Annotated in this window: 54 protein-coding genes, 1 tRNA gene and 1 riboswitch (1 of these 56 only partly in view); of the genes, 22 read left to right on the top strand and 33 right to left on the bottom strand. The window is 60.5% G+C overall.

What is annotated here, in order from left to right; genetic code table 11:
• Positions 1-381: the 3' portion of a sulfotransferase family 2 domain-containing protein gene (locus AC1RQ9_RS09550; protein ID WP_485986659.1), read on the top strand. It extends 372 nt beyond the left edge of the window; 381 of the gene's 753 nt are visible here — the last part of the coding sequence; its start codon lies beyond the left edge, outside the window; the stop codon is at positions 379-381.
• A gap of 523 nt (positions 382-904) precedes the next feature.
• Positions 905-1540 (top strand): hypothetical protein, encoded by a 636-nt coding sequence (locus tag AC1RQ9_RS09545; RefSeq protein WP_485986657.1) that lies wholly within the window; start codon positions 905-907, stop codon positions 1538-1540.
• Positions 1541-1601: 61 nt separating this feature from the next.
• Here the strand turns inward: AC1RQ9_RS09545 and AC1RQ9_RS09540 are convergent, their stop codons facing one another.
• The 6 genes from AC1RQ9_RS09540 to AC1RQ9_RS09515 form a co-directional block, all read right to left on the bottom strand.
• Positions 1602-1853 carry a hypothetical protein gene (locus AC1RQ9_RS09540; protein ID WP_193732996.1) on the bottom strand — a complete coding sequence of 84 codons (252 nt, stop codon included), beginning with the start codon at positions 1851-1853 and terminating at the stop codon, positions 1602-1604.
• A gap of 118 nt (positions 1854-1971) precedes the next feature.
• Positions 1972-3417, bottom strand: a complete 1446-nt coding sequence (gene cls / locus AC1RQ9_RS09535) for a cardiolipin synthase (RefSeq protein ID WP_485986656.1) — start codon at positions 3415-3417, stop codon at positions 1972-1974.
• A gap of 836 nt (positions 3418-4253) precedes the next feature.
• The gene (locus AC1RQ9_RS09530) at positions 4254-5546 is read right to left on the bottom strand and encodes a glycoside hydrolase family 68 protein (RefSeq protein ID WP_193732994.1); all 1293 of its coding nucleotides are present in this window, start codon (positions 5544-5546) and stop codon (positions 4254-4256) included.
• A 208-nt stretch (positions 5547-5754) separates the two neighbouring features.
• A complete protein-coding gene (locus AC1RQ9_RS09525) occupies positions 5755-7476 on the bottom strand; it encodes a SulP family inorganic anion transporter (protein WP_485986655.1) in 1722 nt (573 codons plus the stop codon).
• Between the two features lie 79 nt (positions 7477-7555).
• Positions 7556-7753: a hypothetical protein gene (locus tag AC1RQ9_RS09520; RefSeq protein WP_485986654.1), complete on the bottom strand. Its 198-nt coding sequence runs from the start codon at positions 7751-7753 to the stop codon at positions 7556-7558.
• 6 nt (positions 7754-7759) lie between these two features.
• On the bottom strand, positions 7760-8311 hold the full coding sequence (locus AC1RQ9_RS09515; protein ID WP_193732991.1) for a hypothetical protein: 552 nt from the start codon (positions 8309-8311) through the stop codon (positions 7760-7762).
• A 218-nt stretch (positions 8312-8529) separates the two neighbouring features.
• On the opposite strand from AC1RQ9_RS09515, the gene AC1RQ9_RS09510 reads away from it, so the two are divergent.
• On the top strand, positions 8530-8673 hold the full coding sequence (locus AC1RQ9_RS09510) for a hypothetical protein (RefSeq protein WP_485986652.1): 144 nt from the start codon (positions 8530-8532) through the stop codon (positions 8671-8673).
• A 240-nt stretch (positions 8674-8913) separates the two neighbouring features.
• Here the strand turns inward: AC1RQ9_RS09510 and AC1RQ9_RS09505 are convergent, their stop codons facing one another.
• From AC1RQ9_RS09505 to AC1RQ9_RS09485, 5 genes are all read right to left on the bottom strand, one after another.
• A complete protein-coding gene (locus AC1RQ9_RS09505) occupies positions 8914-9912 on the bottom strand; it encodes an aldo/keto reductase (protein WP_193732989.1) in 999 nt (332 codons plus the stop codon).
• Positions 9913-10121: 209 nt separating this feature from the next.
• Entirely contained in the window at positions 10122-10619 is a 498-nt protein-coding gene (locus AC1RQ9_RS09500; protein WP_485986650.1) for a hypothetical protein, read from the bottom strand.
• Positions 10616-11077, bottom strand: coding sequence for a hypothetical protein (locus AC1RQ9_RS09495; protein ID WP_485986649.1), 462 nt, complete (start codon positions 11075-11077; stop codon positions 10616-10618). Before AC1RQ9_RS09495 ends, AC1RQ9_RS09500 begins: the two co-directional genes overlap by 4 nt.
• 582 nt (positions 11078-11659) lie before the next feature.
• A tRNA-Arg gene (locus AC1RQ9_RS09490) sits at positions 11660-11736 on the bottom strand.
• A gap of 57 nt (positions 11737-11793) precedes the next feature.
• Positions 11794-12912: an alpha/beta fold hydrolase gene (locus AC1RQ9_RS09485; protein WP_485986648.1), complete on the bottom strand. Its 1119-nt coding sequence runs from the start codon at positions 12910-12912 to the stop codon at positions 11794-11796.
• A gap of 38 nt (positions 12913-12950) precedes the next feature.
• Between AC1RQ9_RS09485 and AC1RQ9_RS09480 the strand changes: the two genes are divergently transcribed.
• From AC1RQ9_RS09480 to AC1RQ9_RS09465, 4 genes are read left to right on the top strand one after another with little or no spacing between them, the layout of a single operon-like run.
• Positions 12951-13166: a zinc-finger domain-containing protein gene (locus tag AC1RQ9_RS09480; protein WP_485986646.1), complete on the top strand. Its 216-nt coding sequence runs from the start codon at positions 12951-12953 to the stop codon at positions 13164-13166.
• Between the two features lie 14 nt (positions 13167-13180).
• Positions 13181-15955, top strand: a complete 2775-nt coding sequence (gene polA / locus AC1RQ9_RS09475) for a DNA polymerase I (protein ID WP_485986645.1) — start codon at positions 13181-13183, stop codon at positions 15953-15955.
• Complete coding sequence (locus AC1RQ9_RS09470; protein ID WP_193732983.1) at positions 15955-16584, top strand: SCO family protein; 630 nt, start codon at positions 15955-15957, stop codon at positions 16582-16584. The genes polA and AC1RQ9_RS09470 overlap by 1 nt, the downstream gene beginning before the upstream one ends.
• Before the next feature lie 16 nt (positions 16585-16600).
• Positions 16601-18289, top strand: coding sequence for an ABC transporter substrate-binding protein (locus AC1RQ9_RS09465; protein WP_485986644.1), 1689 nt, complete (start codon positions 16601-16603; stop codon positions 18287-18289).
• A gap of 198 nt (positions 18290-18487) precedes the next feature.
• Here AC1RQ9_RS09465 and AC1RQ9_RS09460 read toward each other — a convergent pair whose 3' ends face one another.
• Positions 18488-18937, bottom strand: coding sequence for a DUF2501 domain-containing protein (locus AC1RQ9_RS09460; protein ID WP_010511043.1), 450 nt, complete (start codon positions 18935-18937; stop codon positions 18488-18490).
• Positions 18938-19325: 388 nt separating this feature from the next.
• Here AC1RQ9_RS09460 and AC1RQ9_RS09455 point away from each other — a divergent pair, with 388 nt between their 5' ends.
• Positions 19326-21104 (top strand): ABC transporter ATP-binding protein/permease, encoded by a 1779-nt coding sequence (locus AC1RQ9_RS09455; protein WP_485986681.1) that lies wholly within the window; start codon positions 19326-19328, stop codon positions 21102-21104.
• On the opposite strand, the gene AC1RQ9_RS09450 is transcribed toward AC1RQ9_RS09455, so the two are convergent.
• The 3 genes from AC1RQ9_RS09450 to AC1RQ9_RS09440 form a co-directional block, all read right to left on the bottom strand.
• Positions 21079-21978, bottom strand: coding sequence for a metal ABC transporter solute-binding protein, Zn/Mn family (locus AC1RQ9_RS09450; protein ID WP_193732980.1), 900 nt, complete (start codon positions 21976-21978; stop codon positions 21079-21081). The two genes, AC1RQ9_RS09455 and AC1RQ9_RS09450, sit on opposite strands and share 26 nt — an antisense overlap.
• Positions 21979-22083: 105 nt before the next feature.
• Positions 22084-22941 carry a metal ABC transporter permease gene (locus tag AC1RQ9_RS09445; RefSeq protein WP_485986642.1) on the bottom strand — a complete coding sequence of 286 codons (858 nt, stop codon included), beginning with the start codon at positions 22939-22941 and terminating at the stop codon, positions 22084-22086.
• Positions 22938-23756 (bottom strand): metal ABC transporter ATP-binding protein, encoded by an 819-nt coding sequence (locus tag AC1RQ9_RS09440; protein WP_193732986.1) that lies wholly within the window; start codon positions 23754-23756, stop codon positions 22938-22940. Before AC1RQ9_RS09440 ends, AC1RQ9_RS09445 begins: the two co-directional genes overlap by 4 nt.
• Before the next feature lie 226 nt (positions 23757-23982).
• Between AC1RQ9_RS09440 and AC1RQ9_RS09435 the strand changes: the two genes are divergently transcribed.
• From AC1RQ9_RS09435 to fumC, 3 genes are all read left to right on the top strand, one after another.
• Positions 23983-24612: a LysE family translocator gene (locus AC1RQ9_RS09435; protein ID WP_485986641.1), complete on the top strand. Its 630-nt coding sequence runs from the start codon at positions 23983-23985 to the stop codon at positions 24610-24612.
• A 716-nt stretch (positions 24613-25328) separates the two neighbouring features.
• The gene (locus tag AC1RQ9_RS09430; RefSeq protein WP_227672661.1) at positions 25329-27635 is read left to right on the top strand and encodes a TonB-dependent receptor; all 2307 of its coding nucleotides are present in this window, start codon (positions 25329-25331) and stop codon (positions 27633-27635) included.
• Positions 27636-27729: 94 nt separating this feature from the next.
• Positions 27730-29184, top strand: a complete 1455-nt coding sequence (gene fumC / locus AC1RQ9_RS09425; protein ID WP_485986640.1) for a class II fumarate hydratase — start codon at positions 27730-27732, stop codon at positions 29182-29184.
• A gap of 110 nt (positions 29185-29294) precedes the next feature.
• Here the strand turns inward: fumC and AC1RQ9_RS09420 are convergent, their stop codons facing one another.
• The 4 genes from AC1RQ9_RS09420 to AC1RQ9_RS09405 all read right to left on the bottom strand — a co-directional run bounded on the left by AC1RQ9_RS09420 (position 29295) and on the right by AC1RQ9_RS09405 (position 32251).
• Complete coding sequence (locus AC1RQ9_RS09420) at positions 29295-30506, bottom strand: SMP-30/gluconolactonase/LRE family protein (protein ID WP_485986639.1); 1212 nt, start codon at positions 30504-30506, stop codon at positions 29295-29297.
• A gap of 176 nt (positions 30507-30682) precedes the next feature.
• Positions 30683-30997, bottom strand: coding sequence for a heme-degrading protein HmuQ (gene hmuQ, locus AC1RQ9_RS09415; protein ID WP_010515802.1), 315 nt, complete (start codon positions 30995-30997; stop codon positions 30683-30685).
• A 35-nt stretch (positions 30998-31032) separates the two neighbouring features.
• Complete coding sequence (locus AC1RQ9_RS09410; RefSeq protein WP_485986636.1) at positions 31033-31794, bottom strand: SDR family NAD(P)-dependent oxidoreductase; 762 nt, start codon at positions 31792-31794, stop codon at positions 31033-31035.
• 100 nt (positions 31795-31894) lie between these two features.
• Positions 31895-32251: a YidB family protein gene (locus AC1RQ9_RS09405; RefSeq protein WP_227672660.1), complete on the bottom strand. Its 357-nt coding sequence runs from the start codon at positions 32249-32251 to the stop codon at positions 31895-31897.
• Positions 32252-32497: 246 nt separating this feature from the next.
• On the opposite strand from AC1RQ9_RS09405, the gene AC1RQ9_RS09400 reads away from it, so the two are divergent.
• The 3 genes from AC1RQ9_RS09400 (at position 32498) to AC1RQ9_RS09390 (ending at position 35238) form a co-directional block, all read left to right on the top strand.
• Entirely contained in the window at positions 32498-32818 is a 321-nt protein-coding gene (locus AC1RQ9_RS09400; protein WP_485986634.1) for a hypothetical protein, read from the top strand.
• 101 nt (positions 32819-32919) lie between these two features.
• Positions 32920-34320, top strand: coding sequence for a cryptochrome/photolyase family protein (locus AC1RQ9_RS09395; protein WP_485986632.1), 1401 nt, complete (start codon positions 32920-32922; stop codon positions 34318-34320).
• Between the two features lie 282 nt (positions 34321-34602).
• Positions 34603-35238: a hypothetical protein gene (locus tag AC1RQ9_RS09390; RefSeq protein WP_485986631.1), complete on the top strand. Its 636-nt coding sequence runs from the start codon at positions 34603-34605 to the stop codon at positions 35236-35238.
• A 279-nt stretch (positions 35239-35517) separates the two neighbouring features.
• Here AC1RQ9_RS09390 and AC1RQ9_RS09385 read toward each other — a convergent pair whose 3' ends face one another.
• From AC1RQ9_RS09385 to AC1RQ9_RS09375, 3 genes are all read right to left on the bottom strand, one after another.
• A complete protein-coding gene (locus AC1RQ9_RS09385) occupies positions 35518-35709 on the bottom strand; it encodes a hypothetical protein (protein WP_485986629.1) in 192 nt (63 codons plus the stop codon).
• 105 nt (positions 35710-35814) lie between these two features.
• Positions 35815-36459, bottom strand: a complete 645-nt coding sequence (gene grxB, locus AC1RQ9_RS09380) for a glutaredoxin 2 (RefSeq protein WP_485986627.1) — start codon at positions 36457-36459, stop codon at positions 35815-35817.
• 7 nt (positions 36460-36466) lie between these two features.
• On the bottom strand, positions 36467-36655 hold the full coding sequence (locus AC1RQ9_RS09375) for a YqaE/Pmp3 family membrane protein (RefSeq protein ID WP_193732967.1): 189 nt from the start codon (positions 36653-36655) through the stop codon (positions 36467-36469).
• Between the two features lie 283 nt (positions 36656-36938).
• Here AC1RQ9_RS09375 and petA point away from each other — a divergent pair, with 283 nt between their 5' ends.
• Positions 36939-37574, top strand: coding sequence for a ubiquinol-cytochrome c reductase iron-sulfur subunit (gene petA, locus AC1RQ9_RS09370; protein WP_193732966.1), 636 nt, complete (start codon positions 36939-36941; stop codon positions 37572-37574).
• 9 nt (positions 37575-37583) lie between these two features.
• On the opposite strand, the gene AC1RQ9_RS09365 is transcribed toward petA, so the two are convergent.
• Both AC1RQ9_RS09365 and AC1RQ9_RS09360 read right to left on the bottom strand, forming a co-directional pair.
• Positions 37584-38702, bottom strand: a complete 1119-nt coding sequence (locus AC1RQ9_RS09365) for an L-dopachrome tautomerase-related protein (protein ID WP_485986625.1) — start codon at positions 38700-38702, stop codon at positions 37584-37586.
• A 92-nt stretch (positions 38703-38794) separates the two neighbouring features.
• Positions 38795-39331, bottom strand: a complete 537-nt coding sequence (locus AC1RQ9_RS09360) for a DUF1269 domain-containing protein (RefSeq protein ID WP_193732964.1) — start codon at positions 39329-39331, stop codon at positions 38795-38797.
• A 271-nt stretch (positions 39332-39602) separates the two neighbouring features.
• Between AC1RQ9_RS09360 and AC1RQ9_RS09355 the strand changes: the two genes are divergently transcribed.
• Positions 39603-39941: a hypothetical protein gene (locus AC1RQ9_RS09355; protein WP_010510624.1), complete on the top strand. Its 339-nt coding sequence runs from the start codon at positions 39603-39605 to the stop codon at positions 39939-39941.
• 169 nt (positions 39942-40110) lie between these two features.
• Here AC1RQ9_RS09355 and AC1RQ9_RS09350 read toward each other — a convergent pair whose 3' ends face one another.
• Entirely contained in the window at positions 40111-40962 is an 852-nt protein-coding gene (locus AC1RQ9_RS09350) for an acid phosphatase (protein ID WP_485986623.1), read from the bottom strand.
• A 157-nt stretch (positions 40963-41119) separates the two neighbouring features.
• On the opposite strand from AC1RQ9_RS09350, the gene AC1RQ9_RS09345 reads away from it, so the two are divergent.
• Positions 41120-41329 carry a hypothetical protein gene (locus AC1RQ9_RS09345; RefSeq protein WP_010510628.1) on the top strand — a complete coding sequence of 70 codons (210 nt, stop codon included), beginning with the start codon at positions 41120-41122 and terminating at the stop codon, positions 41327-41329.
• 72 nt (positions 41330-41401) lie between these two features.
• Here AC1RQ9_RS09345 and AC1RQ9_RS09340 read toward each other — a convergent pair whose 3' ends face one another.
• The 3 genes from AC1RQ9_RS09340 to AC1RQ9_RS09330 all read right to left on the bottom strand — a co-directional run bounded on the left by AC1RQ9_RS09340 (position 41402) and on the right by AC1RQ9_RS09330 (position 45796).
• The gene (locus tag AC1RQ9_RS09340; protein ID WP_485986680.1) at positions 41402-43426 is read right to left on the bottom strand and encodes an AAA family ATPase; all 2025 of its coding nucleotides are present in this window, start codon (positions 43424-43426) and stop codon (positions 41402-41404) included.
• Positions 43427-43586: 160 nt separating this feature from the next.
• Positions 43587-44582: a hypothetical protein gene (locus tag AC1RQ9_RS09335; protein ID WP_485986622.1), complete on the bottom strand. Its 996-nt coding sequence runs from the start codon at positions 44580-44582 to the stop codon at positions 43587-43589.
• A gap of 287 nt (positions 44583-44869) precedes the next feature.
• Positions 44870-45796, bottom strand: coding sequence for a glucosamine inositolphosphorylceramide transferase family protein (locus AC1RQ9_RS09330; protein WP_485986620.1), 927 nt, complete (start codon positions 45794-45796; stop codon positions 44870-44872).
• 57 nt (positions 45797-45853) lie between these two features.
• Between AC1RQ9_RS09330 and AC1RQ9_RS09325 the strand changes: the two genes are divergently transcribed.
• Together AC1RQ9_RS09325 and AC1RQ9_RS09320 are read left to right on the top strand one after the other, a co-directional pair.
• Positions 45854-46492, top strand: a complete 639-nt coding sequence (locus tag AC1RQ9_RS09325; RefSeq protein WP_485986618.1) for a 3-methyl-2-oxobutanoate hydroxymethyltransferase — start codon at positions 45854-45856, stop codon at positions 46490-46492.
• Positions 46456-47856, top strand: coding sequence for an MFS transporter (locus AC1RQ9_RS09320; RefSeq protein WP_485986616.1), 1401 nt, complete (start codon positions 46456-46458; stop codon positions 47854-47856). Before AC1RQ9_RS09325 ends, AC1RQ9_RS09320 begins: the two co-directional genes overlap by 37 nt.
• Here AC1RQ9_RS09320 and AC1RQ9_RS09315 read toward each other — a convergent pair.
• The gene (locus tag AC1RQ9_RS09315) at positions 47805-50141 is read right to left on the bottom strand and encodes a TonB-dependent receptor (RefSeq protein ID WP_485986614.1); all 2337 of its coding nucleotides are present in this window, start codon (positions 50139-50141) and stop codon (positions 47805-47807) included. The two genes, AC1RQ9_RS09320 and AC1RQ9_RS09315, sit on opposite strands and share 52 nt — an antisense overlap.
• A gap of 173 nt (positions 50142-50314) precedes the next feature.
• Between AC1RQ9_RS09315 and phoU the strand changes: the two genes are divergently transcribed.
• Positions 50315-51019, top strand: a complete 705-nt coding sequence (gene phoU / locus AC1RQ9_RS09310; protein WP_193732954.1) for a phosphate signaling complex protein PhoU — start codon at positions 50315-50317, stop codon at positions 51017-51019.
• Positions 51020-51024: 5 nt separating this feature from the next.
• Entirely contained in the window at positions 51025-51753 is a 729-nt protein-coding gene (locus AC1RQ9_RS09305) for a response regulator (RefSeq protein WP_193732953.1), read from the top strand.
• A gap of 148 nt (positions 51754-51901) precedes the next feature.
• On the opposite strand, the gene AC1RQ9_RS09300 is transcribed toward AC1RQ9_RS09305, so the two are convergent.
• The 4 genes from AC1RQ9_RS09300 to AC1RQ9_RS09285 all read right to left on the bottom strand — a co-directional run bounded on the left by AC1RQ9_RS09300 (position 51902) and on the right by AC1RQ9_RS09285 (position 56296).
• Positions 51902-52405, bottom strand: a complete 504-nt coding sequence (locus AC1RQ9_RS09300; protein ID WP_485986613.1) for a peptide deformylase — start codon at positions 52403-52405, stop codon at positions 51902-51904.
• A gap of 23 nt (positions 52406-52428) precedes the next feature.
• Positions 52429-53061 (bottom strand): hypothetical protein, encoded by a 633-nt coding sequence (locus AC1RQ9_RS09295; RefSeq protein ID WP_485986612.1) that lies wholly within the window; start codon positions 53059-53061, stop codon positions 52429-52431.
• 260 nt (positions 53062-53321) lie between these two features.
• Positions 53322-54959 carry a carbohydrate porin gene (locus AC1RQ9_RS09290; protein ID WP_485986610.1) on the bottom strand — a complete coding sequence of 546 codons (1638 nt, stop codon included), beginning with the start codon at positions 54957-54959 and terminating at the stop codon, positions 53322-53324.
• Between the two features lie 144 nt (positions 54960-55103).
• Positions 55104-55329: riboswitch (cobalamin riboswitch) on the bottom strand.
• Between the two features lie 19 nt (positions 55330-55348).
• Positions 55349-56296: a ribokinase gene (locus AC1RQ9_RS09285; protein ID WP_485986609.1), complete on the bottom strand. Its 948-nt coding sequence runs from the start codon at positions 56294-56296 to the stop codon at positions 55349-55351.
• A gap of 17 nt (positions 56297-56313) precedes the next feature.
• Between AC1RQ9_RS09285 and AC1RQ9_RS09280 the strand changes: the two genes are divergently transcribed.
• Positions 56314-56508 (top strand): hypothetical protein (locus AC1RQ9_RS09280; protein WP_485986607.1); only part of this gene is annotated, 195 nt, incomplete at its 3' end.

Genomic DNA, 56508 nt, shown 5'->3' with positions numbered 1-56508 from the left:
ATGGCCTTCAACGGGATTGATGACGCCTTGGACCATATTGGCCATGTCCGTTCACAGTATGACATGGACCATATCTTCCGCCCCCAGTCCTGGTACCTGACCGATGAGCATGGGCAAGTTGCGGTGGACCGCCTGTTCCTGCTTGATGACATGTGCCGCATACAGGATTTTGTCCGGAATTATACACCTGCCCCCATCGGTCATGCCAATGCGGGTGGCGGTGGGGGTGAAATGCCCAGTGCGGGCCAGATGGCACGCATACGCCAGATCTATCGTCAGGATTATGACCTGATTGCCAGTGTCATGCACAATCATTTGCCCCGCCTGACGGATATGACATCATCATCCCTGCCGCGTCGGTCCGCTTTCGATCTGGTATGAAAAATTGTTTGAAAACAATTCATTGATAAAAAAGTTTTCAGGCACCGCCTTTTTTCAAAAATGCGGCGGTCTTCGAAGCTTTTTGAAAAAAGCTTCATCAAAAACTTTCTTATGATTGTAAGATATGTTCAGGCTTGGCTTTTCAAGAAGCGGATTAAAATAACCAGTTAATAATAAACAAATTTTCTGGTAGCGCCTTTTTTAAAAAAGAAAGCGTTTTCTGGAGATGTCTAGGAAAAAACTTCACCCGGAAATTCTATCAGGGTTGTATGACAAGATCCGGCATCGCACACTGAATTCATCGACCGGACAGGGAAAACGGATCCCGGACGGTTTACACAAAACCCCATACCAGCATACGTCGTAATGCTATACACCCGGTGTGACTGAATGGACAGGGTGCATGAAAACGGGATTTCCTTCATGAATTCTTGTTTCGTATATGCGAAAGAGGATTGATGAAGGCCGAACCAGAAACCGCCTTGTCAGAACTGCCGTCCCCATCCCGGAGTAACTGAACCGCATGACAGTTGAGACCTACCGCAGCAACCGCCTGTTCCATGCTTTCCTGTCGCGTATCGGTGGCGTGTGTATTGTCCTGTTGCCTGTCGGTGGCCTTGCCGGGTGTGGTTATACGGATTCCCGTACTGCGCACCGTGCGCAGCTTGCCATGATCGGCATGAACATTACGGATGTGCAGTCATGCGTGGGCATTCCCGACAAGATCAAGAAAATAGACGATCACGTGCAGATATTTGAATATTCGCGCACGCTGAATATCCCGTCCACGAACGATTCAACGTTCGTCCCCCTCCAGACACTGGTCAACCTGACGGAAACAACCGTAGGCGGCGCAGGCAAGACCTGTGTCGCGGATATCCGGATCGAGGATGACAAGGTGGTGGACCTGCATTACAGCGGCGATGATGACGAAATCATCGGCTCTGACGGGGTCTGTTCAATTGTGACACGTGGATGCGTACGCAAACCGGTTGCGTCAATGCGGCATGTAAAGCGTGGCCCGCTGGGGCCGATTTCCGCGTTCCATCCCCCCAGAACGCCGCCAGTACCTACAGAAGAAACCACACCAGCGCCCACATCCATTACGACAGCGACACCGGTGCCGACTTCCATTACGACAGCCAAGACTGATAAATAACCTGTTTCCCGTTCCTGACCCGCTACATGGATATGCGGCAGGTCAGATGGGATAGGGCGGGTTATTCCGCGGACTTGCGACCAAAGGCATAGCTGACCACGGACGCTGCCGCCAGAATCAGGAAACCGAACACCTTGCAGTAGGTCGGGATCTTGTTTTCATGCAGGCGGACTTCCCCCTTCAGGCCAGCCAGATGATCCGTAATCTGCTTGTGCAGTTCGGATTTGTGCTGGTGCAGGGATTTTTCAAAATGCTTCGTGATTTCCTGAATATCTTCAGGGCTGAGCTTGCGAAGGTTTTCAGCGGCACTCATGATCCGGTTTCTCCTGTTACCATTCGATGCAGGTTACCCGTGCAATCGGTCGGGCTCTTGCTCTAGATGTCGGTTCCGGCAGGAGAATTTTCAAGGGCTGATATTATATCATGCCTATTCACAAAACGGGGCCGACCATCGCCAGCACATTGTTCCACAGGATGCGGTATTTCGGCCAGTTCATGACCATATCCAGCGTGATGGGCGTGGCGGCACTGGTATAGGTCTGCTGGCGTGCATGGATGTCAGCCGTGAACGCAGGGTCAACGAACAGAATATTGTTTTCGAAATTGAGGTCAAAGCTGCGCCGGTCCAGGTTGGCGGACCCGATCATGGTCATTTTCCCATCCACTGTCAGCGCTTTGGTATGCAGCAGGCCGTGCGGGTATTCATACAGCTTGACCCCCGCTTCCAGCAATTCACGGTAATAGCTACGGCTGGCGCCAGCGACGATCCATGAATCATTGCGGGTGGGAACAGTAAGTGTTGTGTTCACGCCACGTCGTGCGGCCGCGCACAGGGCGGCCTGTATGGGTTCGTCAGGGACGTAATAGGGTGTTGTCACCGTCAGGTCCCGTGCCGCCGCATTCATCAGGGATACAAAAATTTCCGGCATCGCGGCATAGCGCACGGCGGCACTTGTCCCGATGACCTGGGCCACGAAGCCATCCCCTGCCGGCATGTCTGCCGTGGCCAGCAGTTCGGTCAGGTCTTCATCGGTATGGCCGAACCAGTCGGTTGCGAACAGGTGCTGGTTCTGCAGCACGACAGGGCCTTCAAACCGTGTGACCAGGTCAACCCATGGGGCGAAGCGCGGCTTGACCCGGAACGCCGCATCGGCGCAGTTCTGGCTGCCGCAATAGGTTACACGGTTGTCAATGACGACAATCTTGCGGTGGTTGCGCATGTCAAACCGCCCGCGAAAGGGACGTTGCAGCAGGTTGCCGATGGGTAGCGCACGCACCAGCCGCACACCCGCCGCCTGCATGTCCCGCCAGTGATGGCTGTGGATCAGGCGCCGTGATCCCAGGTCATCCGCCATGACGCGACACGTCACGCCACGCCCTGCCGCGCGTTTCAGGGCCTCGACCACCTTCATGCCGTTATTGTCGGACAGCCAGATATAGAAACTGATATGCACATGCTTCCGCGCCGCATTGATATCATCCACCATGGCGGTGATGGCGGCGTCGGAATCCGCCATGAGGGCTGCGCTGTTGCCCCCCATGGGGGGATAACCACTGATGGACTGTCCAACGCGGAACAGCGGGGCAAGACGCGGATGCAGCCCGAAATCATGTTCGGCATCGATCAGTGCGTTGCTGGTCTTGCCGGGAATGGGCAGCTGCCTTATCGCCGTACGGATACGCTGGAGGATCCGCACGTTCAGATGGGTCTCGCCCAGCATCAGGTAGGCAAGCATGCCAAGGATGGGCAGGGAGCCGATAATGGCCACCCATGCCACGCGTGATGCAGGCTGCCGGTGGGGCCGGAGCAGGACGCGGATGATGAACAGGATCTGGAAACTGATGGTGGTTGCCGCACTGACCCAACCCCATTGCATGACCTGTTCCCATCCTGTCCGGAAATGATGTGTGACAGCGGGTATCGTATCGCCTTGGTACGGTATGGACAACCGATGGCGGCCATGACCGGTGGTGGCACCTGTCATGGGTGGGCTGCGGAAACTGTTTGGAAAAGACTGAATAAACAAAAAAAGTTTTTGAATGCCGCGTTTTCAAAAAGGCAGCCAACATAACGTTCACCCTTCAGGCGCGATTCCCTATGGTCATGCCCACGCGACTACAGATCTTGGGTGTTGACGCCATATTGGCCTGCCAGAACTGCGGCCGCGCCGATCGGCTCCGGGCCGGCACGAAATCATTACAGATCCATATCCCGGGACAGGGGAATGGCCGGGCATGATCAATATGTTTCATCTACTTTTTTTGAATGTTTTAAATAATTCTGAAGTAAAAACTGGATCTGCTCGCCAGTTATCATTTCTGCTGGTGTCGTGGGGTGATCGGTACGGATGGTGGTTTGGGAAGGCATGGCTTGACCTGATGGCTTCCATCTGAAGAAGGGGGTGTGTTCTGTTCAGGCGGGGCTACTGTCGTACGGTCAGAAAGCGGGTTTGCGCCGCGCGTCTGTGCCAGGGCCGTTACAAGCGTCCATGCCACAGCCCATTTCGACCCCGGTGCAGGCCCACGACAGAAACGCGCCAGTAATGCACAGGTCGAAATGATGAAAGAGAGGATGACAACAGCATCTCCCGCATATTGCGTAGGTAACAGGGAAAGGATGTTCTGAAGTGAGATCGGGTAATCCATGGCACAGATTTCCGTCAGGAAAGGCCGCCACGCATGGCGACCTTCCCCAAAGTTTGGAACATGATGTTCAGGTGGCGGGACGGATATCCGGCTGGCGGCTATCGGCCCATTCGTCAAAGGCAAAGATCTGCCCGTAATCATGCACTTCCGTCAGGAAGGTCCGGTCATCCACCAGTGCAATGCGCACTGTGGGGGCAAGCGTGCCACCAATACGGTAAGTTGCCGGGTTCTGCGGGTCTGTGCCCGGTGCAGGCAGCGTATCGATAAAGGACTGCACATACCCCATCGGATCTACGAAGTGGCTGTACGTTTCATACGGCGCGGATGACGGATTACCCAGTACCAGCCCCGAACTGTTCAGGGGTGTATAGGAACCGAAAATACCATGGCGCGAAACAAAGCCATATACGCCGTCCGGCCCTTCCAGCCCGCCGGTATAGGTGGAATGGTGGCTGATGGTGAAGATGTAGGTCAGCCCGTTATGAAACACCACATGTGGCCGCTCGGTCTGGTCATTCACCCCAAGGGCGGTAACCAGCGCAGGCAGCATTTCCCACCGTGAGAAATCGCCTTTCTCGTAAGAGGAAACCAGGCGGGCAATGCCGATGGCAGCCGCCCCGTACTGGGCACCTTCACCAATATTGTAGCCCGGCGGCAGCTTGCCCGCCTCACGGTCGGTAATGACAAACTCACCGCGCATGCCCGGTACGTTGCCTTCAAACAGGCAGTAGACCTGCCCGTCTGCCGGGTTGATGAACGGATGGGGATCACGGAAGTCGAAATACGGGTCCTGCGACGCATTGGCGTAATGCAGCCCATCGGCCGAGAACATCTCGGTCGTGGTTTCGAACCCGTCAAACCAGACACCGGTATCATCGGCATAGATGCGACCGGAGGAAACCGAAGGTACGCTCTGGTTCGTATCGGTGTTGACGGAGGTGTAGAACATGTCGAGCACGTTCTCGCTCCCCTTGCGCATGATCAGGCTGCCCGACCATTCATCGGGCCGCAGGTCAGCGCTTTTGTTGAGCAGACGGCCGCCAAATGTCCAGTCAATGCCATTACGGCTGTAGTAATAGCCGATAAAGGCAAAGGCGTTGCGGTTGTGCCAGCCTGCGGCATCATTGCCGGTCTGGGCGCGCTCGGCTACGAGCGACCACATGACGTACCAGCCCTTGAAGGTAACCGTCTCGCCCGTGATGCGGCGCAGGGCGCCGGTGTCCCACTGCCACAGCGCATCATCAATGACCGGAAAATCCTGGGCAATGACGGGCATGGTGGTGGTCGGGTCATCGGCATGCACTTTCAGTGCATCCGCAATGGTCCAGGCGGAAGGAATGCGTGCATTGGAAGAAACCATGGTTTTCATCCTGTCGGCAGGGCGCAATAGTCCAGCACCCGGCTTGTTGCATTTTGAGTATTATTTCAAATAACGCACAATTATATTTTGCGTTATTTTATGTTTTGTCAGGCGGGTATTTTATTTTTCGCTTCTGACAATATGAAATATATTCAGAATGCATGCAGGTATCAAACAAAAGAATCCTGCGCCCTATCCCTGACATGTCCTAATGTATCGTGGGAGAGGGGGTGTCGCTGCCTGCCATCACCTGTCGCGCCGCTGCGATGGCGGTATGGAGCTGCGCACGGATATTGTCAGGCCCGATGACCGGGGTGATGCGATGGCGGTCCATGTCGGCCCGCAGGTAAGGGGTGACGCGGCCAAATATTACGGTCACATGCCGGGCGCGCAGGGCCGTGAACAGGTCGCGCAGGTCGCTTGCGGCGGAAAAGTCGATATCCGTAATCGCGCTGGCGTCGATCACAAGGCACCGGACGGGGATGGGGGCATTGTCAACCAGCACCCGTACGTCATGCGCAAAGCGCGTGGCGTTGGCATAGAACAGGTCGGCACAGAAGCGATAGACAATCAGCCCCGGCGCGGTCTGCTGTCCGGGTCTTACGTCATAGGGTTCCAGCAGGCCGGACTGCCCGTCGCGGCGCAGGATCATCGTATGGGGTTCGTAGCTGTGCCGCACATGGCGGAACAGCGACAGCGCGATGGCAAGGAAGATGCCCTGTTCCACCCCGATGCCCACAACGGCGGCGGCGGTCACCAGCGCCAGCCCGAACTCGCCGGGGCTTTCACGCCGGATGGCGGCCATCGCCCGCAGGTCGATCATGCCCAGCGCCACGGTAAAGACGATGGATGCCAGTACGCAGCGTGGCAGGTACTGCAGCGGCGCGGTCAGGAACACCAGCACCAGCATCGTGACAATGGCAAATGTCAGCTGCGCAAGCTGGCTGCGCGCGCCTGCCCGCACGGCCATCGCGGTCTGGGTCGGACTGCCGTTTACGGTGAATGTCCCGCTCAGCCCTGCCGCCGCATTGGCGGCGCACAGACCCAGTATGTCCGCGTTGTCATCCACCGGGTCATGAAAGCGCAGGGCAAAGGCGCGTGATGTCGCGGCACTTTGCGCAATGATGACAAAAACGCATGATGTCGTGGCCGGCAGTAGCGCCAGTACGTCATTCCATGACACAGCGGGGATGGACAGGCGGGGCAGGCCCCCCGCAATCGGACCGATGGTCTCGATCCCGAACCGCGACAGGCCCCAGGTCATGCTGGCCACGATCGTGGCCACCACGGTCACCAGCGCCAGCGGTACACGCGGCGTCAGCCGGTCCCCTGTCATGATAATGGCCACGATGCAGGCAGACAGCAGCAGGGTCGGGACATTGACATGCGAAAGCTGTGCCAGTGTCTGGAACAGCTGCAGTAGCGGGTTATGCGCCGTGGTGGTAATGCCCAGCATGTCGCGCGTCATGGCAAGTGCCACCTGGCCCCCCACCCCGGCAAGGAACCCCACGAGCACGGTGCGGGAAAGGAAATCCGCCAGAAAGCCCAGGCGGAACAGGCGCGCCACCAGCAGAAAGCCCGCGCTGAGCAGGGCAACCATGCTGACCAGCGCCATGTAATGCGTGCTGCCCGGTGTCGCCATGCGGCCTACCGCGCTGGAAAAAATGGCGGCGGTGGCAGAATCGGCTGCGACGACCAGATGTTTCGAGGCCCCGAAACACGCGAACGCCACCAGCGGCAGCAGCACCGTGTACAGCCCCGTTACCGCTGGCATGGCGGCAATGCGTGTGTAGCCCAGAACCTGCGGAATGTTCATGGAGGCAAGCGACAGGCCAGCCAGGATATCATGCAGCCGTGCACGCAGCCCATTGCGGGTGGGTACGCCGCCCGTCGTTGTCCCAGAGTCCGATCTGCCTGTTCCGGTCTGCATGACCAACACCGTCCATCATCCACACGACCGGACCGGCAACGCGCCAGCCTTTACAACGGTATGTGTTCAGTAATGCCGGTCATATCCGGAAAGATTGCACGACTGGCAATAGCTGCACCCTGACATCTGCCATGCTGTCACGATGGCATTGTCTGGGAAACAGAACCGCAAAATAAAATATTGATAAGAAATGATAAAAGTTTTTGAGTGCCGCCTTTTTCCAAAAATGCGGTGTTCCTTGAAGCTTTTTGAAAAAAGCTTCATCAGAAAGTTTCATGGTCTTTTATTGCAGGTGTTCGCTTTCGCTATCCATATCATGCACCAGCGCCTGCGCCAGTGCCTGATGGGACTGGATCAGTCTGACGTTATCCTTATCAAGCTTCGGTGTGTCTTTTGTCTTTTGCGGGGGCGCCTGGACCATGGCGTTTGTCATTTCGAACGTGGTCAGGCTCATGACAAAATCCTCCGCCGACATGTCATGCTGCTGCAGGATTGCCAGAAGCTGTGGCATGGCCTGCGTGCGTCGGATGGTGGTGGCCAGCGTCATGTTGGTGGTCTGGGTCGGGGGAATGATGTTGGCCCGCCTGATCTGCCGGATCAGGGGCAGCATACGGGCAAAGAAGTCCTTGGGCAGTTTGTACTGTGCCACCTTGCGTATGTCCTGCTGGATAGCCTCATGCACCGCACGCTGGATTTCCGCGCGTTGTTCCGCTGTGGGGCCATGGTGTTCTTCCGCCTGCTGCGCATGGGCCGGGCGCAGGATGCAGGGCAGGTGGAAGAAACCAAGCGCGCAGGCGCTGGCCACAAGCATGCCCCGCAGGGGAAAGGGTGTCATCGGTCGCTCCATTTGCCCCGCCCGGGTCGGGAATCGCTGCGATCAGCATGGCTGACGTTTTCTGTTCATGCCGATTTTGCGGGACACGCCCGTTCAGTCAATATGAATGCAGACACCATGGGGGCGCTATTCGTAAGATCAGGCAGCGATCTTATGGTGTCTGACCGATCCGAGTGGGTATTTCGGTAACCCGGCCGTCCCGTGTGCGGTCCATTTTCATGCAGGACGACCTGTCATTGTCAGGTGTTTTCGACACTGTCGCCATCATCCCATACGCGGGGCTGTTCCATGCCCATCGTCTGGTTGTGGCGGGTTTGATGGTTTTATCCGGCATGAACGGGAAAGTGCTGCGGCCGGGATGATTTTCCGCGTGTTCCCACGCGGTAATGCGCCCGCGGCACCATGGTTCCGCCCGCTGATTTTCGTGCAGGTGCATTTCGGCCCCGATGACCTGTGGCAGGATTTTCCGCATCCTGCCCCACGCACAACTTTAATGTATGTACCATCCGGTTGCGCGGTCAGAAGCCCATCCTGAGCATTTTTATGGGCAATGAAATGGAGGCAGGGCAGCCTGCTTCTGGTCATCGGGGTGCGAAACCTTGTCAGCGACCCGGAGGCGCCATGAACTCCGGCCCGACCGGATCCTTGATGCAGGTCCTGAGGATTGTATCGATTTCGCGCAGGTCATCGGCACTCAGGTGCCAGCCGATTGCGTCGGCAACCGCTGCGATCTGGTCCGGGCGGCGCGCGCCCCACAGGGCAATGGTCGGCCCCTGATCGAGTACCCAGCGAATGGCCAGCGCTAGCAGCGATTTGCCATGTTTCTCGCGCGCGAAGTCCTGCAACTGGCGCACGGCTTCCAGATACTGGGCAAAGCGGGGTGGCTGGAACTTCGGGTCCGCACTGCGCAGGTCATCTGCGCCAAATTTCGTCTGCGCCGTCATCTTGCCCGATAGCAGGCCACGGCACAGCGGGCCATACGCAAGGATGGTCAGGTCATGCTGGCGTGCGTAGGGCAGGATGTCATGTTCCATCCCGCGTTCAAACAGGTTGTAAGGTGGCTGCACCGCAGCCAGCGGGGCGACCGCACGGAAGGCATCCATCTGGGCAATGGTGAAGTTGCTGACCCCAAGCGCCAGAACCTTGCCTTCCTTGACCAGATCTTCCAGCGTGCGTGCGGTTTCATCCATCGGCACGGCGGAATCAGGCCAGTGGACCTGATACAGGTCGATGTAATCGGTGCGCAGGCGGCGCAGCGAATCCTCGATTTCCTTGCGGATACGGGCCGGTGACGTATTGCGGAACGGTTTGTGGTCGTCCTTCCAATCCAGCCCGACCTTGGTCGCGATCGCCACCCTGTCACGCCGCCCGGCAAGGGCCTGCCCCACAATTTCTTCCGAATGGCCAAAGCCATAGACGGGGGCCGTATCGACCAGCGTTATGCCCAGATCTACGGCTTCCTGAATGGTGGCAATGGCGTTGCGGTCATCCGGGCCGCCCCACATCCATCCGCCAATGGCCCATGTGCCAAGCGCAATACGCGAGACGGGATGTTTCAGTCCCCGGATTGTCGTAGTTTCTGTAACAGACGCCTGGGTCATGGATATGCTCCGTGTTCGTGAACCGGTCATGACGGCTGCAACCGCCATGCGTGTAACCGTGCCATATCATGGAATGAGATGTTACCCGTCACCACAAGGCACAGCCATGCTGCAACATTAACGAGATGAACGCCGGTTTATTTTCCCGGCATACCCGGACGCAGGATGGTACAGGTCATGTCCTGCCTGAATCCGCCGCAAGGGCGTAATCAACCTGATCGCGCCCGCCCGGCATGCGCCTGCCCGATCTGGCCCATCAGTGCAATCAGGCCGGATGCCACCATAAGCTGCAGCGGGCGTAGGCGCAGGAAAAAACGCGGCAGCCTGTGCCCACGCGCCAGGTATAGGTCACTGCCCAGCGTGGCCAGCATGCCCGGCGCGGCCAGGCGCCACGCGGCTTGCGGCGGCAGGATCATGATGCCCAGCCCCATGAAGTGCATGGCCAGGAAAATGACCGGGTCGGACAGTTGCGGCCCGCGCGGGTTGTAAAAACTCGTACCCCGATGTACCCCGCCAAAGAAGCAGAACAGCCCCGCCACCCACATGCGCGCAAACCGCAGCACCAGGGGCGCAAGTGGCCGGGGCACCAGCCGCACACCCAACAGGAACATTCCCAGCATGGCTACCGCAGCCCAGCCCAGCAGACCGCCTTCCAGCGGGGCGCGGGTGGCGGTGGCTTCGCATCCGTCATGAATCCGTAATGTCATGGTCGGACAGCTTCCGCATCTACCCCACGCCTGCGTGCGCCCAGCGCCATGCCGATAACCATCGAGAGATAGACCAGCGCCATCCTGCGCGGCGCCATTACCAATTCCCACCCCGGCGTAAAGCGCTTTGGCGTGGCCTTGTAATCCACCATATACGCAACCGGGCCGAGGGCTGCGGTAACAGCCAGCTTGCGCATAAGGCCCGGCTGCCTGCCCAGCGCCCTGTCATACAGCCACGACCAGAACATGGTAGCGGCGGCGTTGGTGGCCAGCCCCACGAGGGTGACCCGTCCACGCGCCCGGCCCACATGGGCGGACCCGTCACCATACAGCCAGTGCGCGGTGCAGTTTACGCCCGGACCATATGCGCCCGTCTGGCTACGGCCCAGTACCATGGCCATGCCCGATGACATGATAGACCCCAGAAGGGTGATCCTGAGTATGCGTGGTATTGCCATGAAACGATGCCCCTGAACTGCGTATGACGGGAATGCCGTCAGGTGTCTTACAGCCAACGCATCCCTGTCTGCCCTGTTTCCATCAGCCCGCCGTCACCTGCCTCGTCCGGGGTGCATGGCGCCATGCAGGCACCTGTCGCCGACCTGCGCGCAAGGCGATGGCTGGGACGTTTCACCTGATTTTGTACAGGATTGAACATTGGTATCTGGTTGAAAACCTGTGGATAAGGCTCAAGGAATATCGCACCCGAAGCATATGGCCCGTAACGAAGTGCTCTGGAAGGCGTCTTTGGGCGGCAAGAGCCAGCCGACTGCGGCGACGGGGCTTCATTCGACATACCAAGCCTTTATTGGCTTAATCTATGCCAATATCAAAATATAGTATCGTTGTTTGCGAGATTCAGGTTGTCGCCATCACTGGGCATTGAATGCTGGCCAAGACCGAACGACATGCGCGCGCTGTCAGGCAGATGAAACTGGCTGGAGATGCAATGCGGAGATTGGAACAGATTGGCAAACTTCAGGATGAAGTTGGCAAACTCGATTATCAAACCGCAGTTTTCTATCATTTTTCAGGATATATGGCGGACTCGAAAGGATTCGAACCTTCGACCTTCGCCTTCGGAGGGCGACGCTCTATCCAGCTGAGCTACGAGTCCACTTCCGCCTGCATACATCGGGATCAGGCCGAATGCCACCCCTGAAATCAGGAAAATTCATTGCGGCGCGACCCAGTCCATCAACCCCGGCAGGACGGGCAGGGGGGCCGCGCGGCCTTTCTGGTCTGCCATCCATGCTGCCGCCGCCATGTCCCCGCCCGAAGGCAGGAAGCTGTCGGGACTGATGATCCAGCTGGTCATGTCCGCCGTGACCCGGTCAGCGTCACGGCTGCGCAGAAGCAGGTGGTAACCGCCGGGAATGTAATCATGCCGCGTGTCCTGTGGCATGTGCCGCCAGGCTTGTGCCATGGCTGGCGCGGGGATGATCTGGTCATGTCCGCCATAGATCACCAGCACGCGCCCGTGCATGTGCGCATCAGCCTGTGCCGCGCGGTGCATGAGGTCTGTCAGCCCGGACAGCGCCGTCGTGCTGGTGTCCCGCAGGGTCAGCGGGTCATAATACAGACGGGCCAGGGCCAGCATGTCATCGGCCGCCGTGACATGGACGGGCAGTTCACGCCCGCTTAGCCGCCACCGGGGAGCCAGTGCTGCGATCATGTGCGTGGTCGTGCGCGTGCCGGTATCCAGATCCCAGACCGCGGGGGCAAGCAGGATATACCCCGCCACGGGCGGCGTATCGGGCCGGGAGGCCAGCACGATGGCCAGCGCGCCGCCCATGCTTTCCCCCATGACATATACGGGCACGCCGGGATGTTCACGCCCAATCATGGTCAGAAGGCCGGATGCGGTGTGCAGCAGGGCGTCCGTTCCCGCCCATCCGCCACGCTGCGCCGTCTGGCCAAAACCGGGCAGGTCTGGGGCAATGACGGTCATGCCGGCTGCATTCAGCGCGGGGGCGGGGTGTTCCCATGCATCGCGGCTGTCATTGAAGCCATGCAGGGCAAGGATGACGGCCCGTTCCGTCCCCCGTGCGGGCCAGATCCGCAGCTGCACCGCAGCCACGCCTGCAATCGTGACCGTACGGTCCGGTGGTACCAGGCGGGCCAGATCCGGGTGACGGGCCGGGGGCGCCGGGGGTGGGGCTTCATGCGTGGTACAGGCCGCCAGCATCACAAAAATCGCTGGATAAAGCAGGCGTGACAGGCGAATGTTTGAAAGCACGGCAATCCTGCGTATCATCATGGACAAGCGCATGGGCCGCCTGTGGGCGGACATGCAAACCAAAGCCGGACAACAACCCGAGGCCCGTCAAAATGCAAGCCCTGTCCCACGATCCCGTTCCGCACCCCCGTCTGGGTACGATTGAAACCATCGTTGTCGATTCGCGTACCCTGTCCTGTGACGGGGGGCTTGGCGCGCTGGGACATCCGCGGGTTTTCCTGCGTATCGGCCATCACCAGACATTCTGTCCTTACTGTTCGCGGCTGTTCGTGCTCAGCCCCGATGCCCCGGCGGGCGTCGGTCACTGATCGCATCCTGATACATGTCCAGCGACAAGCAGGTTCACCTGATCCTGGTGGATGGTTCGGGCTTCATTTTCCGCGCCTTCCACGCACTGCCCCCCATGACCAGCCCCGATGGCACGCCCGTCAATGCGGTGTATGGTTTTTCAAACATGCTGTCGCGCCTGCTGCGCGAACATGCAGGTACCCATCTGGCGGTCATATTCGATGCGGGACGTCATACCTTCCGCAATGACCTGTATGATGAATACAAGGCCCACCGTCCCGAACCGCCGGAGGACCTGCGCCCGCAGTTCAGCCTTGTGCGCGATGCGACAGCCGCCTTCGGCGTGCCGGCGCTGGAGGAAGCAGGCTGGGAAGCCGATGACCTGATCGCGGCCTATGCCCGCAAGGCGACCGATGCGGGTGGGCAGTGCACCATCTATTCATCTGACAAGGACCTGATGCAGCTCATCCGCCCCGGCGTGATGATGATGGACCCGATCAAGAACAGGCCGATCGGGGTGAAGGAGGTCGAGGCAAAATTCGGGGTTGCGCCCGACAGGGTAGCCCAGGTGCAGGCCCTGATTGGCGACCCGGTGGACAACGTGCCCGGTGTGCCGGGCATCGGTCCCAAGACCGCATCGGCGCTGATGGCGGAATACGGGTCGCTGGACGCCATACTGGCTGGTGCCGAAAGCATGAAGGCGTCCAAGCGGCGTGACAACCTGCTGGCCCATGCCGACATGGCGCGCCTGTCGCTGCAACTGGTGACATTGCGTGAAGACGCGCCATGTCCCGAACCCCTGTCCGACCTTGCCTGCTGCGATGTGGACATGGAACGTCTGGGCGCATGGCTGTCGACCATGGGTTTTTCGTCGCTGCTGCAGCGGATGGGGTTCAAGGCGAAGCCGCGCCCGCGCATTTCCGCCCATGTCACGCCAGAGGGACTCAGCCAGCCCGTAGGGGACGTGCCTCCCATCCCGGCCGAACCCTATGGCGGTTACGTAACGGTGACTGACCCCGCAATGCTGCGGGAATGGGTGGAACAGGCCCGTAGCAGCGGGGTCTGCGCGGTGGATACGGAAACCGATGGCCTTGATCCGTTGACCGCCCCGCTGGTCGGCATCTCGCTCGCCCCGCAATGTGGCCGTGCGTGCTATATCCCGCTCAGGCATCAGGTTGACCTGATGGACAGCCTTGGCACCCCACAGATGCCGGTGAAAACCGCGCTGGAAATCCTTGAACCGCTCTTTGCCGATCCGTCGGTGCTCAAGGTCTTCCAGAACGCCAAATTCGACCTGCTGGTGCTGACCCAGGCGGGCAGCGTCCAGCCCGCGCCGATTGATGACACCATGCTGATTTCCTATGCCCAGTCGGCGGGAAAGCATGGGCAGGGCATGGATGAACTCTCCCGCCTGACCCTTGACCATACACCCATTCCCTATGACGAGGTCACGGGCACGGGCCGCAATCGCGTGGTGTTCTCCAAGGTCGATATCGCGCGTGCCACGCCCTATGCGGCGGAGGATGCGGACGTGACCCTGCGGCTGTGGCAGGTGCTCCGGCCGCAATTGCGCACCAACCATGCGCTGGCGCTGTATGAGGAAATGGAACGCCCACTGGTGCCGATCCTGGCGGATATGGAACGTGCGGGCATTGCGGTCGATGCCAATGACCTGCGTGCCATGTCCACCGAATTCGCGCAGCGCATGGGCGTGATCGAGGCCGAGATCCACAAGCTGGCCGGGCGTGATTTCAATGTCGGCTCCCCCAAGCAGCTCGGCGAAATCCTGTTTGATGAAATGGGCCTGCCCGGCGGCAAGCGGACCAAGGCGGGGGCATGGGGCACGGATTCATCAGTGCTGCAGGACCTGGCGGATCAGGGGCATGACCTGCCCGCACGGATTCTGGCATGGCGGCAGCTGGCCAAGCTGAAAAGCACCTATGCCGATGCGCTGCTCAACCAGATCAATCCGGCAACCGGGCGGGTGCATACATCCTTCCAGATGGCGGTGACGACAACGGGCCGCCTGTCATCGAATGATCCCAACCTGCAGAACATTCCCATCCGCACGGAGGAAGGCGGGCGTATCCGCCGGGCCTTTGTCGCAGCCCCCGGGCATGTCCTGGTCTCGGCTGATTATTCCCAGATTGAGTTGCGGCTGCTGGCGGATGTGGCGGATATTCCTGCCCTGCGCGAAGCGTTCGCGCTGGGGCAGGACATCCATGCCCGCACGGCGTCCGAAGTGTTCAACATTCCGCTCGAAGGCATGGACCCGCTGACCCGCAGGCGCGCCAAGGCCATCAATTTCGGCATCATCTACGGCATCAGCGCTTTCGGGCTGGGCCGCCAGCTTGGCATTCCGCCCGGTGAGGCGCGGGGTTATATCGACGCCTATTTCGCCCGTTATCCCGGCATCCGCGATTACATGGAACGGGTGAAGGCCGAAGCGCGGGCGAAGGGATACGTCACCACGCCATTCGGCCGCCGCTGCTGGGTGCCGGGCATTGGTGACAAGAGTGCCGTGCGCCGCAATTATGCCGAACGCCAGGCCATCAACGCCCCGTTGCAGGGCGGAGCCGCCGACATCATCAAACGCGCCATGGTGCGAATTCCTGCCGCCCTTTCGGATGCAGGGCTTGACGGACGCATGCTCCTTCAGGTCCATGACGAACTTGTGTTCGAGGTGCGCAAGGATGATGCCGATCGTCTGGCAGCCCTCGTCAGGCAGGTCATGGAATCCGCAGCCACCCTTTCGGTGCCGCTGGTCGTGGAAACCGGGACCGGAACGAATTGGGCGGATGCACACTGATGATGCGAAATGAACGGGACCGGTTCTTTGTTATTGTAGGGCTGGTCATACTCGCGGTTTCCTCGATCGCCGGATATTTCGGCTACCGTTATTCCAGCAACGCCCCCGTGCCGCTGACCACTTATGGCAACCCCGTTGGCGGCTCTTTCCGCCTGATCAACGGGGCGGACGGGTCTGTGATGGATACCGATTTCCGCGGGCGGTGGATGATGATCTATTTTGGTGACACCCATTGCCCCGATACGGTCTGTGGCGCGACCATGAAGGCGATGGCCGACGGGGTGGAGGCACTGGGCCGTGACCGCGCGCATCTGGTGGTGCCCATTTTCATTTCCCTTGATCCCATGCGCGATACGACGGAGGTGCTGCGTACCTATGCCCTGCGTTTCGGCACGCATGTCACGGTCATGACCGGATCGCCCAAGATGCTGCAGGCGGTGGCAAAGGAATACCATGCCCCTTACGTCCGCCATGACGGGGAAAACGGTGAATACAGCATGGAACCCGCCACCCAGATCGTGATCATGTCGCCCACCGGGCGGTATGCAGGCAGCCTGCCGTCCACCGCCACGGCGGCGGATGTCACCGCGCGCATGACGGAACTCATGAACGCGCCGGGCAAGCATTGAGAAAACGGGACCGCGCATGAAGGCACCATGGCAGGCATTCGGCGCGGTCCTTCTCCTCCTGCTGGGAGGGATGGTACAGGGTCTGCCCGCCCGTGCGGCCGATGGTACGCAGGGCAGCCCCCATCGTGGGGGCACATTACGGCTGACGGCGGTCAGCGCAGCCGGGACACTGGATCCGCAGATCAATTACAGCAGCCAGTACATGCAGCTTATGGGTGTCATGTATGATGGCCTGCTGACCTATCCCAAGCTGGAAGGTCCGGCCGGGGCACAGGTGGTTCCCGATCTGGCGCAGTCCATGCCCGAACGGCTTGATGACGGGCGCACATGGGTGTTCACCCTGCGCGACGGTATCCGTTTTTCCGACGGGACACCCCTGACCGTGGATGATGTGGCGGCGTCGCTGCAACGGCTGTTTCGCGTCGGTTCCCCTACGGCGGGGTCGTTTTACGGCGGAATCGTGGGGGCGGATGCATGCCTGCGCGATCCCGCCCACTGCACGCTGGCCGGTGGGGTGGAAACGGACGCGGCCACCCGGCGCATCACCATTCACCTGACAGCGCCGGATTCTGAATTTCCGCAAAAGATCGCCTTCGGGCATGCCGTGATCCTGCCTGCCAGCACGCCTGCCCATGATCTGGGCGAGGTCGCGGCACCGGTGACAGGTCCATATCGCATTGTGTCCTCCATCCCTGACCGGGGCATGCGGCTGGAACGCAATCCCTATTTTCATGAATGGAGCGAGGCCGCCCAGCCCGACGGGTATGTCGATGCCATACAGTATGATTATGGCCTGTCGGAAGAAGATGCCGTTACCGCAGTCGAACGGGGACAGTATGACTGGATGGCCGGCCTGAAACCACTGGACCGGCTGGGGGAGATTGGCGGGCGCTATACAGCGCAAGTCCATGTCTATCCGCTGTACGGTCTTATGTACATGCCCATGAACGTCAATATCCCGCCCTTTGACGATATCCGGGCACGGCAGGCGGTCAATTACGCGCTGGACCGGCGCGCCATGACCATCCTGTATGGCGGGTCGGGCATTGCCGCCCCGCTATGCCGCATGGTGCCCCCCGGCCTTCTGCCCGGTGACGGGCAGTGCGCATGGACCGAAGGCGCGGATCCCGACCATCCGGCCCCGCGCTGGGCGCGCCCCGACATGGCGCGCGCACGACAGCTTGTGCGCGAAAGCGGGACAGCGGGGCAGGATGTGACCCTGATCGTTCCGGCGACCGTCATGGATACCAGCATGGGTACCTACCTGCGCGACATGCTGCAGGATATTGGCTATCACGCGCATCTGCATCCGCTTTCACCGGCCATGGAACTGGCTTATGTCCAGAACAGCGCCAATCATGTCCAGATCAGCCTTATGGGATGGTATGCGGATTACGTGTCCCCATCCAATTTCGTGGACACGCTGTTTGACTGTGACAATTTTCATCCCGGTTCCGACAGTTCAATCAACATGTCGGGGCTGTGTGATTCCGGGGTCCAGACGCTGGTGGCGCGTATCCGGCACGAACATGATCAGCAGGTGATACAGGGCCTGTGGCAGCAGGTGGATGACCGCATCACCCGGCTTGCCGCCGCGGCCCCCATGATCAGCATAAGCTATGTGGATCTGGTCTCGCCCCGGTTGGGGAACTATTTTTCCACGCGCTTGTACCACATGACGTTTTCGCGTGTGTGGGTAAAGTAAGAGAGTATTAAAATAAATAATTGATGGGAAATAAAAGCTTTTTGGTATAGACTTATTTTGAAAAAACGATTTTTACTTAATATTCATCAAAAACTTCTTTTGATTTCAAGCTGAGCTTTCAAACAGCTTACAGGCAGGCAGGCATTAAAAAACCCCGCCGGAAGACCGGCGGGGCATGATACGGGAAACGGACCCGGATCAGAGCATGGACTTCGCGCGGGCTTCAACCTTCGCGCAGGCCTGCTTGCGGATGTCGGCCGATGCATCTTCCAGCGAGATCGGTGCCTTGCCGCCGACCTTCAGCAGGCCGGTCGAACCGTCGGCATAGGACATGTTGCCCTTCTGGTTGGACGGAACGTCGTTCGTCTTCTTGTTGAACGCCGCCAGCACGGGCCACGCTTCGGACGCGGTCAGGTAATTGGACTGGATGCAGTAATTCATGATGCCGCCCAGATCAGCGGGCTTTGCCGAGGCCACGGCCGAGTACACCGTTTCAGCGGACAGGGAGCCGGGCTTGATCGCCTCGACCTGGTTGGCGACGCCTGCGCCGGTGGGCGGCGAGATTTCAGCGGCATGGGCCGCAAGCGGCGCGACTGCCATGATTGTGGCGAATGCACCGGCAGACAGGACGCGACTGAACGACACCATATTGATTTTCCTTACCTTGTTTAGCAGACAGGGGTGGGAACCCGACCCCGCCATTTGTAAATCTGTGTGTCAAACATAACATGATGTGGCAATTCGGTACCCGTGTGGCTGATATGTCTGGCATTCGGCTTTTCGATATATAGCACCCTTGTCCATTCAGGCCTGCGTCCCATAAACCCCTGTTGTCTGACGGTATTTCACCCTGTTGCATATCGTGGGCGGGGTGTGGGCGTGGGGGACACCCTTCGTCAAGAAGTCGTGAGGAAGCTTAACGCAGCGCTTCCCGTGCATGGAAACCGTCATATGGACGCAATGGACATTGAGTCCGCCCCGACTTCGTGGGAATGCTGGACCATACGTGGCCCTAACCCCTGTGCACGGGATCAACATGCAGCATTTGCGCCTTCTTCTGAAAGATGTCTGGTATCTCACCCGTCCCTATTTCGCGTCCGAGGACAGGAAATGGGCATGGGGCCTGCTGGCGGCGGTACTGGTCCTGACCTTTTCCATGGTGGGGCTGGACCTGCTGCAGTCCTTTTCGCGCAATGTGTATTACACGGCGCTGCAGCAGCGTGATGCCAAGACCTTCCTGCGCGGCCTGTTCTGGTATGTGCATAACCAGGAAGGCTTTGTGCTGGGCTTTTTCATCATCACCATCCCCGCGGTGCTGTGCAGTATCTATGCCACCTACCTGCAGCAGATGCTGGGCCTGCGCTGGCGGCGGTGGCTGACACAGCGCATGACGCGGCAGTGGATGGAAAACCAGACCTATTTCCGTATCGCCATCACCACATCCGGGCTGGAAACCGGCGCCGACAACCCCGACCAGCGCATACAGGAAGACCTGAACAGCTTTGTCACCGATACGCTGACGCAGTTCATCAACCTGCTGTCCAATATCGTGACGCTGTTCAGTTATGTCGGCCTGCTGTGGGCGCTGTCCGGCCCGCTGGAGGTGTTGGGTATTTCCATACCCGGTTATTTCTTCTGGGCCGCGCTGATCTATTCCGTTCTGGCGACGTGGCTTACGCACCTTGCGGGACACAAGCTGGCGGGGCTGCAGTTTTTCCAGCAACGCGCCGAAGCCGATTTCCGCTACAGCCTTGTCCATGTCCGCAACAATGCCGAAGGGATCGCCCTGTACCGGGGCGAGGCGGAGGAACAGGCCGGGCTCAACCGCTCCTTTTCACATGTGTACGGCAATTTCCTTGTCATCATGCGCCGGACCAAGTGGCTGGGGCTGCTGACGACAGGGCTGGAGGTCGTGTCGGGCAATTTTGCGCTGCTGATCGGTTCGATCCGGTATTTCGCGGGCAAGATGACGTTTGGCACGCTCATGCAGCTGGTCATGGCGTTTTCGCGTGTGCAGGGGGCGCTGGGCTGGCTGTCCACGTCCTATGCGTCGCTGACGACATGGCATGCGGAGGTCGCGCGTCTGGCGACCTTCCAGCGGGTGATGGATCGTGCGCAGGCCATGCGTGACGAGGTCACGGTCGTGCCCGCCCCCGCCACCGCGAACCTGCAGGTCAGCGGTCTGGATGTGTTCCGTCCCGATGGCACGGCCCTGCTGCGCAATGTCGGCTTCACGCTGGAACATGGTCAGATGACGGTGGTGACGGCCCCGTCGGGCACCGGCAAGTCCACGCTGTTCCGCGTGCTGGCGGGGATCTGGCCGTTCGCCACCGGCACCATTACACAGCCGGAGGTGGCGATGATGTTCGTCCCGCAGCGGCCCTATGTGCCCACCGGCACGCTGCATCGGGCGGTGACCTATCCCGCCGGGGTCGATGCCTATCCGGAAGCGGATGTGATCGCGGCCCTGCAGCAGGTCGGGCTAGGCCAGCTTGCGCCGCGCATCGAAAGCGAGGAAGCGTGGGGGCAGATCCTTTCGCCGGGTGAACTCCAGCGTCTGGCCTTTGCGCGTATCATACTGGCGCGGCCGGGATGGGTGTTCCTTGACGAATCAACCTCCAACCTTGACGCGGCATCGGAAGCGGCGCTGTACGCGCTGCTGCGTCAGGCCTGTCCGGACATGACGGTTGTCTCCATCACGCACCGGGAGTCGGTGGTGGCGATGCATGTCAACCGTGTCGACCTGTCCCCCTTTGCCGTCGCCGCCCCCGAAGGCAGCGCGAAAAGCATCAACGCGTCGCCTGCATCGCCGTGACCATGAGGTCGGTGTTGTGGCGCATCATGGTGATGTAGTCCGGTGCGGGACCACCGGGCGGGGACAGGGCTTCGGCATACAGTTCCCCGCCGGGCCGGCTGCCGGTTGCCCGCGCCACCTGCTGGACCATGCGCGGATCGGCGGCGTTTTCCATGAAATAGGTGGTGACGCCCGTCTGGCGGATCTGCCGGATCAGGGCGGCGATATCCCCGGCCGAGGCTTCCGTCTCGGTCGAAAGGCCCTGTGGCGCCATGAAGGTCAGGCCATAGGTCCGGCCGAAATAGCCAAAGGCGTCATGACTGGTCAGGATACGCCGGCGGTCGGCCGGTATGGTGGCGATGCGGTCGCGGATGTCGCGGTCCAGTGCGCGAAGCTGCGTGACGTAAGCTGCGGCCGAGGTGCGGAAGCTGTCGGCATCCGCCGGGTCGATGGCGATCAGCGCATCACGGATGTTGTTGGTCCAGATGATGACATTGGGCACGCTGTTCCAGACATGCGGGTCCGTTTCCGCCTGCTGCAGGCCCGGCGGGGTATAGATGCTGATCCCGTTGGACACGATGACGGGCGTGCCATGGTAACCCGCCGCATGGGCCAGTCGGCTGAACCAGCTTTCCAGTCCCTCGCCACTCATGAACACGATATCGGCCTGCCGTAGCTGGCGGGCATCATCGGGGGAGGGTTCGAATTCATGCGGGTCGCCATCGGGGGGCACCAGTGACGTGACATGCACATGCGTGCCCCCCACATGCGCCACCACATCGGCCAGCACGGTAAAACTTGCGACTGCCTGGACCGTATGGGGCACGGGCGCGGCAAAGGCGGACATGATGGACAGGGTCCCGCAAAGACCCAGCAGGCAGGACAGGCGGCGCATTGCGCGAACTCCGTTAAAAAAGGCTGCTGACAAAAATTGGAAGTTTTTTTGGGTGTGACCTTTTTTCAAAAAGCTTCACCAAAAACTTTTAATTTTCAGGATGTTTCATGAACATGTGCGCCCTGCACGAAGTCCCGTCGGCGACATGACAAGGGAAAGGATATAAAGCACGCTGCATGTCAGGATGATCGATGGTCCCGCCGCCAGCCGGTAGTGATAGGATACCAGCAGTCCGATCAGCCCCGCCGCCATGCCCGTTGCGGAAGACAGCACCATCATGGGCAGCAGTCGGCGCGTCCATAGCCGCGCGGTCGCGGCGGGGACCATCATCATGCCCACCGACATGAGGGTGCCAAGGGCTTCGAACCCCGCCACAAGATTGATGACCACAAGGAACAGGAACACCATGTGGTAAATGCCGCCGCGCCCGCCGGTCATGCGCATGAAGCCGGGATCGACACATTCCATGACCAGTGGCCGCCAGATGATGGACAGCATGATGATGCTGAGTGTCGTGATGCCGCCCATCAGGCACAGCGCCGATGCGTCAATGCCCAGAATGGTGCCAAACAGCACATGCAGCAGGTCGATATTCGACCCCCGCGCGGAAACGATCAGCACACCCAGCGCCAGCGATGTCAGGTAGAAACTGGCAAAGCTGGCATCTTCGGCAAGCTGGGTCCGTCTGCTGACCAGACCGGCCAGCCCCGCCACGCCCAGTCCCGCCACGATTCCGCCAATTCCCATGGCTGTCAGCGACAGGCCGCCCGCCAGCAGGAATCCGATGGCGGCCCCGGGCAGGATCGCATGGCTCATCGCATCGCCAATCAGGCTCATGCGGCGCAGTTGCAGCATTACGCCAACCGGCCCCGCCCCCATGCCAAGCGTCATGGACGCCACCAGCGCACGGCGCATGAAACCGAAGGATGCAAACGGATCCCATAATACGGACAGGATGCTCATGATGGCATGTCCGTCCATCTGTCCCGTGTCCCGCCATAGGCGTGCTGCAGGGTCACAGGGGTCAGGATGTCGGGGGTCCGGCCCCATGTCGCCTGTCCGCCATGCAGCAGCACGACATCGGGAAAACAGGTACGGATCTGGTGGATGTCATGCAGTACGGCAATGATGGTGCGACCCTGCGCATGCCATTCGCATACCAGTTCCAGCAGGTCCTGTGTCGTGGGTGCATCCAGTGCGGTAAAGGGTTCGTCCAGTACGATGACCCGTGCATCGGTCATCAGCAGCCGGGCGAACAGCAGGCGCTGGAACTGACCGGCCGACAGGGCCGCGATCATGCGCTGTGCCTGCCCGCCCAGGTTGACGCGCTGCAATGCACTGGCCGCGCGCAGGCGCACCGCCCGGTCCGCCCCGCCAAAAAGGCCCGTCTGCTGCCATGCGCCACCCAGCACCATGTCGGCTACGCTTATGGGAAAGCCCCGATCAATGATCCGGGCCTGCGGCAGATAGCCGAAATCACGTGGACCAAGGCCTCCGCGCGTGACTGTGCCATGCGCCAGGGGCACTTCACCAAGAATGGCGCGCAGCAGGGTGGACTTGCCCGTGCCGTTGGCGCCTGCAATGGCGGTCATGCTGCCGGGGCGGAAACTGCCGGTCACGTGCTGCCACACTGTCTGTCCACCCATTATGGTCCCCGCATCTTCCAGCCGGATCGTGCCGGTGGTCGTCCCGGTGGTCATGGTATGGAGATGGCCCACGCGATCAGCCCCCACAATACGGCGCACGGCACGGTCATGCAGACCAGCCGCTGCCACCATGCACGCGCCATCCATGTGATGGGTAACGGGGCAGGGGAACACGGGGTGGGATGCGGCATGGCTGTCCGTTTGTCTTGGTCCGTGGACGGGGGGGAGACAGGAAAGGAAAGCGGCATGAGGACCCAAAGTGTTATAATATAACATATTCTTATATCATCGCCTTGCCTACCGTCAAGGGAAGGCGGCATGGTGTCGGCCCCCATCATGAACAGGCAGGGCAAAACGGGTGACGTTTCATACATGGCTGCTGTTTGCCGCCACAGCCTTTGTCTTATCCGCCATGCCGGGGCCGAACATGATGCATGTCATGTCAACCTGCATCCGGTATGGATTGCTGCGTAGCGTGGGCGTCATGATGGGCTGCATGCTGGCGATTGTACTGGTGGTCATCGCATCGCTTGCGGGCATGGCGGGTGTACTGGCGGCGTCACCACGCCTGTTTATGGTGCTGCGGGTGGTCGGGGCGGCATATCTGGTGTTTCTGGGCGTCCGGGTATGGCGTGTGCGTGATGCGGCAGACAGTAACGGGGCGGATATGACCTTGGTGCCGGCCGTGACCATGCGGGCGCTGTTTCGCGACGGGTTCCTGACCGGGATCAGCAATCCCAAGCTGTTGCTGTTTGCTGCGGCTTTCCTGCCGCAGTTTATCAATCCGGTTGCGCCACGCATGCCGCAATATGTCACGCTGGTGCTGACATTCGCGGTGGTGGAGGCATTGTGGTACCTGGTCTATGCCAGCGGAGGGCGTGTTATGTCCGCATGGCTGCGTACGCCGGGGGTGCATCGGGTTTTCTGCCTTGTGACCGGGATCGTGTTTATCGGATTCGGGGTCATGCTCCTCCTGACACAGGTATAGGCAGCGTCCGTTGTCCTGCACATCCGGGCGTAGGGTATGCTGCTGCCTGTGGTTTTTGTTCAGGAAATATTTGAAATAAATTACTGATAAATATGAATAAAAGTTTTGGATGCTGCCTTTTTAAAAAAATTGGCGTTTTTTGAAGCTTTTTGGAAAATGCTTCACCCAAAACTTCTTTATGATATGCGTAATATTATAAACCGTCTCTGTAATGCCATTTCTGAGCCAAGATTGACAGAAGGAGTTCTGTCAATCTTGGTGATGGAATAGGTGTATGTATCAGTTTTCATTGTATCATTTTCTTATGGAAATGTGATGATCCGGGATCCGGGATCCGGGATCCGGGATCCGGGAACTGGCTGGTATCCGTCCTTGACGTCAATTCCATATAATTAATAAATAAAAACAGTCCATTATAAATAAATAAATTTACAAAAACAAAAATATTATGTATTTACTTTTTGTTTCATTTGTAAATTCACGCAACAGTTCCATGCTGTAAAGTGCGTAATGAAAAGGATGCATGTGGCCGGATAGTGGAACGGCCAATCTATATACATTCGTATATAGTTACTGTATCCATAAAGACACAGTCGCTTCTTATGTGATAACTGAACAGTGAATATATTTATACCTATATGGACGCTGCGGCAGGGGGATTATATACGCCTAGATATGTTTAAAATGGCTAACGAAATGGAATACTCATGGCCAGAATGACCGCAGGTATGGCGTGGATGCTTTCGGCCAGTCTGGTTGCACTGCTCATCCCTTCCGCCTACGCACAGGATACGGATCCGGACAGGGGCAAGAAGACCCAGTCATCCGTCAAGCGCGCAGGTGCCACGGATAATGCCGTCGCATCCGTCAATGCGGAAGAAATGACGGTTATCGGCCACCACCGGATGGTGGCGGGGGCAGCCGCCAACTATAACAAGAAGACCGCAAATCTTGGTCCGCTGGGCACGCGCCGTACGCTTGATACGCCCATGTCGATCATGACCGTGCCGCATGACGTGATCGTCAACCAGCAGGCGCGTAACATCAACGACCTGATGCAGTACATGCCGTCGGTCCAGCTGGAAACACGTGCTGATCCCGGCACCAGCCGCCCGCAGTCACGCGGGTTCGAGGCGGACGTGATTTCCAACAGCCGCATCGACGGCCTGAACGCGTTTACCGTCACACCCTACGCGGCGGAACAGTTTGACAACGTGCAGGTGCTCAATGGTCTTGCCGGTGCGCTGTATGGCCCCCAGAACCCGGCGGGCACGTTTGAATATGGCCTGAAGCGCCCGACGGATGAACGTATCAACCGCCTGGTGGTTGGTGTGGATTCCATCGGCACGCTTATGGAAAACGTCGATTCATCGGGCCGCCTTGGCAAGAATGGCTGGTTTGGCTACCGCATCAACCTGCTGCATGGTGACGGCACGACCTATGTACCGGACAGCTGGGTGCGGCGTAACATGGTCAGCGCGGATTTCGATATCCATTTCGACCGTGATACCGTGCTTGAACTTGATGCCAGCCATTACACGTATGACGAGCGTGGTATGCCCGCGGGCGTCAACCTCAATAACATGCAGTTGCCCGAAGCCCCTGACCTGAGCAAGCCGCATATGGGGCAGGACTATGCGGGCTACAACTCCGAAAACAATGTTTTCCTCGCCAAGCTCAAGCACCGGATCAATGATAACTGGAGTTTCGTGATCGGGGGGCTGTATCAGGATTCAGGGCGCCAGGTATTTGAATCCGCTGATACGCTGATCAACAACCAGGGCGACTACAAGCAGACCATTTCAGCCGCCACCACGGTCAATGACTTCAAGGTTGGCAGTAACATGGCCTATATCAATGGCCATGTGCATACCGGGTTCATCAAGCATGACCTTGTCATCGGCACCAACGGTTACATGGAAGGGGGCTATAACCCCCTGAGCGGGCAGAGCTATACCGCCGTATCCTCGGCATCGCTGTATAATCCGGCCGTCGCGGCCAATGGCCCGCAGCCTTATTATCATGGCAAGTACGAATCCCAGTACGTGCGGTACCAGTCCATGATCCTGGGGGACACGGTGCATTTCAACCGTCACTGGTCCGCCATGGGTACGCTGGCATGGAGCTGGCTGGATCAGGACAGCACCGGGACGGTGACGGAAGAAGCGGCGACGAAGCAGACGGTGAATGGCTACGTTGTCTCGACCACCCATCTGGCCAAGGGAAAGACCACGAATGCACGGGCCGATGCCGCCTTCAGCCCGATGGCCAGCCTTGTCTACAAACCGGCAGACAACCAGACCGCCTACTTCACCTATGGTCGTTCCCTGCAGGCCGGCACGTCGGTTTCGGCTGGTGCGGTGAACAACAACCAGTACACTTCGCCCGTGCGGAGTGAGGAATTTGAAGTCGGCTACAAGTACATGTTCCGCAACATCCAGTTCAACGTGGCTGGTTTCCGTGCAACCCGCAGCTATGCCTATATCGATCCGACATCGCATGTTTACGGCAACTTCGGCACGCAGCGGAATTATGGCGTGGAATTCCAGGCCATGGGTCACATCACGCCGCGCCTGTCCGTTATCGGTGGCATGACATGGATCGATGCGGAAGTACTGAATACGGGCAACGCCAAGACATCCAACAAGGAAGCCGTGGGTGTCGCGCCGCTGCAGGCCAACGTGCTGCTGGATTATCGCATTCCGTTCTCGCAGGGGTTCGCGCTTAACGGTCTGGCGGTCAATGCCAACGTCCATTACACGGGCCGTCGTGCGGCGGATGTTTACAACTCGACCTATGCCGGGTCTTACGTCACGCTGGACATGGGGGCGCGGTTCCCGTTCCGTGCGGCCAAGCATCCGTGGATGGCTCGTTTCGGTGTGACCAATGTTGCGAACGAACGGTACTGGTCGTCCGTCTATAACGGCACTGCCGCGGGCACGGCTGTCACGGCGGCGGGCACCAGCGCTGCCTATGCCGGCCTGCCACGTGCCTATCACTTCACGCTGGAAGCCGACTTCTAAAACCCCGCGCACCCGCTTGTGATACCGGGCGGGGGCGCGAAAGCCCGGTGGCATTCCCATATTTCCTGCAACCATAAAGGGAAGGAACGCCACCATGACTGAACCTGCCACCCCAGCGTTAAAAGACTGCCCCATCGGGCTGGATGCCACCGGCACACGGCGCGAAAAGGATTCGATGGGGGAAATCGATGTCCCCGCCAACCATTACTGGGGCGCGCAGACGCAGCGCAGCCTTGTGCATTTCTCGATCGGGCGGGACCATATGCCCATTGAGGTATGCCACGCCTACGGTATCGTGAAAAAGGCGGCAGCACAGGTCAATGCGGCTGACGGACGCATGCCGCAATGGAAAGCCGACGCCATAAGCCGTGTTGCGGATGAAGTGATTGCGGGCAGGCTGGATTCCGAATTCCCGCTCTTTGTCTGGCAGACTGGGTCCGGCACCCAGACGAACATGAACGTGAACGAGGTCATCGCCAACCGCGCCATCCAGCTTCTGGGTGGGACCATCGGGTCCAAGAAACCGGTTCACCCCAATGACGATGTCAACATGGGGCAGTCGAGCAACGATTCCTTCCCCACCGCCATGCATGTCGCAACCCTGCTGGAAATCGACAGCCGCCTGCTGCCCCGCGTGCGTGAACTGATCGAAAGCCTGCGCGCGAAGGCCGAGGAATGGATGCAGGTGGTCAAGATCGGCCGCACCCACCTGCAGGACGCCGTACCCCTGACGGTGGGACAGGAATGGTCCGGCTGGGCGCAGCAGCTTGAAGATGCGCTGGAAGCGGTCGAGGCCGCACGTCCCGGCCTGCTGCAGCTTGCGGCGGGTGGTACGGCGGTGGGCACCGGGCTGAATGCCCCGCCGGGTTTCAGCCGCGCCATTGCAAAGCGCATTGCCGCACTGACCGACAGGCCGTTTGTCACCGCACCCAACAAATTCGCGGCCCTTGGGGGGCTGGACGCCATGGTGCGGACGTCGGCCGGTCTGCGTGGGGTGGCGGTCAGCCTGCTCAAGATCGCCAATGACATGCGCCTGCTCGGCTCCGGGCCGCGCTGTGGCCTGGGTGAGTTGCACCTGCCGGAAAACGAACCCGGTTCCTCCATCATGCCTGGCAAGGTCAATCCGACCCAGTGCGAGGCCATGGTCATGATCTGCACACAGGTGCTGGGCAATGACGCCACGGTGGCGTTTGCAGGCAGTCAGGGACAGCTTGACCTGAACGTGATGCGCCCGGTCATTGTGGCCAACGTGCTGCATGCCATCCGCATCCTTGCCGATGGCTGTCATAATTTTCGGGTCTTTTCGGTTGAGGGCACGACCCTGAACCGCAAGCGGATTGATGCTTACGTGGCGGGTTCGGTCATGCTGGTGACGGCGCTTAGTCCCGAGATCGGATACGACCGGGCTTCCGCCATCGCGCATCAGGCCATGGAGCATGATATCAGCCTGCGTGAGGCTGCCCTTGCCTCGGGCTTTGTCGATGGCGCCACTTTCGACCGTCTTGTCCGCCCGTTGGACATGGTGGGGAAGGGCGTAGCCGGGGCCTGATCCCTGAAAACAGATAAAAGTTTCTGGTGAAGCTTTTTTTAGAAGCTTCGTTAAACGCCGCCTTTTTGAAAAAAGACGGTACCCAGAAACTTTTATTTTTTAATAATTTATCAGGATGGCGCCGCTCCCTGCGTATTCACCTGCAGGGTAAACAGCGCGTCCCCCGCGCACATGAACAGCACATCGCGCTTGGGGCCGCCAAATGTCAGGTTCGATACCCCGCGTGGCAGGCGCAGCCGCCCGATCATATGACCGTGGGGATTGTACACCACCACGCCACACAGCCCCAGCGGCCCGTTGGCGCCGCACCACAGGTTGCCAAAAATGTCGGTGCGCATGCCATCGGGGACCATCTGGTGGCCCTCCAGCATCATGTCGGCAAAGGGGCGTAGGTTATGCACGTCGCTACCTGTCACGTCACCTGCATGGATATGCTGGTCGCCGCCATGCCCGTTCTGTCCCGGCCCTGGTCCATCGGAAATGACATAGACGATTTTTCCATCTGGTGAGAACGCAATCCCGTTCGGGTCCGGCAACTGCTGCTGTGTCAGCACGGCGCGGACATCGCCCGTGGCCGGGTCCACGCGGAAGACATGGTCTTCCTGTCGCCTGTGGCCGCCAAACTGGGTCACGACTTCCCCATCCAGCGTCCAGCGTTCCATACCGCCCCGGTTGGCCGGGGCACCCGGGGCATCCGGGTGGCCTTCCACGATCGTGTCGCCATAACCGGGATCAGTGAACCAGACGCTGCCATCAGGGTGGATCGCCACATCATTGGGGGAGTTCAGCGGCGCGCCGCCATAACTGTCGGCCAGTACGTGGCATGATCCGTCATGTTCCCACCGGACCACGCGGCGCATGCCATGTTCACAACTGACCAGGCGGCCTTCGTTGTCAAAGGCATTGCCATTGCTGTTGTAGGAATAGTCGCGAAAGACCGAAACCGCGCCGTTTTCCCACAGGTAGCGGTACTGCTGGGCGCGGATCGTGTCACTCAGCAGCAGGAAGCGTCCCTCGCTGTTCCATGCCGGTCCCTCCAGCCATCCCCCGCCACGCCATGCCAGTTTCAGCCCGGCATTGGCATAGGCCAGGTTACCGAAGCCGGGGTCCAGCACCAGTATGTCGGGGTCCGGCAGGGGGGTAACCGGCGCCTCCGCTCCCCATTGCCGGGGCGGGGTGGAGATGACGCTGGACGGTTGTGGCAGGTTTTCCACGGTTGCCGCGCGGGCGGCAAGGCCGCCGGCCCACAGGCCACCTGTGGCCAGCCCCCCGGCAAGTATGGCGCGCCGGCCGGGATGGAACACAGGGGAGACTGGCGGCATGAAAAACGTCTTTCTGCTGTGGGATCGTGAATGAGCGACTGTTTAAAAAATACTTACTGACAAGTAAAAGTTTTTGGGTGCCGCCTTTTTTAAAAGGCGATGTTTCCTGAAGATTTTTTGAAAAAAGCGTCACCAAAAACTTCTATTTCTTTTCAGAAATTTCAAACGGTTTCTTATCAGTTTTCGATGTTCTGCAGGACTTCAAAACCCTCGAATACCGGGGGACCAGCCATAAGCGGCTTGCGGTTGCCCGCATGGGCGTGGGCGGCGCGGAACTGTTCGGACTGCGTCCAGCCAACAAAGGCCTCATACGATTCCCACACGGTGTGCGAGGCATAGAGGATGTAATCCTCATGCGTCGGGCCCTTGAGGAACTGGAAACTGACAAAGCCGGGCACGGTGCGCAGGTGGACTTCGCGTCCCAGCCAACGTTCACGGAATTCCTGCTCGTTTTCAGGCGGGATACGGAAACGGTTCATGGCAATGTACATGCTGTGCTTCTCCTGTTTCGGTAGCCGGACTGACCTTAGCGACCGCCGGACACCGTCATCACGCTTCCTGTCATATACGATGATGCGGGGGAAAGGAGAAAGGCCACCGCCTGCGCGATTTCATCCACATGCCCGACACGCCCCATGGGCACGACGGTTTCCGCCAGTTTAGCGGTTTCCGGTGGTACCATGTCTGTCGCGGTCAGGCCGGGGGCGACCGCGTTGACGCGTATGCCCTCACGCGCGACTTCATTGGCCAGGCCACGGGTAAAGGTCTCGACCGCAGCCTTGGTCGCGGCATAGGGCACCAGTCCCGGCAGGCCGCCCAGACGGGCGGCAACCGATGACAGGTTCACGATCGTCCCGCCCTTTCCGCCATGGCGGGTGGACATGCGGCGCACGGCCTCGCCCGCGGCCAGCATGGTGGCGCGGACATTGATGTTGAACAGGGTATCCAGCGTTTCGGCGGTCTGCTCATCAACGCGTACCTTCGTGCCGGTAATGCCCGCATTGTTGACCAGCCCCGCAAGCGGCCCGAGTTCGGCTGCGCGTTCGAACAGGGTAGGGATTTCTTCAGGCTTCGATATATCGGCGCGGATGGCCAGCGCGCGGCCGCCATTGGCCGTGATGGCGCGGGCCAGTTCCTCGGCCGGGGCGGCGTTGGTGGCATAATTGATGGCGACGGCATGGCCGTCACGTGCAAGCAGGCGGCTTATGGCGTGCCCGATACCCCGGCTGCCCCCCGTCACGATCACGACGCCGGATAATTGCGCGGGGGTGGAATTGACGCTGTTCATGAACCCGTCCTGCCTGCTGAATTGTCAGATGGCTGATCATAAGCCCACGGGCGGCCATGCAAACAGGAAACATGGCCACGCCGCAGGTCATGGACGTATATCAGCCATCCAGTCGTGACAGGTGGGGCAGCAGGTCGGACAGGCCCTTGATGGTGGCGTTGCGGGACAATCCCGTCTCGGCGGAGAAACGTTCGATGACCGGGGCGGGGATCAGCCGGGTCACCACACTTTCATCGGCCGGGGTATTGGTCGGGTGATTTTCCCACTGCGTGACCTGTGCCTCCAGCCCCGCCTTGCGCGCCCGGTCATACAGTTCGCGTCGTCCGGGGCTGCCGGCGTCTCCCATATAGGCAATGACCGCACTCATGAGGCCGGACGTATCGGTGCGTGCTCCCGTCAGCGTATCCGCAACCTTGTCCGCGGCATGTCCGATCTGGTCCGTTGCTGCATTGGCCATGGTGGTATGCTCCTTCATCAATTCAATGGTCAGGGATACTGGGGCCAACGAAGGACGGGCGCGATTTGTCCCATCACGGATTTATGAAGTCAGGGACAGGATAACGTGGGAACTTTTCCCGCCCTGCCCATTCATTCTTTCATGATGGCTGCACTGCATGGATGTATCTTGACTCAGGCGGCAAAGTGCAATGCGCTGGATGATATAACAAAAATTGCCATGTCATTTCCGAAGGGAGACAGCCCGATGCAATGCATTCCCGCCGTGCGCCGTTACGGAACGCAAGGCCTGATCTGGACAGTCCATTTTACCATGGCTTTCGTGCTGGCCAGTACCGGTGCGCATGCCGCAGGGCGCGAGGACCAGGCCAGTGCATGCAAGAATGATGTGTTCCGGCTATGCTTTCTTGACATTCCGAATGAAAAACTGATGACGGAATGCCTGGAAAGCAAGCTCAGCCAGCTTTCCCCCAAATGTCGCGCCATGTTCGAGGATGACGAGGCACAGGACGCGGAACACAAGCAGGAAGATGCCGCCGTGGCCCGGGAAGTCACCCCCACGCACTGAATGCGCGTTCGCACGGGGGGCATGTATTTGACGGGGCGGGGGCTTGTGTCCCACACAGGGCATCATGACTATGCATCAACCCGAGCGGAATACAGCCAACCATGTCTGACACCGCCCCGACCATCATGTGGTTCCGTGACGACCTGCGTCTTGGGGACAATCCCGCCCTGTGTGATGCCGTGTCCCGGGGGCCGGTGGTGTGCCTGTATGTCCATGATCCGGCTTTCCCCCTGGGCGGGGCCGAAAAATGGTGGCTGCATGGTGCGCTGTCGGCGTTGGACCATGACCTGCGCGCGCAGGGCGGCCGGTTATGCATCATGGCCGGGGATACGCATGAAAGCGTGCTGTGGCTGGCTGCACGGCTGGACGCGGGGGCGGTGGTATGGAACCGGCGCTATGGCCCCCATGGCCGGCAGGTGGATACGGACATGAAGGCGGCGTTGAAGGCACGTAGCGTTGAGGCGCACAGCCATCCCGGCAACATGCTGTATGAACCATGGCAGGTCCGGACGAAACAGGGCGCGCCCTTTCGTGTCTTCACGCCATGGTGGCGTGCCGTGCAGGCCAAGGGACCACCCCTGCCGCCACTGACCGCACCCGACCGGCCTGCTTTTGCCGTGGTTCCCCCTGCGGTCGGGGAATTTCTGCTGCAGCCTGCCGACCTTGCCCTGCTGCCAGTGCGACCGGACTGGGCACAGGGCCTGCGTGCGCAGTGGCAACCGGGGGAGGCGGCGGCCCATGCCCGGCTGGATGCCTTCATCGCAGAACAGATCCATGGCTATGCCACGCAGCGCGAACTGCCCGCGCAACCTGCCACGTCCGGGCTGTCGCCCTATCTGCGCTTTGGCCATGTCTCCCCCCGGCAGGTCTGGCACGCGGTGGATGCGTCGGGACCGGGCGACCAGGATAGTGCCTGTTTCCTGAGTGAGGTGGGATGGCGGGATTTTGCACATGCGACCCTGTTCGACTTTTCCGACATGGGTACCGGCAACCTGCGTCCTGAATACGACAACATGTCCTGGCGACATGATCCCACTGCCCTGCGGGCCTGGCAGAAGGGAAAAACCGGCTATCCCATCATTGATGCGGGCATGCGTGAGTTATGGCACACGGGCTGGATGCATAATCGCGTGCGGATGGTCGTGGCGTCGTTCCTGACCAAGCACCTGCTGATTGACTGGCGTGTAGGCGAGGCATGGTTTGCCGATACGCTGGTGGACGCGGACGGCGCAAGCAACCCCTTCAACTGGCAGTGGGTTGCCGGGTGCGGACTGGATGCAGCCCCCTATTTCCGGATATTCAATCCCGTCGCACAGGGGGAGAAATTCGATCCCGCTGGTGATTATGTCCGGAAATGGGTGCCAGAAATCGCCCATCTGCCCAATAAATACATCCATGCGCCCTGGAAGACCGGACCATCCGCCCCCCCAGACTATCCCGCGCCCATTGTTGACCTTGCCGGGGGACGCGCGCGCGCGCTTGCAGCATGGAAAGCCTTATGAAATCTGGCAGATCCCATGCGTCTGCCTTATATGGGTTCAGGTCGTTCAGCAATTTCCATACCGTGTATTCAGGTCCGTACTGGCCCATGATTTGGTAAAAAATTATGTAAATTAAATACAATATGAAACATGCTGAAGGTTTTTGAATTTATATTAATGACTTATTGTTTGAAGTGCATGAAATTTTAATTCTGATTTTTTTCACAAAGCATATCAGCAGAAAATTATTCGGCATCTTTCCTGCAGGGGGAGGCATGCGGATGTGACAGGGGATAATATTACATGGGCAGGCGGTACGGTTCTGCAACAGCTGTTTCATACGGCGAGGGGCAGGTCATCTTTGGCGCGGGTCATTTTGACATGACCACGATCCGGTTGGCCCTGGCCCGGTCCCGTCGGGAAAACAGTCAGCCGCACCCCGACCACCTGCGGTCCATTCTTGCCTGTTCCGGTGCATGGCTGAGCCTGAACCTGTCTGAACTGCATGGATGGAACCAGGGGCTTTTTTGCCTTGATGGCGGGACGATCGTTTTCAACCATGCCATTTCGGATGCCGTGACCATCCTGCCGGTCGAGATACGGCCCGGTGGCGGCAGCCTGATATTCAGTGATGCGACAAAACGGCCTGGAATCCTGCTGATCCACCTGACATGCCCCCGTCAATCCCATGACAGTGTGCAACTGGTGTTCCGGAACTGTGCCCGGCAGTTTGCCTGTTATGATCCCATGACGGACATGACCCTTGTCGGGCTTGTGCCAGATGGCGAGGAATCTGATGGCTGGATAGCCGTGCGCCTGAATGGCAACCCGTGGCGGATTGGTCATCCGGTTGCGTCCGAAGGTACCCGCGCACCCATTCTGAAGCGTGAATGGCAGGCAGGGGAACACGATACGGTTATCCTGCGGCTGCCAGCCTGAGTGCCGGCCGGGAACAAATCACGAAAAAGGGAAGACTCTGCATTTTCATGACCTGAGTCCCAAAACGTCAACAGACTTATCCACAGCCCTTCAAGGCAAATTCAGGCTTGCGAATCTGGATTCGTGTTGCGGCAAAGAGACAATAAATGGCTATTTTCCGCCATGAGAGCGATTCCCCTGCTTTCCTTTCCGGCCACTTTATGCAAGTGGCTGCGGGACTCGGAACAGGTCAGGCCAAAAAAATCCACACCTGACCGGTCTGTTTATGCGCTCCCGCCATCAGGCGTCCCTGTCATGTTCCATATGGGGATAGGTAGCGCAGCACAGATCAAACTCCCCCTGGAGTTCGACAGGGAATTTTTCATTGCAGACCATATCGAAACGGGCATGCAGCGACCGTCGGATCCAGACCTCGAACGGTGTGGAACGGCGGCGTTCATACGGCTGTCCGGTTTCATATAATTCTGACATGGAGTGTCTCCCTGTCTGCCCATGGTGTCATGCGGAGGAAACGGTCAGGACGGCCTGACAGTTGCCATGCATTTCCATGTCTCCATATGATCCATGCGTAACCGTTCAGGCCGCCATGTGATCCAGTAAGGGAATGCCGGTAGCCTGTGACATGTGCTGGCAATATGCCCGCACCGGCATGGGCCAGTCGAGTCCCGCCACGATCGTCAGGCTGCGCAGGTGGGCAAACAGGTGAATGTCATCGGTGGACAACGTGCCGTTGACCGCATCGGGGCGCTGGATCAGGCTGGCAAGCCGGGCAAGGTGAACATTCATGCTGGCCAGCAGGGTAGCACTTTCAGCCAGGCACGTGCTGAAGGGGCCGATCATGGCTTCCTTGTTCCCGATAAAATACAGCCGTGCGCCAGTCGTTGCGAATTCCGCAAAGGGGGCCGCGGCAAACCGGGGCAGGGCCAGGCGGATGAAGGCAGGCTGCGTGTCCTGTATCCACTGGCCTGTTTCCGGGCGCGTTGGTCCGGTCAGCAGGGGGCGGCCATCCATGGCGTCGACATGGGCGACGATATCCATGCTTTCGCCCATAAAGTGCCCGTCGGTTTCCAGTATGGGCACCATCTTGCGCCCGATCATCCGGGTTGGCGTGCTGACATCATCATTAAGCAGCACGACATCGGTGACCGGCAGGTGCTTGAGCCCGAAAATGATCCGGGCCTTCACGCAGAACGGGCAATGGTCGTAGATATAAAGTTTCATGCAGGTTTCACGACCGTCGCAGGGATGCGATCTTGCGATCGGTCTTGTACTGGCTCAGCGCATAGACCGACCAGATCGCAGCCGGAATCCATCCGATCACGGTCACCTGCAGGACAAGGCAGATGATGCCGGCAATGGGGCGGCCAATTGTAAAGAACTGCAGCCACGGCAGCAGGAGGGCAAGGATAAGCCGCATGATTGATCTCCACATGCATGCCCGATTGGGCAGGACAGGGCATAATCTAGCGTGAATTGCCACCCGGCACAGCCCCGATACCGGTTCGTGCAGCATTATGAAATACACGCCCCGCATCCGTGTATGTACGGCTGTGCCGCATGGCCCCGCGCGGCCGGGCCATCACAGCCAGGGAACGGTGCTTTCCCGCCCCTGGCCGCGTCTTTTTGTGCTGATGGATAAGGGTGTATCCAGATACGGTATGCCCTTTCTTTTGGAACGGGTTCGCGATAAAAACACTCTGATGGAAAACGCGTCGGATACACAACCGGCACCCGGTGGGCGTCGGAATTTCCTTGGGCTTGTCACCACCGCCACGGCTGCCGCTGGTGCGGGCGCATGCCTGTGGCCCTTCCTGCAAAGCCTTGCCCCGCGCGACAGTGCGGCAGCCCATCTGCCGGTTGATGTGGATATATCCGCCCTGCCACCGGGACAGCAGATTGTCGTGACATGGCAGGGCAAGCCGGTTTTCATTACCCATCGCACGCCCGAATCCCTCGCGGCCCTGCAGGATGCCGCCCTGACCGGACGGCTGCGTGACGGGCAGTCCAATGACCGGCAGCAGCCGGCCTATGCCAAAAACTGGCACCGTTCGCTGGACCCGCGCTATGGCGTGGTGGTGGGTATCTGCACCCATCTGGGCTGTGTGCCAGCCTATAAACCCCTGCCCGAAGGGCAGGGCGGCGGCAACTGGCCGGGTGGTTATGCGTGCCCCTGCCATGGATCGAAATTCGACCTCGCCGGGCGTGTGTTCCGTGGTGCCCCTGCCCCATATAACCTGCCGGTGCCGCCCTACAGCATGCCATCGCCCACCGTTATCCGTCTGGGTGAAAACCCGGCGGGACAGGATTTCGATTTCGCCGGTATCCAGCAGCTCTGACCCCGTGGCCTAGCGCACGGGTTTCAGGTGCAGGTCCATGGTATAGATTGCAACCGGCAAATGCAGGCGTGAGATCCCATCGGGCTGGAACGTCGCGGTCCGGTCAAGCTGCACGGCGGGTATCCACAGCACGCCATGGCTGTCGATCCACATGGCGTCGGCCCAGACCAGTCGCCTGTCATGGATCAGCGTGGTGGTTTTTCCCTGTGGCGTAATGCGCAGGATACTTAACCTGTTCACATCCGACACATACAGGTTGCCATCCCCGTCAATGGCTGTTCCGCCCGTCGTTGGCGTGTCATGGAACAGCGTTACGGCATGGGACAGGTCGGCAGCCGACAGGGCCGGGTTTTCCAGCGCCGCCGTGGGCGCCACCCACATCGGGCCGGAACTGGGCTGGAAATACAGTTTCTGCCCGTCCGGGGAGACTTCAAGCTGGTCGGCATGGATGCGCACCTGCTGGCCATGGGCTATCAGCATGCGGCCTTCGGCATACATCGGGCGGTCATCGGTGGTGGAACGGTCATGCGCCAGCACCCGCCGCTGCACCCCGGTGGACAGGTTGACCACCACCAGCGCCGGATCCCCCGCATCGGTTACGAAAACCGTATCCCCATGGAAACGGATGTCATCCATATAACTGTGTGGTGTGCTGGCCGCCCGTAGTGAAAGGGCATGCACCACCTGTCCGGTCATGATGTCAAACGCCAGAAGGCGCGCCGGTGCACCATTTTGGGGACCGGGTGGGCCGCCCACGTTCGCATCCCCTGAATCCACAACCCATAACAGCCCGTCCGGCCCGATGCGCAGGGCATTGATACGCACGAAGGGCTGCAGGTCGCCCTTTGTCCCGTCGGGATGGTTCCAGCGTGCATCAGGGAAGGCGTGGGGCTGGCCGCCTGCATCGATTTCGGCAACGGTGGGACCGCTGCCACCCCCACCCCAATAGGGAAAAGAGATGAAGGTGCGCCCGTTATCGGCGACGGCCACGGCGTTCAGGACACGGTCGGATGTCCATTGCACATGCAGCCTATGTGCCTGTGCCGGACCATGCCATGTGACAGAGGCCGGAATGGCCAGAAAGAGTGACAGGAACACGCGGTGCAGGCGCTTACGGGTGGTTGGCATGCAGCCAGCATATCATTACGCGATGTGACCGGTCATCACGGCTGTGTGTGGGCAGGGTCCCACATGCCATGGGCAGCATGCGGGACAGGCATTCAGGCCGCCGGGGCAGGGGCTGCCATCTGGCCCAGGGCTGCGCGCAGCTTGTTTTCGTTTTCCGGGGAAAGCGATGTCTGCAGCACGCGGGCATGGCCCTTGAACTCACGCAGGTCGGCCAGAACCTTGTCGGGCTGGGACTTGCGCACCAGAATGAACAGCGCGGACGTGTTGGCCGGGATGGTGGCGCCCAGTGACTTGATGAAATTGTCATCAATGCCGTAGTCGGACATCTTGCCTGCGATCGCGCCCGCACCGGCACCAACGATGCTGCCCGCGACAAAACCCGCCAGCGGGTTCAGGCACAGCAGGCCAACCAGCGCGCCCCAGAAGCCGCCCGAGAACAGACCGTACGAGGCACCGACCTTTTCCAGGTTGACGCTCTGCTGCAGGTGCAGCTTGCCATCAGCGGTGCGGATGACGACAACCGCGTCCTCCAGGTCCAGCAGGTATTCCTTTTCCAGCTTCTTGCATTCGGTCAGGGCAGCCGTGGCTTCGTCCTGGCTGTCAAAACCGATAACGATCAGATCGGACATGGGATACTCCATTTCATGTTTCCGCCCCCGGATGGTGGGGATGGATGGTCACCATGATATTACATGGATATATCCTTCATGCCGTGGCGGTTTTTAGGCATGGATGCCCCCGGTGGGGTGCAGGTCTGGCCCGGTTGCGGGCACGGGCCGGGCACCCCATCTGCCATGAAGCGTGTCATGACGGATATGGTGGCGAACCGTCCCCTGTCCTATGTGTTTGTCCGTATGTCGCGGTGTCACGCACCCATGTATCGCAAGGAGAGACAAGCCGATGTCCCGTTTCATGAACGATGATGACCGTCCCGACAATGCAGGCGAAGGCAAGCATGGTACCGCGCGCAGGCTGGCGGAAGCTGGGCTGAAGGCCGAGCGTGCAGGCGATCAGGCCCGTGCCGATGAACTGTTTGATGAAGCCGAGCGCACTGACCCCGAGGCGCTGGAAAATGTGCTGATGGAAAATCCCGCCCCCCGTCGCCGCGTGTCAGGGCGCGGATTTGGCGATGACGCCGCTGTCGCCCGCATGAGCCGCACGGTGGAGCCGGATGCCGATTCCCCGTCACGTGCCGGGATTACGGATGATGGCAGCGGCGCGGATTCCGAACGTCGGTAAAGACGACCCCGAACAGGTTTTTCCACCTGGTCCTTAAATGATGAAGGTTTTCGGGTGCCGCCTTTTTTCGAAAAGGCGGGGTTCTTCAAAGCTTCCTGAAAAAAGCGTCGCCAGAAACGTCCTTATGCTTGCAGGCTGTTTTTTTGGATCTGACGTTTCAAACAGCCCCTTACTGGGGCGGATGGGCCGCGGCGTCCGCCTCAACCGCACATTCTTCCGCAGGCGGCGCGGACATGGTCGGGTGCAGGGCCACGACCTCCGCCCGGGCCGCGTCCATCTCCTGACGGAAGCCCTCATCCTGTTCCATGGCGGAATACAGCACGCCGCCATTCAGCCATGCGGCCGTCACGTCGCTCTGCCACTGTACGCCACAAACGACCCGGCTTTCCCCGAAAACCCGAGCACGCTGCATGATCCATGCCGTCCGGTCAGGCAGGATGTCAGACAGGATCAGTCCCGTAACCCAGCCCAGCGTGGCATGGAGCGAAGGATAGGATGGATCCTGCCGCAGGCTGGCTCGCAGCGGGATGCAGGTCGACAGTTCCGCTTCGGTAAAGGGACGGGGACGGTTCCACAGCATTTTCTGGGCATTGACCGCAGGTGTCAGGCGATGTTCGATCCGTGTTACCAAGCCTACAAGTTCAGGCAGGTGATCCGGCGGCAGGGTGAAACCGGCAGCACAGGAAAAGGCCGAAACCATGTGGGCGGGCGTATCACGATTATCCGCCTGTGCCAGTTTCCATCGCGGCGTGCCCTCCAGCACGCGGGTCGCGGCATAAATGCTGGCATCCGCCGCGCGCTGCGCCGTGTCCGGGCCGGGCGGGGGTGGCAGGAAAATCTGCCCGTCCGGCAGGGGTGGACCCGCAGGGACGGTATCGGCCGTCTGGGCCGCATGGTGATGCACGGCGGCTGTACCATGGTGGTGGGGATGTGCGCTGGCCTGAACGGATACCGTCGCCATCAGGGTCATCATGGTACAGATGGCAAGGCCACCCGGCATGGCACAACGGTCAAGACGCATCTGTTTCCTGTCAGTTTACCTGTTGACCGCAATCCACGGCCCTACCATGCGCATAGCATGGGTACAGGGGCTGGCAAATCCTGTTGCGGGACAGGTGCTGCTTCTGCGCTGCCGCGTTTTATGGCATGCTGGCGCCAAAGCCCGGAGGCACGCAACAATGAACCGCAGAAACCAGATATGGCCCACCACGGTCAGCCCCGTACGCATCGGCCTGTGTGTCGTTGGCCTGACGCTGGTGGTGGTCCAGTTTTTTCATGGCCTGCACATAAGCCCCGATTCCATGCCGGGACAGGTCATGTTTCACATCGCCATGCTGGCGCTGGGTGCGATCATATTCGTTGTTGGCATGTGGGGACCGTCGCTGTAGGCGCGCGGGTTACTTCCCGAACACTTCGCGAAACGCCGCCTTTCTGGAAAAGACGGCATGGCGCGCCGCATGTCAGGACATGAACCCGATGCGCCGGTTGCCGTCCCGCCCCGCCGTTTCCGCCTGAAGGCGCCCAAGCAGTTCATCGGGTGTCGGGTCTTCATCCAGCAGGCGCGCACGACGCAGCACTAGTGCGAAATCGGATGGAACCAGCGTATGGATGTGACGCAGCCCCGCGGGTGCATCCTTCCCGAAGAAGCGGCGGAAGGCATGTGCCGCCTGGTCTGGCGTCAGGTAGCCAAAGCGCGCGCGGAACAGGAAGCGCCGCATGCTGGCCGGGTCCAGCTTTTCCACAAGGTTGGTGGTGCAGGCAAATGGCAGCGGATGATGTTCCATCCATGTCAGCATTTCGTTGACCTGGCTGATTTCCCATGACCGCTCCGCCGAACGGCGATCGCCCAGCAGGCTGTCGGCTTCGTCAATGATCAGGAAGGCCCCGCTGTCGCAGGCTTCGGCAAAGGCGGCGGCGATCTGCTGCTCGCTCTGGCCCACATACTTGTCCAGCAGGTCGGAGGCGCGTTTCTGCAACACCGGCATGTCCATCCGTTCCGCCAGATGGCGGGCATACGCACTCTTGCCCGAACCCGGCGGTCCCGACAGCAGCAGCGAGACCGCACGCGGCGCGCCGGGACGCGCCAGCCGCGTGGTCAGGGCCTGCAGGTCACAGTCCGCATTGATCAGGGTTGAATCGTAATCCGTCACATCGGGTTGTGACGGCATGGGCATCTGCCCGCCCGCAGCAGCCCGGGCAATGCCGGTCGCGATCATGCTGGCCATGGCGGAATCGCCCCCTGCCAGATGGGTGGAGCGCAGCGCATTGCGGAAAATGGCCGGTGCCGCCGGAATGGCACGGGCCAGGTCGGCGGCATCCGTGGGCGCAAGGGCGACCTTTTCCTCACGCGCCATGTCCTGCCACAGGCGTGTGCGCACGCCGATGCCGGGCTGGCGCACCTCGATGCACAGCGCCATGCGCCGCGCAATCGCGGGGCCAAGGGTATCAAGATCGTTGGCCGTCCAGATGACCGGCGTGCCACCCTGTTCCAGCAACCGGTGAAAGAACACGCGGCTGTAGGATTGTGGCGGGTCGAACAGGCTGGCGGTGAACAAGTCCTCCGCCTCGTCAAACAGCAGGATGGATTCCGTGTTGCGCAGCAGCCGCGTGCTGCACCGCAGGTCGGCCAGCCGTTCGTGGCGGGATGGTTCATCGCCCGCGCTATCGGCCTCGCCCACGGGGTACAGGGTCGCACCGATATGCCGGGCAAGGGTCGCGGCAAATTCGGTCTTGCCCGTGCCCGGCGGGCCATACAGCAGGATATTGATGCCGGTTGCATGCTGTTTGACCGCGGCCTTCAGCAGCTTTGCCGCGATTTCCGCCTGCTGGCCCAGATGGGCGAAGGCATCCCACGGCAGGGTCGCATCCCGGGGCTGGCCCAGCAGCAGGGAGCGGATATCCCCCACCACGCTGGCCCGGCGGTTCATCAGCGCCATGAGCCGGGGCAGCAGGGTAATGTCCCCGTCCTCATCAACGGTCATGAGACCACTCATGCGCAGTTGCCCATCAGGGGCAAGGGCGGTGGCGATCGCGTCTTCCTCCTGGCCCAGCAGCAGGTGAAGCAGGGGGATGTCCTCGCACAGGAATGGCCCGCGTGAACGGTTTTCACACAGGTCATCCCACAACTGTTCGAAATGACCATTCAGGCGGTAGCACATGGCCAGGCCAAGCACCTCGCTTGCGACCCGGCCCAGACCCGTCGCCTGGCTCAGTTCCTCCAGCCAGGCATCCACGTATCCCCGGTCGCCCGCATGCTGTGCGCGTGCTTCTTCCAGCGCGTGGCCAAGGCGCTTCCATTCCGTGGCGGTGGGCGGATTTTCCCCATCATGGCGGGGGGCGGCGGGCAGTTCCTTGTCCTGCAGGTCAAGGTCGGGCTGGGCCTGCACCACGCAGCGCACCAGCGCGCCCGCGTCACGCGACCCGCGATGGATCGAACCATGCAGCACGCACAGCATTTCCAGCAGGCGACGTGTCTCGCCCCGCACACGTGATGAGCGGGGCTGTACGGTCCTGCGGCGTGCTGCCGGTCGTCTGCTTCTGGCTAGCGCCATATATAGGGTCTCCTGCTACTCCTGTCTGAATATAGGTATTGCAGGGGCGGATGTCGTGGGGGGAGGGCGATGTTTTCTCCCTCCCCCCGCCGCATCAGTTGCCGCCCGACAGGGCGAACCCGGTTTCAACCTGATCCAGCATGGCTTCCAGCTCGGCATGGCGCAGCGGATCGGTGCCGGTGGTGACATGGCCACGGGCGCGTTTTTTCAGGCTGCCGACGATTCGGGGACTGACGGCCCGGTCGGTCCCGTGGCGCAGCATGTCGGCAATGCTGGTCCCGCGTTCATGGGCCACCTGCATTACCGAAAACGCCATGTGGTTGACGATGTTCTCGAACTCGAAACGGCCAAAGCGGGAATGACAGCGACTGAGCTGGTCCAGCGCCGTGGCATAGCGTTCCACCGGGTTGGCCTGCGTGGCCGTACGGAAATGCTGGGTATGGTAGCGCCCGGCCTGTATGTGTTCCTCCCGCGCCAGATCCCATTCACCAATGGCGGTGCATTCCGTCTCGATCAGGCAGTGCAGGGCGCGGGCGTTCAGGCAGGATGCGACAAAATCCGCATGGGTAATGTCGTTCCATTCCAGCTTCTGCCCCGCACGCTGCATGGCAAAGCGGAAACCCCGGTGGCCATCAATGCCATACACGATGGTGGTGTTGCCCCGGCACAGCGGGTCGGTGCCGGTTACCATGATGTGACCGCTATCGGCACGGTGCATGTAATGCTGCCATGTCATGACATCGAGCAGCGTATCATCATCCACGAACCGGTCGGTATGACGGCGGACGTGTTTCATGAAGCTGGTAGCCTGCAGGCCGGTCACCGCATGCGGTGAAAAATCGACCTGCCACCATACGCATGCCCGCATCAGGTGGAATGCAAGCGCATCGCGCAGTTCCGCGAGTGCGGCATGTTCGGTGGCCAGGCTGTCCACCTGTGCATCGCACAGGGCCTTGACGGTCCTGAAGCGGTTGGCAAGCATGTCCAGCTGCCGCGCCACCGGCTGCCATGGGTCAAAATAGCTGACCAGGCTTTCGGGGCGGGAATGCTGCAGATGCCAGGCAGCCGGGGCGGTACGTGGTTCACGCATCGGGCGGTCCTTGAAGTATCTGGGGCTGGAAGGATCGGTGTCGGTTAAAGGGCCGATCATGCCGGGGGTGCCGACATGATACGGATCCATGCGCCACGATGGGATGGGGGCGGGTCACATGGGCTATGGCACTGGCCCGGTTATCGGGACTGGGTGTTATCTGCCTGTTCGTTGCATGCCATATTGATGTATATCATAAGCATGTTATGTGATAATGGTAATTAATATCACATTAAATCCAAGACAGGTTTCCCTACCCTGTCATGAATATGTTTCTTTCAGTTTGATCAGTAACGCAGCGTACGGCGGGTAAGTTCACGCGCCATGCGGTGAATGTCCACGCCCGCCCGCCTGATGACCGAGCGACTGGTGTGCTTGGCATCCACCAGCGTCACGGGACCGGCAGCCGACAGGGTATGCAGCCCGTCGGTCGCAGGTTGCCACGCGGCTGGCGCCGACAGGGGGGGGAGCGGGTGTGCCGCAAAATTGCGGGTGGTCAGGGTGGTGATGACCAGCGGGGTGATCGCGCCGCCATAGGTATGGGCACAGTCCTGCGTGGGCAGGATGATCGTTCCGTCACCCATCGCCACGGGTGTTCCGCCGGGCCGCGCGCTGTGTATGTCGCGCCGCACCGGGTTGCCGGGATGGGGGTGCCATGGCCCGGTCAGGCTGTCGGCCCATGCAACATGCAGGGTATCGACACGCGGGCGTTCCAGTTCATGCCACGGGGTATAGAACAACCACCACCTGCCGTCATGGAACAGGGGGGAGGCATCGATCATCGGGCCGGGAAAGGCGCAGCCTTCCACCTCTTTCCAGCAATAGGGGAAATCGGTCGCGCGGTACAGCCGCTGCATGCCGCTTTTGCCTGATTCCGGCATCATCAGGAACGAACCGTCCCGATCGCGCAGGATGACGGGATAGGACAGGTGCCATGGCTCCACCAGTACGGGGGCGTGGGCCGTGACGTTCAGGGTGCGGTCAAGGATGAAGACATCGATGCGCCCGACCTTCACGCGGTAATCATAGGCTTCGGCAAAAAGATACAGCCTGTCCTCGTGCCAGATGCCGAAAGGGTCGGCAATGAAACGGAAGGGGCCGGGATCGGGCAGCCATGTGACCGGCATATCCGCCAGCGTGCCCGCGCGCAGTATGTCGGGCATGGACCGGTGGAGAAGTCCCGTCTGCCATATATCGGTCCGGCCCAATCCCATTTACGCGGTTCCCGTTGCTGTCTGGCGGCTGATTTGCCAACACGGATATGCTGCAATATGCCTGATGCCATCGTAACAGATGGTCAGGTCAGGGGAATAGCAAGCATGGGCCATGGGGAACAGCCCCGGCGGCGGACCATTGGGGATGTGGGCAAGGGGGACGTATCGTTCAGGTCGTACCAGCAGTCGCCCGCGCAGGCTTTCGGCAATGCCGCGCGCATCATGGCGGAAACCCGCTGTGACGTGGTCAAGCTGGAAGGCGGGGCGGAAATGGCCGATACCGCGCGCTTCCTGTGCCTACGTGGCACTCCGGTATGCGGGCATGTGGGGCTGATGCCGCAGGCCGTCAACACGGCAGGTGGCTTGTGCACGCAGGGCCGCGAGGATGTCCGTGCCATTGCCGATGCATTCGCCATCGTGCTGGAGGGGACGGTGGAACCTGTCTCACGCGAGATCACAACGGGTCTGCCCATCCCCGTCATGGGTACTGGCGCATCGTCCGCCTGTGACGGGCAGGTGCCGGGGGCGTTTGACGCATTCGCGCCACGCTTTGTCCGCCGGTATGTCAATCGGTATTCCAATGTGGGCGGCGTGATTGATGACGTCGCCGCACGATATGCGCATGATGTACGGATGCGTGTGTTTCCGGGACCCGAAGAATGTTTTGGCGTGCGCGGCACGATCCTGCCGGGATGATGCCCGCCCGCCCGCCCATGCCACCCGCATCCCGTATCGGACTGGCGGAGGTCATGGCATTTGGCGCGGGTGACATGGGGTTCAACATCATCTGGGGGCTGATGCTCAGCTACCTTGCGTATTTCTATACCGAAATCTGCCTGCTGCCGGTGCAGATGGTGGGGTTCATGCTCATGGCCGCGCGCGCGGCCAGCTTGGTGACCGACCCGGCGGTGGGGATCTGGATTGACCGCAGGCCGGCGGGGCGGCAGGCACTGCCCCTGCTGCGTGGCGGGATCGTGCCGTTCATGGTGCTGGTGGCGCTGGCCTTCATGCCCCTGCCGCATGGGTGGCCGATGGTCGTGCGCGGCACATGCGCCACCATCGGGTACATGGCGCTGTGTGTGGCGTATGGCGTGGTCAATACCGCCTATGGCGCCATGACCAGCCTGATTTCGTCCGATCATGACATGCGCCTGCGTCTTGCCACCAGCCGGATGGTGGGGGCGACGCTGGGCAGCCTGCTGGTCAGTATTGCGACATTGCCCATGGTGGACTGGCTGGGTCATGGCGACCGGCAGGCGGGGTTCGCCCTGTTCATGGTCGTGGTGGCGTGTGCGGTGGGCGGATTGCTGTGGCTGCCGTCGCGGTTCTGCCATGAACGGGTCGCGACCGACAGTGGTGACATGACGGTGCGCGCACGCATTGCCGGGCTGCTGGCCAACCGGGGCTGGCGGCGGCTGACAGGGGCGATGCTGCTGACCATGCTGGGCAGTACCTTCCTGTTCGGTGCGCTGGTCTATGACGTGCGCTATGTCCTGCATGACAGTGACCATATGGCCGGCTGGCTGCTGGGCACCATCAGCCTGATGGTGCTGGTGGGCTGTTGCATGTCGCTTCCGCTGGCGGCGCGATGGGGCGCGGCCCCGGTCATGCGCGGTGGCACGCTGGCGGCGGGGGGCGTGCTGCTGGTGGCGTACGCGCTGCCCGCGCGGGTGGAGGTGACTGGCGTGTCGCTGGCGCTGTTCGGCCTGTGTGTCGGGATCTGCAACCCGGTCTGTTTTACCCTGCTGGCGCATTGCATGGATGGCGGCGACGGATTTTCGGGCCTGCATACGGTGGGGCTGGCATGGGCGCTGAATTCCACCGCATCAAAAATGGCATTTGATGTGGGTGGCAGCCTGCTGGCGGGTGTGCTGGCGGTATCGGGTCTGGTCAGTGGCGTGGGCGTGCAGTCTGTCCATGCACAGGCGGGGATTCATGCCGGCTTCCTGCTGGTGCCTGCCGTGCTGTACCTGTTGGCCGGTGGGGTCGTGCTGCGGTATTTCGTCCGTCAGAACCCGGTGGAGGCGGTAAACAGCACCGCAAGCCCGCCGCCCACGTAATATTGCGGGCCGTCGGCTCTGGTCAGGGTGGGGGTGGCGACACCGGACAGGTAATGCTGGTTGGTGATATTATTGAAATTCATCCGGAATTCTGGATGGGACAGGAAAGCATGGTCATCCATGCGGTACCCGATGGCCAGGTTGCCGGTGGTATGGTCGGGCATGCGTTCATCATTCATGAATGTTGAGTACTGCCGTCCCGTGTAATGGACGGAGGCCATGCCGAATATGTGCCCGTCATCATAACTCAGCCCGGCGGAGGCCTGCAGTCTCGGGCTTTCCACTGCCGTCTTGCCCCGCGTCGCCAGCATGCCGCTGCTGGAGGGGATGTCACTGTCAATGGTGGCGTGCAGGTATTCCCCCGACAGATAGGGCGCGAAATGGTGCCATGGCCTCATGCCGATTTCCACATCCACCCCGCGTGAGGTCTGGCCACCGCCATTGATGGTGGATTCCACCTGCCCGATCTGGGTCTGGATTTCACGGTTGGTGAAGTCATAGTTGAACAGCGTCAGGCTGCCGATGATTAGGTCGCCATTGTAGCGGTAGCCCAGTTCCTCCGACACGGAATATTCGTTCTTCAGCTGTGTGGCGATCCCACTGGCGGTCACCCCGCCAAACAGCGCGGTTTCATCGGGCGTGCGGAAATTGGTCGTGGTGTTGAAAAAAACCATGTGCCGCGGGCTTATGCGGTAACGGATCGCGATGCGTGGCAGCGGGGTGGCGGAATTGCTGCCTGCCGCCGTCTGCACGTTATCCGACGTGGTGGTGCCATGGCGGTCCAGCATGACTTCCTTGAACCCGACATCCACCATCAGGCGGTGGTTCAGGAAATGCATCCGGTCACCAATATAGAGTGCGTTGGTCTGGGAAATCATGTGGTAACTGCCCGCATCCACCTGTTGCCCATCGGGCTGCAGCAGGGTGCGGCTTATGCGGTCCACCCATATGTCGGCGGCCGTACCCTGCGCATTGACGGACGTGAAGGGCTGGTGCTCGCTGTCATCGGAATAGTCGTACCAGTACCCGAACACCAGGTCATGGTTGCCAAGCTGCCAGTCCAGTGTCGCGTTGAAGCCGGAACGGTAGCTGGTCTGGGTCCAGTTCGCGCGGACCACGGCGTTTTCATCGCAGCTACCCGTGCCGCTGCACAGACCGCTGTCACCCATGGTCGTACCGCTGGGGTCGTTGCCGTAGCTCCACTGTGCATACGGCGTGACCTTCAGGTGCAAATTGTCCGCCAGTGTGAAGCGCGCCGGGGCCGCGAGATAGGCAATGCGCTCGGGCTGCCGGTACAGTGCCCAGTAATCCGTGCCGCCCGCCGCATCATTGGGGTTGTAGGTGGCGGCAAGGTTGTTGGCCGCCCCATGTGGTCCCTGTGCCTGCCAGTCCGCCTTGTCCACCGGCGGGTAGTAGCTGGCGACCATCGTATTCCATGTCCCGATCAGGGAGACCCGGTTGCCCGCCCCCCATTCGCGCAGGAATTTGAAATCGATGTGCTGGCGTTCATCATGGCCCGGCCCGCGCCAGTTATCGGTATAGCCATGGGAATAGGACACGAAGCCGCGCAGGCCGGTATGCCCGATCTGCCCGGTTTCCAGCCGCAAAAACTGCCGGTTGGTGTTGTATGACCCGTACGAGACATCCGCATAGCCCCCGGCCTTCATGGCGGGATCGCGAAAGGACATGTCCATCAGTCCCCCCGCCGCGTTCAGGACGGGGGCATCAAGGTCGGCCGATCCCTGCTGCAGGGAGACACTCTGGTAATTTTCCGTATCCGCGAACTGCCCCGGATAGCCGTTGTAATAGGCGATATCATTAAGCGGCATGCCCTCCAGGATGTAACCAAGCGAATCCCCACTCAGTCCCCGCACCGTGATGTTGGTCTGGGGCGAAAACCCCAGCGCGTCGGAGGAGGAGACATTGGCCCCAGGCAGCAGGCTGACCATGTCGAACGCCGTCGCACTGGGCGCCTGCTTGCGCATGAAATCGGTGCCGATGGTGCTGACGGATTTCGGCGCGTCTTCCACCCGGATCAGGCCGCCGCCGGGCTGGGTGCCCACCACGTGCTGGCTGGTCACGGTCATGGTTTCCGTGGGTACTGCGGGAAGATGCGCGGGCGTGGTGGTCCGTGTCGTGGCGGGTGTTGTGGCAGGCGTGTTGTCATTCCCCGACGCCATGCCCGGCCCCATGCCCAGCATCGTGCCCAGTGCTACGGTCAGCATCCGCCGGCAGGAAACGGGGGCCGGATCAGGCAGGATTGGGGGGCGAGGGGCACGGGGCATGGAACGTTCCTGAAGAAATCTTTTTATTTCATTATTTTGGGCCATCCCCATGGGGTATGACATCGTCTTGAACAAATTCGGGACGGATATATTATATCCGTGTGACGTATCATACGCCCTGTTATCGGGCATATCCCGTATAATTGTGCGGGCAGGCAGGAAGGTTCTCGCGGGTGGGACAGGAATCGGCACATATCGTCAGCAGTTATGAACAGGAACTGGAACAGCTTCGTTCCATGATGGCGCGGATGGGCGGACTGGTTGAACAGCAGACATCGCAGGCTGTCGCCGCCATTGCCGACCGTGATGAAAACGCCGCCGGTGTCGCAGCCGATCTCGATCCGCAGGTCGATAAGCTGGAACGCGATGTGGAGGCGATGGTCATCCGCATCCTTGCCCTGCGTTCCCCCGTGGCGGGCGACCTGCGTGAAGTGGTCTCCGCACTCAAGATCACGGGTGATATGGAACGCATTGGTGACTGCGCCGCTTCCATCGCGCGCCGGTCGCTGCGTACGGAACTGGTGACGGCGCGCATCTCGCTCAGCGGCCTGCGTGGCATGGGGCGGCTGGTGCAGGACAACCTGCGCCGCGCGATCGACGCCATGAGCCAGCGCAACGCTGATCTGGCCCGTGAAGTCTGGCAGTCCGACACGGCGGTGGACGAACTGTATAACGCCATGTTCCGCGAACTGGTTACCTACATGATGGAAGATCCGCGCAATATCGGGCCGTGCACGCACCTGCTGTTCATCGCCAAGAACCTTGAACGGATTGGCGACCATGCCACCAATATCGCCGAACGCGTCTATTACACCGCGACGGGTGAGATCCTGCCGGTTGTCCGTCCCCGTGGCGGGTTTTCAGGACAGGGGGGTTAACGTCCTTGCTTGAAGATCGCCCGCTGCGCATCCTTGTCGCAGAAGATGACCCTGCCCTGTCGGTCATGCTGTCTTACAACCTTGAGGCGGCAGGCCACCTTGTCATGCCGGTGGATAACGGTCTGGACGCCCTGCGTGAGGTGAGCGAGTGGAAGCCCGACCTTGTCCTGCTGGACTGGATGATGCCGGGCCTGTCCGGGGTTGACCTGTGCCGCAGGCTGCGCATGGCAACAGCCACGCGGTACCTGCCGATCATCATGCTGACCGCGCGCGGCGAGGAACAGGATTCCGTCCACGCGCTGGATACCGGGGCGGATGATTATCTGGTCAAGCCGTGCGGAATGGATGTGCTACATGCGCGCGTACGCGCCGTCATGCGGCGTAGCGCGGGGCGGGCGGCCGCCCCTGCGGCGGCACAGGCCGAGGACGTGCTGACCTTTGCCGACATAACGCTGGATCATGCCGGGCGCAGGGTCAGCCGTGCGGGGACACCGCTTGCCCTTGGGCCGACGGAATACCGTATCCTGCTGCACCTGCTGCGCAATCCGCGCCGGGTGTTTTCGCGCGCCGAAATACTGGCTGCCGCGTGGGATGACCGTATCCATGTGGAAGAACGTACGGTGGATGTCCACATCCGCAGGCTGCGCCTTGCGCTGAACGCCACGGGTGGGGCGGACCTGATCCGCACCGTGCGTTCCAGTGGTTATATGTTGGATGATGGCAAGGTGGCCTGACGGGCCGCCATTGATAAGAGACTGTTTGAAAACAACCAATTGATAAAAAACAATAAAAGTTTTTGGGTGCTGCCTTTTTTCAAAAAGGCGGCGTTCTTTTGAAGCTTTTGCAAAAAGCTTCACCAAAAACTTTCTATGATTTTTTAAGTTATCTGCTGTCGCGTCCCAGCTTGGCATAACGCTTCAACGCCCGTTCGCGCCGCAGGCGTGACAGGCGTTTCAGCCAGAAAATGCCGTTGATCTGGTCGATTTCATGTTGCAGGCAGGTGGCCAGCAGGCCATCGGCGTCCTCTTCCACATCCTGACCGTCAGCGCGGGTATGGCGCACCTTTACCCGTGCGGGACGGGTGACGGGCGCGTGGATGCCGGGCATGGACACGCTACCTTCTTCCTGTGTGGATGTTTCCGCCGACTGCCAGATGATTTCGGGATTGGCATAGACATGCGGCCCATCCCCATCCGGCAGGTCAATCACCACCAGCCGTTGCGCAATGCCCACATGACACGCGGTGATCCCGATTCCCGGGGCCGCATGCATGGTCTCCAGCAGGTCGCGCGCCAGTTGCGCGGTTGCGGGTGCAGTCGCATCAACAGCTTCCGCCACCTGTTCCAGACAGGGATGGGGAAAGCGGACAATCGGCAGGATGGCCATGCAGGCTGGGTTCCGCTTTGCGATCAGTACAGGAAGGGACCGTTATCGTCCGCGTTCAGGTTGGTATAATACGGGATGTAGAAGTTCATGCCGAACGGGCTGTAGGTATGGTCCACGCCTGATACGGGACGCAGTGGCTTGACGTCATGGTCCGCCAGGCAGTCATACAGTGTCTCGCGCAGGTGTTCGGTGTCCTTGTCCGATTTCTGCGTGCCGTAGAACAGGTCATGCGCATAGGGTTTGCATGCCTGTGGCGTGTGTTCGTAATAGTCCGCGTACCGGTTCTGCTTGTTTTTTTCTATGTCCGCATCCGATATCCACTGGTGGCTGGCCGCACTGGTGCCCCAGATTTCCTTCCATCCCGTGCGCATGTGCGGCAGGCGGGCAACGGCGATGCCATCCTGCCGCGTGCCATCCTTGCGCACCAGACTGCCGTGGCAGGCCATGACCTGTATATGGTCGTTATAGATCGCGCTCTTGATCGTCCCGCCTTCGAAACCGACGGCCGAGGATGCATTGGGCGCGCCCTGGTTGGCAATGGCGACCACTGCGGATTCAACAGCAGGCTGCTGGCAGTAATTTACCATGGGACGGGGGGCGTGCTGCGCGCAGGCGGCCATACCAAGCGGAAGACATAAAGCAACAAGACGGCGCAACGGTTTTTTCCTTTTGCAATGCGGCACGGGATCCGGCCATGTGCCTATGTATTCAGGCGTATAGAAGGGGCCCGTTCCTCACAACAATGTAAATTTTCAATTCCGCCCTGTGCTTTTGTCTCCTCTTGTCCTTCCCGTAGCGGGAACGCGCGGATTATGGGCCGCGCATGCGAATAGCAGCAGTACCACTACCAGCAGGACGGGCGTCGTGCCCGGCCCGTGGCATGGCGTATCCGCATCGGCCGGAATATGCCCGCCCATCAGAATGTAATATTGCTGTGCAGGCCGAAGATCGCCTCATCGCCGGTGCGGCGGTAGGGGAAGGACGGGTCGGCGCCGCCGCCCGCGGGGTGCCAGACGTACTGGAAATCGGGCTGCATCACCAGCCACGGCGTGACCTGCGCCTGATAGGTCAGTTCAAGGTGGTTTTCATTGCCCTGCACCAGCGAATGGCTGTCGCGGTCAAACTGGCGCTGCCCCGAACTGGCGCGGCCAATGCCCCAGCCCAGGCCGATCGTGTCGTTGTCACGCCCCCTGAACGGGGCCTTCAGGTTCAGGCCCGCGTCGATGGCGAAGCTGATCATGTTGCGGTCGCCCCCATTACCCGTGGCGCGCACGAATACACCCAGCGAGCGCGGTGATGTCAGCGAGGGCCGCCAGATCATCTGGTCGATGATGCCATAGACCATCCAGTTGCCCCGGTCCCATCGCGGGGTCAGGTCGGCCTGTGTGGCACTGGCATTCAGCGTGGCCGCCCCCAGTGAACCGCCACGCTGGTTGTAGCGGTAGTCGGCGAACTTCGCGGTATCGTAATAGCCACCCAGCTTGTACACCCCCGGCAGGCCGGGGTTCCTGGTCACGTTGGACATGTCGGCAGGCTGGGGGTTGAGCGCGTATTGCAGTTCGGTGATCAGCAGCGCGCCGGTGCCCATGTTGAAATTCGTGCCGTTGGCGCCGTCATAGGTCTGGCTGGTGGGATCGGAACTGAAGCCGCTGTTCGATCCGGTGGCCTGCTGGATGGGCAGGGAGTTGTAGCGGTTGCCCGGCGGGTTGTCGTCGGCGGCTGCGAACATGAAGGTGAATTTCTCGCTGGGGCGGTAGCGGATGCGGATGGCGGGCGAGGACAGCGGCCATGACGGCCCGCCACCATACAAATTGACCGAAGGGGCCATGGGCCAGCCGAAATTGGCGTTCAGGTAAAGCGATGCGTAATCACTGACCAGGAATTCGGTATCCAGGTCCTGTTGCCCGATCTTCACGTCCAGCTTTCCCTTGAGGAAGGACTGCTGGTACCACAGTTCGAACAGGCGGGTGGAGCGGTCGGCCTCGAACCCGCTGATGGGGTTGAAGTTGTTCAGGTGATCCTGCGAGATCGAGCGCCCGCGCGTCTGCAGCGCGCTGACATTGAACAGCCCGCCCTTCAGCCCGAACAGCTTTTCGGTATCGATGGTCAGCGTCGGCATGGTGACGCCGTCATAGGCGGGGCCTGTGCCCGAACCCTGACCGTCGCCATTGGTGCTGGGCGTGCCGCCGGTGCCGTTGCCCCAGACCTCATCGACTTCCTGGATGTCGAAGGTGATGCCGTGTCTGTACAGCCACGGCCGCGCGCCCCACATGTTGCCCAGCAGGTTGCCGCTGGTGTCCAGCCTGTCCTCGCCGCCCGCGGCGACCGCGGCCTGTTCTTCCGTATCGGCCTGCGCGCGTTCGGAATCCCGCACCGTGGCCGGGTCGATCTGCTGGATCAACGGGGTGGAATTGCCCAGGCGGGCGCGATCCTGCGCGATCTGTGTCTGGGCCTGCGCATGGATGCTGATGCCTGTGATGCCGATCAGGCTGCAGGAGAGGAGAAGGGTACGCGTGCAGCCATGGCGTGCTGCAGGGGTGAAAAGGATTTTCATGAAAAACATCCCGTCAGGATGGGTCCGGCCATGAGGGTCCGGAAAAAGCGGCCCGTTGTAACGGGTTGCTGCTGGCGTGGGGGGACGGGATGTCAGCTGGTCTTGTACATGTCTCGTGTCCATCTCCGGTCAGCCCGCCCGGCGATATTGTTAAGGACAACGGCAGGTCTCCTGGCTTACGGGTCACTGCATTCCATCTCCCTTCCCGGCCGGGGCCAGTGGGTGCCGTGTGACGGCGCCAGATGAAGCACTCTCCGTTTACAGTTGCGGGTACAGCTGCCGACTTTACCCCCGGATGTGGCATCCCGCCGGGGTTTACGACATTCCCTTTTTCACCCGTTTGCACGGGACCGCTGACTTGTAATCCGGACTATAGCGTTTACAGTCCATTAGACAAGGTCGGCCGGGGGGTGCTGGTCCAGCAGGGCTGCGACTTCCCCCATGTCCGGTGCGGCCTGTGCAGCACCGGGGCGGGTGGTGGCCAATGCGCCGCAGGCAGCGGCAAAGCGCACGGCTTCCCCAATTGCCGCCCCGCGCGCCAGCGCGCAGGCCAGTCCTGCATTGAAACAGTCCCCTGCCGCCACCGTATCAACCGCCCGGACACGGAAGGGTGGGACGAACCCCTGCCCATCCGGTGCGGAATACGCCACGCCGCGATGCCCCAGCTTGATGATGGCCGTGCGTGTGCCGCGTGCGTGCAGGATGCGGGCCGCCTGCAGGGCAGTTGCTTCATCAGTGGGTTCGATACCCGTCAGGTCACGGGTCTCGCGTTCATTGGGGGTCAGGATATCCGTCAGCGCGTACAGATCTTCCGGCAGGCCATCCACGGGAACCGGTGCGGGGTCCAGCATGACCGGAATGGCGCGTGCGCGGGCCAGTCGGGCAATTGCCAGCACCAGTGCAGGGGGCATTTCCATCTGCATCATCACCAATGTTGCGTGATCCAGAACAGGGGCGAGAAGGGACGTGGCCTCTGCCCCGTGGCGCATGTTCGCCCCGCCATCGACAAGGATCTGGTTTTCGCCTGCGTGGTCGATGGTGATGAAGGCCCGGCCGGTGTCCGCCGCCGGGTCTTCCATAAGCCAGCGTGTATCGACACCTGCCTGTTCCAGCGTGGTGCGCGCCATATCCGCCAGCATGTCCTTGCCCGTCCAGCCCGCCAGCGCCACGTCCTGCTCCAGCTTCGCCACCGCGATCGCCTGATTGGCCCCCTTGCCGCCCAGCCCGGTAGTGGAGGAATGGACATGCAGCGTTTCACCCGGTCGCGCAAAACGGGCGACATGCACGACAAAATCGATATTGGTGCTGCCAATGACGGCAATATGGGGTGTAGGCATGGAGGAGACCTCGGGCAGTGAAAATGGGCACGCAAGGTGCATTTTACCACTCCGCCCCGCAATCATACAGGCACCCGGTCCTGAAGGTCATGGCTCATCATAAAGAAGTTTTTGGTGAAGCTCATTTCAAAAAGCTTCAAGGAACGCCGCCTTTTGGGGCCTGTTGGGAATTAACGCGAATTGATGATTGCGGCGGTGAGATAAATCATCGC

The organism is Komagataeibacter ossonobensis, assembly GCF_057359305.1.
The sequence above is the reverse complement of the archived record's forward strand: the minus strand, read 5'-3'. Positions and strand labels throughout refer to the sequence as shown.

Bases quoted from the DNA above. Each gene is read 5' to 3' on its own strand.
- AC1RQ9_RS09445 (WP_485986642.1), bottom strand. From the start codon at position 22,941: ATGAGCATCCTGTCCGTATTATGGGATCCGTTTGCATCCTTCGGTTTC.
- AC1RQ9_RS09440 (WP_193732986.1), bottom strand. From the start codon at position 23,756: ATGGTGGCAGCGGCTGGTCTGCATGACCGTGCCGTGCGCCGTATTGTG.
- AC1RQ9_RS09480 (WP_485986646.1), top strand. From the start codon at position 12,951: ATGCAAGCCCTGTCCCACGATCCCGTTCCGCACCCCCGTCTGGGTACG.
- cls (WP_485986656.1), bottom strand. From the start codon at position 3,417: ATGCAATGGGGTTGGGTCAGTGCGGCAACCACCATCAGTTTCCAGATC.
- AC1RQ9_RS09450 (WP_193732980.1), bottom strand. From the start codon at position 21,978: ATGCGCCGCCTGTCCTGCCTGCTGGGTCTTTGCGGGACCCTGTCCATC.
- AC1RQ9_RS09290 (WP_485986610.1), bottom strand. From the start codon at position 54,959: ATGAAAATCCTTTTCACCCCTGCAGCACGCCATGGCTGCACGCGTACC.
- AC1RQ9_RS09525 (WP_485986655.1), bottom strand. From the start codon at position 7,476: ATGCAGACCGGAACAGGCAGATCGGACTCTGGGACAACGACGGGCGGC.
- AC1RQ9_RS09430 (WP_227672661.1), top strand. From the start codon at position 25,329: ATGACCGCAGGTATGGCGTGGATGCTTTCGGCCAGTCTGGTTGCACTG.
- AC1RQ9_RS09320 (WP_485986616.1), top strand. From the start codon at position 46,456: ATGTTTTGGCGTGCGCGGCACGATCCTGCCGGGATGATGCCCGCCCGC.
- AC1RQ9_RS09335 (WP_485986622.1), bottom strand. From the start codon at position 44,582: ATGCGTGAACCACGTACCGCCCCGGCTGCCTGGCATCTGCAGCATTCC.
- AC1RQ9_RS09345 (WP_010510628.1), top strand. From the start codon at position 41,120: ATGAACCGCAGAAACCAGATATGGCCCACCACGGTCAGCCCCGTACGC.
- AC1RQ9_RS09375 (WP_193732967.1), bottom strand. From the start codon at position 36,655: ATGCGGCTTATCCTTGCCCTCCTGCTGCCGTGGCTGCAGTTCTTTACA.
- AC1RQ9_RS09330 (WP_485986620.1), bottom strand. From the start codon at position 45,796: ATGGGATTGGGCCGGACCGATATATGGCAGACGGGACTTCTCCACCGG.
- AC1RQ9_RS09515 (WP_193732991.1), bottom strand. From the start codon at position 8,311: ATGACACCCTTTCCCCTGCGGGGCATGCTTGTGGCCAGCGCCTGCGCG.
- AC1RQ9_RS09365 (WP_485986625.1), bottom strand. From the start codon at position 38,702: ATGCCAACCACCCGTAAGCGCCTGCACCGCGTGTTCCTGTCACTCTTT.
- AC1RQ9_RS09385 (WP_485986629.1), bottom strand. From the start codon at position 35,709: ATGTCAGAATTATATGAAACCGGACAGCCGTATGAACGCCGCCGTTCC.
- AC1RQ9_RS09545 (WP_485986657.1), top strand. From the start codon at position 905: ATGACAGTTGAGACCTACCGCAGCAACCGCCTGTTCCATGCTTTCCTG.
- AC1RQ9_RS09465 (WP_485986644.1), top strand. From the start codon at position 16,601: ATGAAGGCACCATGGCAGGCATTCGGCGCGGTCCTTCTCCTCCTGCTG.
- AC1RQ9_RS09540 (WP_193732996.1), bottom strand. From the start codon at position 1,853: ATGAGTGCCGCTGAAAACCTTCGCAAGCTCAGCCCTGAAGATATTCAG.
- AC1RQ9_RS09300 (WP_485986613.1), bottom strand. From the start codon at position 52,405: ATGGCCATCCTGCCGATTGTCCGCTTTCCCCATCCCTGTCTGGAACAG.
- AC1RQ9_RS09420 (WP_485986639.1), bottom strand. From the start codon at position 30,506: ATGCCGCCAGTCTCCCCTGTGTTCCATCCCGGCCGGCGCGCCATACTT.
- AC1RQ9_RS09485 (WP_485986648.1), bottom strand. From the start codon at position 12,912: ATGTCCGCCCACAGGCGGCCCATGCGCTTGTCCATGATGATACGCAGG.
- AC1RQ9_RS09495 (WP_485986649.1), bottom strand. From the start codon at position 11,077: ATGGCAATACCACGCATACTCAGGATCACCCTTCTGGGGTCTATCATG.
- grxB (WP_485986627.1), bottom strand. From the start codon at position 36,459: ATGAAACTTTATATCTACGACCATTGCCCGTTCTGCGTGAAGGCCCGG.
- AC1RQ9_RS09360 (WP_193732964.1), bottom strand. From the start codon at position 39,331: ATGTCCGATCTGATCGTTATCGGTTTTGACAGCCAGGACGAAGCCACG.
- AC1RQ9_RS09325 (WP_485986618.1), top strand. From the start codon at position 45,854: ATGCCTGATGCCATCGTAACAGATGGTCAGGTCAGGGGAATAGCAAGC.
- polA (WP_485986645.1), top strand. From the start codon at position 13,181: ATGTCCAGCGACAAGCAGGTTCACCTGATCCTGGTGGATGGTTCGGGC.
- AC1RQ9_RS09410 (WP_485986636.1), bottom strand. From the start codon at position 31,794: ATGAACAGCGTCAATTCCACCCCCGCGCAATTATCCGGCGTCGTGATC.
- hmuQ (WP_010515802.1), bottom strand. From the start codon at position 30,997: ATGTACATTGCCATGAACCGTTTCCGTATCCCGCCTGAAAACGAGCAG.
- fumC (WP_485986640.1), top strand. From the start codon at position 27,730: ATGACTGAACCTGCCACCCCAGCGTTAAAAGACTGCCCCATCGGGCTG.
- AC1RQ9_RS09405 (WP_227672660.1), bottom strand. From the start codon at position 32,251: ATGGCCAATGCAGCAACGGACCAGATCGGACATGCCGCGGACAAGGTT.
- AC1RQ9_RS09395 (WP_485986632.1), top strand. From the start codon at position 32,920: ATGTCTGACACCGCCCCGACCATCATGTGGTTCCGTGACGACCTGCGT.
- AC1RQ9_RS09530 (WP_193732994.1), bottom strand. From the start codon at position 5,546: ATGGTTTCTTCCAATGCACGCATTCCTTCCGCCTGGACCATTGCGGAT.
- AC1RQ9_RS09470 (WP_193732983.1), top strand. From the start codon at position 15,955: ATGATGCGAAATGAACGGGACCGGTTCTTTGTTATTGTAGGGCTGGTC.
- AC1RQ9_RS09500 (WP_485986650.1), bottom strand. From the start codon at position 10,619: ATGACATTACGGATTCATGACGGATGCGAAGCCACCGCCACCCGCGCC.
- AC1RQ9_RS09315 (WP_485986614.1), bottom strand. From the start codon at position 50,141: ATGCCCCGTGCCCCTCGCCCCCCAATCCTGCCTGATCCGGCCCCCGTT.
- AC1RQ9_RS09510 (WP_485986652.1), top strand. From the start codon at position 8,530: ATGCAGGACGACCTGTCATTGTCAGGTGTTTTCGACACTGTCGCCATC.
- AC1RQ9_RS09460 (WP_010511043.1), bottom strand. From the start codon at position 18,937: ATGGTGTCGTTCAGTCGCGTCCTGTCTGCCGGTGCATTCGCCACAATC.
- AC1RQ9_RS09505 (WP_193732989.1), bottom strand. From the start codon at position 9,912: ATGACCCAGGCGTCTGTTACAGAAACTACGACAATCCGGGGACTGAAA.
- AC1RQ9_RS09520 (WP_485986654.1), bottom strand. From the start codon at position 7,753: ATGAAACTTTCTGATGAAGCTTTTTTCAAAAAGCTTCAAGGAACACCG.
- AC1RQ9_RS09285 (WP_485986609.1), bottom strand. From the start codon at position 56,296: ATGCCTACACCCCATATTGCCGTCATTGGCAGCACCAATATCGATTTT.
- AC1RQ9_RS09350 (WP_485986623.1), bottom strand. From the start codon at position 40,962: ATGCGTCTTGACCGTTGTGCCATGCCGGGTGGCCTTGCCATCTGTACC.
- AC1RQ9_RS09390 (WP_485986631.1), top strand. From the start codon at position 34,603: ATGGGCAGGCGGTACGGTTCTGCAACAGCTGTTTCATACGGCGAGGGG.
- AC1RQ9_RS09400 (WP_485986634.1), top strand. From the start codon at position 32,498: ATGCAATGCATTCCCGCCGTGCGCCGTTACGGAACGCAAGGCCTGATC.
- AC1RQ9_RS09355 (WP_010510624.1), top strand. From the start codon at position 39,603: ATGTCCCGTTTCATGAACGATGATGACCGTCCCGACAATGCAGGCGAA.
- petA (WP_193732966.1), top strand. From the start codon at position 36,939: ATGGAAAACGCGTCGGATACACAACCGGCACCCGGTGGGCGTCGGAAT.
- AC1RQ9_RS09455 (WP_485986681.1), top strand. From the start codon at position 19,326: ATGCAGCATTTGCGCCTTCTTCTGAAAGATGTCTGGTATCTCACCCGT.